This window comes from Streptomyces sp. NPDC001401 (genome assembly GCF_042895385.1).
In the GTDB taxonomy this organism is placed as follows: domain Bacteria; phylum Actinomycetota; class Actinomycetes; order Streptomycetales; family Streptomycetaceae; genus Streptomyces.
Map to the genome: position 1 here is coordinate 57,672 of NZ_JBIAWI010000021.1, position 55,713 is coordinate 113,384.

At 68.9% G+C, this 55,713-nt stretch carries 59 protein-coding genes and 2 pseudogenes (2 of these 61 running past the window's edge); 41 read left to right on the forward strand and 20 right to left on the reverse strand.

The genetic code is table 11. The annotated features are described in order from the left end of the window. A protein-coding gene (locus tag ACFY10_RS45315) for an RHS repeat-associated core domain-containing protein (protein ID WP_390671226.1) crosses the window boundary here: on the reverse strand, window positions 1-2,278 show its 5' portion. The gene continues 3,779 nt to the left of window position 1, outside the view; only the first 2,278 of its 6,057 coding nucleotides appear in the window; the start codon lies at window positions 2,276-2,278; its stop codon lies off the left edge, out of view. Window positions 2,279-2,913: 635 nt separating this feature from the next. Between ACFY10_RS45315 and ACFY10_RS45320 the strand changes: the two are divergent. Then, window positions 2,914-3,444, forward strand: a pseudogene (locus tag ACFY10_RS45320) (transposase family protein); the annotation flags it as partial. A 1,059-nt stretch (window positions 3,445-4,503) separates the two neighbouring features. On the opposite strand, the gene ACFY10_RS45325 reads toward ACFY10_RS45320, so the two are convergent. The 4 genes from ACFY10_RS45325 to ACFY10_RS45340 all read right to left on the reverse strand — a co-directional run bounded on the left by ACFY10_RS45325 (window position 4,504) and on the right by ACFY10_RS45340 (window position 9,048). Then, window positions 4,504-5,499, reverse strand: a complete 996-nt coding sequence (locus ACFY10_RS45325) for an SAVMC3_10250 family protein (RefSeq protein WP_390671227.1) — start codon at window positions 5,497-5,499, stop codon at window positions 4,504-4,506. Window positions 5,500-5,907: 408 nt separating this feature from the next. Further along, on the reverse strand, window positions 5,908-6,675 hold the full coding sequence (locus tag ACFY10_RS45330; protein ID WP_390671228.1) for a S1 family peptidase: 768 nt from the start codon (window positions 6,673-6,675) through the stop codon (window positions 5,908-5,910). 350 nt (window positions 6,676-7,025) lie between these two features. After that, on the reverse strand, window positions 7,026-7,694 hold the full coding sequence (locus ACFY10_RS45335) for a hypothetical protein (protein WP_390671229.1): 669 nt from the start codon (window positions 7,692-7,694) through the stop codon (window positions 7,026-7,028). Continuing rightward, window positions 7,672-9,048, reverse strand: coding sequence for a hypothetical protein (locus ACFY10_RS45340; RefSeq protein WP_390671230.1), 1,377 nt, complete (start codon window positions 9,046-9,048; stop codon window positions 7,672-7,674). The genes ACFY10_RS45335 and ACFY10_RS45340 overlap by 23 nt, the downstream gene beginning before the upstream one ends. 201 nt (window positions 9,049-9,249) lie before the next feature. On the opposite strand from ACFY10_RS45340, the gene ACFY10_RS45345 reads away from it, so the two are divergent. The 29 genes from ACFY10_RS45345 (at window position 9,250) to ACFY10_RS45485 (ending at window position 30,366) form a co-directional block, all read left to right on the forward strand. After that, window positions 9,250-9,465 (forward strand): hypothetical protein, encoded by a 216-nt coding sequence (locus tag ACFY10_RS45345; protein ID WP_390671231.1) that lies wholly within the window; start codon window positions 9,250-9,252, stop codon window positions 9,463-9,465. Between the two features lie 105 nt (window positions 9,466-9,570). Next, a complete protein-coding gene (locus ACFY10_RS45350) occupies window positions 9,571-10,134 on the forward strand; it encodes a hypothetical protein (RefSeq protein WP_390671232.1) in 564 nt (187 codons plus the stop codon). A gap of 159 nt (window positions 10,135-10,293) precedes the next feature. Continuing rightward, window positions 10,294-10,632: a hypothetical protein gene (locus ACFY10_RS45355; protein ID WP_390671233.1), complete on the forward strand. Its 339-nt coding sequence runs from the start codon at window positions 10,294-10,296 to the stop codon at window positions 10,630-10,632. A 55-nt stretch (window positions 10,633-10,687) separates the two neighbouring features. Further along, a complete protein-coding gene (locus tag ACFY10_RS45360; RefSeq protein ID WP_390671234.1) occupies window positions 10,688-11,791 on the forward strand; it encodes an AAA family ATPase in 1,104 nt (367 codons plus the stop codon). Window positions 11,792-11,952: 161 nt separating this feature from the next. Beyond that, window positions 11,953-13,002 carry a hypothetical protein gene (locus tag ACFY10_RS45365; RefSeq protein ID WP_390671235.1) on the forward strand — a complete coding sequence of 350 codons (1,050 nt, stop codon included), beginning with the start codon at window positions 11,953-11,955 and terminating at the stop codon, window positions 13,000-13,002. Between the two features lie 91 nt (window positions 13,003-13,093). Continuing rightward, a complete protein-coding gene (locus ACFY10_RS45370; RefSeq protein ID WP_390671236.1) occupies window positions 13,094-13,954 on the forward strand; it encodes a hypothetical protein in 861 nt (286 codons plus the stop codon). 129 nt (window positions 13,955-14,083) lie between these two features. Then, window positions 14,084-14,227, forward strand: a complete 144-nt coding sequence (locus ACFY10_RS45375; RefSeq protein ID WP_390671237.1) for a hypothetical protein — start codon at window positions 14,084-14,086, stop codon at window positions 14,225-14,227. 37 nt (window positions 14,228-14,264) lie between these two features. Then, window positions 14,265-14,426 (forward strand): hypothetical protein, encoded by a 162-nt coding sequence (locus ACFY10_RS45380; RefSeq protein ID WP_390671238.1) that lies wholly within the window; start codon window positions 14,265-14,267, stop codon window positions 14,424-14,426. A gap of 65 nt (window positions 14,427-14,491) precedes the next feature. Further along, window positions 14,492-14,920 (forward strand): hypothetical protein, encoded by a 429-nt coding sequence (locus tag ACFY10_RS45385; RefSeq protein WP_390671239.1) that lies wholly within the window; start codon window positions 14,492-14,494, stop codon window positions 14,918-14,920. Then, on the forward strand, window positions 14,917-15,441 hold the full coding sequence (locus ACFY10_RS45390; RefSeq protein ID WP_390671240.1) for a hypothetical protein: 525 nt from the start codon (window positions 14,917-14,919) through the stop codon (window positions 15,439-15,441). Before ACFY10_RS45385 ends, ACFY10_RS45390 begins: the two co-directional genes overlap by 4 nt. 28 nt (window positions 15,442-15,469) lie before the next feature. After that, complete coding sequence (locus ACFY10_RS45395; RefSeq protein ID WP_390671241.1) at window positions 15,470-15,934, forward strand: hypothetical protein; 465 nt, start codon at window positions 15,470-15,472, stop codon at window positions 15,932-15,934. Between the two features lie 146 nt (window positions 15,935-16,080). Further along, on the forward strand, window positions 16,081-16,428 hold the full coding sequence (locus tag ACFY10_RS45400) for a hypothetical protein (RefSeq protein ID WP_390671242.1): 348 nt from the start codon (window positions 16,081-16,083) through the stop codon (window positions 16,426-16,428). Between the two features lie 80 nt (window positions 16,429-16,508). Next, window positions 16,509-16,817 (forward strand): hypothetical protein, encoded by a 309-nt coding sequence (locus tag ACFY10_RS45405; protein ID WP_390671243.1) that lies wholly within the window; start codon window positions 16,509-16,511, stop codon window positions 16,815-16,817. 77 nt (window positions 16,818-16,894) lie between these two features. After that, window positions 16,895-17,212, forward strand: a complete 318-nt coding sequence (locus ACFY10_RS45410; protein WP_390671244.1) for a hypothetical protein — start codon at window positions 16,895-16,897, stop codon at window positions 17,210-17,212. A 217-nt stretch (window positions 17,213-17,429) separates the two neighbouring features. Beyond that, a complete protein-coding gene (locus ACFY10_RS45415; RefSeq protein ID WP_390671245.1) occupies window positions 17,430-18,116 on the forward strand; it encodes a hypothetical protein in 687 nt (228 codons plus the stop codon). After that, a complete protein-coding gene (locus ACFY10_RS45420; protein ID WP_390671246.1) occupies window positions 18,113-18,349 on the forward strand; it encodes a hypothetical protein in 237 nt (78 codons plus the stop codon). The genes ACFY10_RS45415 and ACFY10_RS45420 overlap by 4 nt, the downstream gene beginning before the upstream one ends. Continuing rightward, a complete protein-coding gene (locus tag ACFY10_RS45425; RefSeq protein WP_390671247.1) occupies window positions 18,346-19,350 on the forward strand; it encodes a DUF3560 domain-containing protein in 1,005 nt (334 codons plus the stop codon). Before ACFY10_RS45420 ends, ACFY10_RS45425 begins: the two co-directional genes overlap by 4 nt. Before the next feature lie 171 nt (window positions 19,351-19,521). Next, window positions 19,522-20,316 carry a hypothetical protein gene (locus tag ACFY10_RS45430; protein WP_390671248.1) on the forward strand — a complete coding sequence of 265 codons (795 nt, stop codon included), beginning with the start codon at window positions 19,522-19,524 and terminating at the stop codon, window positions 20,314-20,316. Further along, window positions 20,313-20,861: a hypothetical protein gene (locus ACFY10_RS45435; protein WP_390671249.1), complete on the forward strand. Its 549-nt coding sequence runs from the start codon at window positions 20,313-20,315 to the stop codon at window positions 20,859-20,861. The genes ACFY10_RS45430 and ACFY10_RS45435 overlap by 4 nt, the downstream gene beginning before the upstream one ends. Before the next feature lie 26 nt (window positions 20,862-20,887). After that, window positions 20,888-21,358 carry a hypothetical protein gene (locus ACFY10_RS45440; protein WP_390671250.1) on the forward strand — a complete coding sequence of 157 codons (471 nt, stop codon included), beginning with the start codon at window positions 20,888-20,890 and terminating at the stop codon, window positions 21,356-21,358. A gap of 62 nt (window positions 21,359-21,420) precedes the next feature. Further along, window positions 21,421-21,990 carry a hypothetical protein gene (locus ACFY10_RS45445; RefSeq protein WP_390671251.1) on the forward strand — a complete coding sequence of 190 codons (570 nt, stop codon included), beginning with the start codon at window positions 21,421-21,423 and terminating at the stop codon, window positions 21,988-21,990. 396 nt (window positions 21,991-22,386) lie between these two features. Continuing rightward, entirely contained in the window at window positions 22,387-23,247 is an 861-nt protein-coding gene (locus ACFY10_RS45450; RefSeq protein ID WP_390671252.1) for an N-6 DNA methylase, read from the forward strand. A 113-nt stretch (window positions 23,248-23,360) separates the two neighbouring features. Next, on the forward strand, window positions 23,361-23,732 hold the full coding sequence (locus tag ACFY10_RS45455; protein ID WP_390671253.1) for a hypothetical protein: 372 nt from the start codon (window positions 23,361-23,363) through the stop codon (window positions 23,730-23,732). Window positions 23,733-23,794: 62 nt separating this feature from the next. After that, window positions 23,795-24,412: a hypothetical protein gene (locus tag ACFY10_RS45460; RefSeq protein ID WP_390671254.1), complete on the forward strand. Its 618-nt coding sequence runs from the start codon at window positions 23,795-23,797 to the stop codon at window positions 24,410-24,412. A 72-nt stretch (window positions 24,413-24,484) separates the two neighbouring features. Beyond that, window positions 24,485-26,098 carry a ParB/RepB/Spo0J family partition protein gene (locus tag ACFY10_RS45465; protein WP_390671255.1) on the forward strand — a complete coding sequence of 538 codons (1,614 nt, stop codon included), beginning with the start codon at window positions 24,485-24,487 and terminating at the stop codon, window positions 26,096-26,098. Window positions 26,099-26,188: 90 nt separating this feature from the next. After that, the gene (locus tag ACFY10_RS45470; protein ID WP_390671256.1) at window positions 26,189-26,791 is read left to right on the forward strand and encodes a hypothetical protein; all 603 of its coding nucleotides are present in this window, start codon (window positions 26,189-26,191) and stop codon (window positions 26,789-26,791) included. 16 nt (window positions 26,792-26,807) lie between these two features. Next, window positions 26,808-27,623 carry a hypothetical protein gene (locus tag ACFY10_RS45475; RefSeq protein WP_390671257.1) on the forward strand — a complete coding sequence of 272 codons (816 nt, stop codon included), beginning with the start codon at window positions 26,808-26,810 and terminating at the stop codon, window positions 27,621-27,623. Between the two features lie 431 nt (window positions 27,624-28,054). Next, entirely contained in the window at window positions 28,055-28,432 is a 378-nt protein-coding gene (locus tag ACFY10_RS45480) for a YgjP-like metallopeptidase domain-containing protein (protein WP_390671258.1), read from the forward strand. Between the two features lie 512 nt (window positions 28,433-28,944). Continuing rightward, window positions 28,945-30,366, forward strand: a complete 1,422-nt coding sequence (locus ACFY10_RS45485) for an ATP-binding protein (RefSeq protein WP_390671259.1) — start codon at window positions 28,945-28,947, stop codon at window positions 30,364-30,366. A 466-nt stretch (window positions 30,367-30,832) separates the two neighbouring features. Here the strand turns inward: ACFY10_RS45485 and ACFY10_RS45490 are convergent, their stop codons facing one another. Further along, on the reverse strand, window positions 30,833-31,819 hold the full coding sequence (locus ACFY10_RS45490) for a helix-turn-helix domain-containing protein (protein ID WP_390671260.1): 987 nt from the start codon (window positions 31,817-31,819) through the stop codon (window positions 30,833-30,835). Between the two features lie 255 nt (window positions 31,820-32,074). On the opposite strand from ACFY10_RS45490, the gene ACFY10_RS45495 reads away from it, so the two are divergent. Continuing rightward, entirely contained in the window at window positions 32,075-32,239 is a 165-nt protein-coding gene (locus tag ACFY10_RS45495) for a hypothetical protein (protein ID WP_390671261.1), read from the forward strand. A 22-nt stretch (window positions 32,240-32,261) separates the two neighbouring features. Next, the gene (locus tag ACFY10_RS45500; protein WP_390671262.1) at window positions 32,262-32,516 is read left to right on the forward strand and encodes a hypothetical protein; all 255 of its coding nucleotides are present in this window, start codon (window positions 32,262-32,264) and stop codon (window positions 32,514-32,516) included. Between the two features lie 76 nt (window positions 32,517-32,592). Here ACFY10_RS45500 and ACFY10_RS45505 read toward each other — a convergent pair whose 3' ends face one another. After that, window positions 32,593-33,036: a hypothetical protein gene (locus ACFY10_RS45505; protein WP_390671263.1), complete on the reverse strand. Its 444-nt coding sequence runs from the start codon at window positions 33,034-33,036 to the stop codon at window positions 32,593-32,595. 252 nt (window positions 33,037-33,288) lie between these two features. Then, window positions 33,289-34,404 carry a pentapeptide repeat-containing protein gene (locus tag ACFY10_RS45510; RefSeq protein WP_390671264.1) on the reverse strand — a complete coding sequence of 372 codons (1,116 nt, stop codon included), beginning with the start codon at window positions 34,402-34,404 and terminating at the stop codon, window positions 33,289-33,291. 506 nt (window positions 34,405-34,910) lie between these two features. Between ACFY10_RS45510 and ACFY10_RS45515 the strand changes: the two are divergent. Next, window positions 34,911-34,982: pseudogene (locus ACFY10_RS45515) on the forward strand (Lrp/AsnC family transcriptional regulator); the annotation flags it as partial. Here ACFY10_RS45515 and ACFY10_RS45520 read toward each other — a convergent pair. The 5 genes from ACFY10_RS45520 to ACFY10_RS45540 form a co-directional block, all read right to left on the reverse strand. Next, a complete protein-coding gene (locus tag ACFY10_RS45520) occupies window positions 34,976-37,966 on the reverse strand; it encodes an AAA family ATPase (protein WP_390671265.1) in 2,991 nt (996 codons plus the stop codon). The pseudogene ACFY10_RS45515 and the gene ACFY10_RS45520 overlap by 7 nt on opposite strands. Then, complete coding sequence (locus ACFY10_RS45525) at window positions 37,963-39,126, reverse strand: exonuclease SbcCD subunit D (RefSeq protein WP_390671266.1); 1,164 nt, start codon at window positions 39,124-39,126, stop codon at window positions 37,963-37,965. The genes ACFY10_RS45520 and ACFY10_RS45525 overlap by 4 nt, the downstream gene beginning before the upstream one ends. 107 nt (window positions 39,127-39,233) lie before the next feature. After that, window positions 39,234-39,860, reverse strand: coding sequence for a YigZ family protein (locus ACFY10_RS45530; RefSeq protein ID WP_390671267.1), 627 nt, complete (start codon window positions 39,858-39,860; stop codon window positions 39,234-39,236). Window positions 39,861-39,979: 119 nt separating this feature from the next. After that, window positions 39,980-40,531: a SixA phosphatase family protein gene (locus ACFY10_RS45535; RefSeq protein WP_390671268.1), complete on the reverse strand. Its 552-nt coding sequence runs from the start codon at window positions 40,529-40,531 to the stop codon at window positions 39,980-39,982. Continuing rightward, window positions 40,528-41,292: a hypothetical protein gene (locus ACFY10_RS45540; RefSeq protein ID WP_390671269.1), complete on the reverse strand. Its 765-nt coding sequence runs from the start codon at window positions 41,290-41,292 to the stop codon at window positions 40,528-40,530. The genes ACFY10_RS45535 and ACFY10_RS45540 overlap by 4 nt, the downstream gene beginning before the upstream one ends. A 316-nt stretch (window positions 41,293-41,608) precedes the next feature. Between ACFY10_RS45540 and ACFY10_RS45545 the strand changes: the two genes are divergently transcribed. From ACFY10_RS45545 to ACFY10_RS45555, 3 genes are all read left to right on the forward strand, one after another. Beyond that, a complete protein-coding gene (locus tag ACFY10_RS45545; RefSeq protein ID WP_390671359.1) occupies window positions 41,609-42,016 on the forward strand; it encodes a CoA-binding protein in 408 nt (135 codons plus the stop codon). A 223-nt stretch (window positions 42,017-42,239) separates the two neighbouring features. Continuing rightward, window positions 42,240-43,877: an APC family permease gene (locus tag ACFY10_RS45550; RefSeq protein ID WP_390671270.1), complete on the forward strand. Its 1,638-nt coding sequence runs from the start codon at window positions 42,240-42,242 to the stop codon at window positions 43,875-43,877. Between the two features lie 74 nt (window positions 43,878-43,951). Next, window positions 43,952-45,208: a 4-hydroxybenzoate 3-monooxygenase gene (locus ACFY10_RS45555; RefSeq protein ID WP_390671271.1), complete on the forward strand. Its 1,257-nt coding sequence runs from the start codon at window positions 43,952-43,954 to the stop codon at window positions 45,206-45,208. Here the strand turns inward: ACFY10_RS45555 and ACFY10_RS45560 are convergent. Then, a complete protein-coding gene (locus tag ACFY10_RS45560; RefSeq protein ID WP_390671272.1) occupies window positions 45,183-45,542 on the reverse strand; it encodes an ArsR/SmtB family transcription factor in 360 nt (119 codons plus the stop codon). The genes ACFY10_RS45555 and ACFY10_RS45560 overlap by 26 nt on opposite strands. Before the next feature lie 60 nt (window positions 45,543-45,602). Here ACFY10_RS45560 and ACFY10_RS45565 point away from each other — a divergent pair, with 60 nt between their 5' ends. Then, window positions 45,603-46,667 (forward strand): cation diffusion facilitator family transporter, encoded by a 1,065-nt coding sequence (locus ACFY10_RS45565; protein ID WP_390671273.1) that lies wholly within the window; start codon window positions 45,603-45,605, stop codon window positions 46,665-46,667. Window positions 46,668-46,791: 124 nt separating this feature from the next. On the opposite strand, the gene ACFY10_RS45570 is transcribed toward ACFY10_RS45565, so the two are convergent. Next, the gene (locus ACFY10_RS45570) at window positions 46,792-47,346 is read right to left on the reverse strand and encodes a YbaK/EbsC family protein (protein WP_390671274.1); all 555 of its coding nucleotides are present in this window, start codon (window positions 47,344-47,346) and stop codon (window positions 46,792-46,794) included. Window positions 47,347-47,378: 32 nt separating this feature from the next. After that, window positions 47,379-47,951: a helix-turn-helix domain-containing protein gene (locus ACFY10_RS45575; RefSeq protein WP_390671360.1), complete on the reverse strand. Its 573-nt coding sequence runs from the start codon at window positions 47,949-47,951 to the stop codon at window positions 47,379-47,381. A gap of 115 nt (window positions 47,952-48,066) precedes the next feature. Between ACFY10_RS45575 and ACFY10_RS45580 the strand changes: the two genes are divergently transcribed. Next, complete coding sequence (locus ACFY10_RS45580; protein WP_390671275.1) at window positions 48,067-48,924, forward strand: EamA family transporter; 858 nt, start codon at window positions 48,067-48,069, stop codon at window positions 48,922-48,924. On the opposite strand, the gene ACFY10_RS45585 is transcribed toward ACFY10_RS45580, so the two are convergent. Then, entirely contained in the window at window positions 48,921-49,685 is a 765-nt protein-coding gene (locus ACFY10_RS45585; RefSeq protein ID WP_390671276.1) for an acyltransferase, read from the reverse strand. The genes ACFY10_RS45580 and ACFY10_RS45585 overlap by 4 nt on opposite strands. A gap of 129 nt (window positions 49,686-49,814) precedes the next feature. Here ACFY10_RS45585 and ACFY10_RS45590 point away from each other — a divergent pair, with 129 nt between their 5' ends. The 3 genes from ACFY10_RS45590 (at window position 49,815) to ACFY10_RS45600 (ending at window position 51,927) form a co-directional block, all read left to right on the forward strand. Further along, window positions 49,815-50,426 carry a hypothetical protein gene (locus tag ACFY10_RS45590; protein WP_390671277.1) on the forward strand — a complete coding sequence of 204 codons (612 nt, stop codon included), beginning with the start codon at window positions 49,815-49,817 and terminating at the stop codon, window positions 50,424-50,426. After that, a complete protein-coding gene (locus ACFY10_RS45595; RefSeq protein ID WP_390671278.1) occupies window positions 50,423-50,866 on the forward strand; it encodes an RDD family protein in 444 nt (147 codons plus the stop codon). The genes ACFY10_RS45590 and ACFY10_RS45595 overlap by 4 nt, the downstream gene beginning before the upstream one ends. A 533-nt stretch (window positions 50,867-51,399) precedes the next feature. After that, window positions 51,400-51,927 (forward strand): gamma carbonic anhydrase family protein, encoded by a 528-nt coding sequence (locus ACFY10_RS45600; RefSeq protein WP_390671361.1) that lies wholly within the window; start codon window positions 51,400-51,402, stop codon window positions 51,925-51,927. Window positions 51,928-52,019: 92 nt separating this feature from the next. On the opposite strand, the gene ACFY10_RS45605 is transcribed toward ACFY10_RS45600, so the two are convergent. The 3 genes from ACFY10_RS45605 to ACFY10_RS45615 form a co-directional block, all read right to left on the reverse strand. Then, window positions 52,020-52,664 (reverse strand): DedA family protein, encoded by a 645-nt coding sequence (locus tag ACFY10_RS45605; RefSeq protein ID WP_390671279.1) that lies wholly within the window; start codon window positions 52,662-52,664, stop codon window positions 52,020-52,022. Window positions 52,665-52,750: 86 nt separating this feature from the next. Further along, window positions 52,751-54,310 (reverse strand): carboxylesterase/lipase family protein, encoded by a 1,560-nt coding sequence (locus tag ACFY10_RS45610; protein ID WP_390671280.1) that lies wholly within the window; start codon window positions 54,308-54,310, stop codon window positions 52,751-52,753. Further along, window positions 54,307-55,713, reverse strand: partial view of a beta-glucosidase gene (locus ACFY10_RS45615; protein WP_390671281.1) — the 3' portion only. Its footprint extends 1,059 nt past the window's final position; the window shows 1,407 of its 2,466 coding nt (coding positions 1,060-2,466); the start codon falls outside the window, past its right edge; the stop codon is at window positions 54,307-54,309. The genes ACFY10_RS45610 and ACFY10_RS45615 overlap by 4 nt, the downstream gene beginning before the upstream one ends.

Here is a 55,713-nt window from a genome sequence, read left to right on the forward strand (position 1 = left end):
AGTCCACGCCGCTGCCCAGGCGGTCCAAGGTGGTGGTCACCGGGTCGGTGGTCACCGTGGTGCTGCCGGAGTCGTTGGTGAAGACCGCTTTAAGCTGGATCGGTCCGTCGTCGCTGAGGGACTCGGTCACCTTCCAGGTGAGATAGGGCGACTGCACACCTTCGGCGTTGCCGACCGTGGCGACGGGCCACACATTGGAGCAGCCGCAGTCGAAGGTGGCCTCCGAGGGCACGTCCTGAAAGGCTCCGCTGGTGCCGAGGCGGTACTTGAAAGTGACCTTGGTGTAGCCGTCCGGGGCTGCGGCCTTCAGCAGGATGCCGGCGGAGGTCTGGGAGCCGTCGGCTGGGGAGAGCATGGCCGAGGAGCCGACGCCGAACGTATATGTCGCCGGGTCGGACTGGACGCCGGCGTCGTCGACCATGGAGACCTCGAGGGTGTACAGGCCGGAGGCGGTGGGATTGATGGTCACCTGGGAGCCGGTCGTCCACTTCCAGGTCACCGGGTCCGAGCCGTGGCGCAGCCCGTAGGAGTAGCCCTCCACGTAGGACGAGGTGTCGGAAAAGGTGCAGGTGGTGCCGCCGGAGATCAGGTCGTGCCAGGCTCCTGCGGTGTAGCCGCTGCAGGAGATGCCGGGTTTGGCCGGGGTCTCCACATCGACGGTGAAGGCGGTGGCGGCGGACCAGCTGCTGTACTCGGTGCCGTCGTAGGCGCGGACCTTGAAGGTGTAGTCGCCGTTGGCCAGGGCCGAGGCCGAGGTGGGCGTCCAGGAGCCGGTGGCGCCGGACGCGACGAAGCTGCTGGCGCCCGAGGCCACCACCGAGGAACCGGAAAGCACCTGGATCTGGTATTGCAGCGTGTCGCTGTCGGCGTCGGTGGTTGAGGCGGAGAAGGTGGGGGTGGCGGAGCTGCTGTACTGCTTGCCGTTGGAGGCCGGGTTGTCCGGGGTGAAGGACGTGGTGCCCACCGGCCACGGGGTGTGGTCGTAGGTGAGGGTGAAGGTGGGGTTCTGGCTGAAGGCGACGAATCCGTTGGTGTCTGTCTCGTTCTGGTTGATCAGCCCGGCGGTGAACTGCCCGGTGTACGTCGACGCGGTCAGGATCGATTCCACGTAGCTGCCCACGTCCCACGACACGTTGGTGTCGGGTGCGGTACTGCTGGTGGTGAACGTCGCGGTCGCGGGGCCCGCCAGCTGGGTGGGCTGGTTGTTCCACGTGGTCGCGTTGGAGATGGAGCCGGTGGAGTACAGGTTCACCGAGTGCGAGGCGCTGGTGGCCATGTCGGTCTTGGTGACCTCAGCGGTCACCGTCGCGGACAGGACCTTGGACGTGGCGCCGTAGGCGTCGCCCGGCAGGCCGAAGGAGTAGTAGGAGCGGTCGATGCCGCCGCCGTCGTACCCCACACTCATATTGCCGTCGAAGGTCCAGTACCAATCCGACGCCGTCGGATACGCCGACTGCACCTCGACGAAGGAGAGCCAGGTCGGCCCCACGGTGTAAGAGGGGTCCACGAAGACGGGGTACTTCGTCGCCGAAGCAGACAGGAAGCTCGACGGGATTTTCAGGCGCTCACCGTGGTGAGCAATGCTCACTCCGACAGGGGCGCGGTGTGCTCCCTGGCCTGGGTGCACGACGGTGGATTTCGTGGGATCGGTCTTGCCCACGGTCGAGTCCCAGACCGTGGGGGCCGGGGACTTGAAGACAGTCGAGCCCTTGGCCGTCTTCACCTTGACATTGCCATGCTTGTCAGATTTGACCGTCAGGCCCTTGCTGGCAGACATGCCCAGCGTGAGGTGGGTCAGCGCCTTGTTGGCTGCCGCCGCCCTGTTCTTGACGACCAGCACCTCTTCAAAGCTTCCCGCAGCATTCGCGGTCAGCACGAGGTCAACGCCAGGCAGCACATTCGGGTAAGTCGCGCTGGCCCCGCTGGCTTTCGGGGTGGGAAGTTTGGAGGGCCAGGACAGCGACAGAGAGCCCGCGCGCGAGTCCATCGTCGCCAGCGTGGTGTTTCCGCCGCCCGAAAGCTTGAGGCCGGGCTCGGCAGCCTTCGGCGCCCAGGATCCGTCCCGGTTCTTCACCAGGGTGGGGTCTACCCGCACCCAGGAACCGGACTTCTTCACCCAACGAGGCTCGGCACTGGCCTGGTAGGTCAGGGTGCCGTTGGGGTTGGCAAAGGTCTGGGCGAACGGCGTGCGATCCGACAGGACCTCTACCCGGTGATGCTGCTTACGTGCCGCCATCATCGCCGCCACAGCATCCGGCCGCTTCTTGACCTTCTTCACCGCGGCCGAGTGAGCTTTAGGCGCCGCTTTGGCTGACGCCGGGAAAGCAGCCGCCGTCCCAACAAAGGTACCGATCAAAGCGGTCGCGACCACGACAGCCGTCGAGCGTGCCAACGGCAAGCATCTCAGTCGCCTCCTCATGAACGTACGCGCGTGCATGACACCCCTCCGCACTAAGCCCTTACAGAAATCACACAAGCGCGGAGATCATGACAGACGGCCGAAGGACGGAAAGGGGCCTAGCCAGGCTCAGGCGACACCGGCGGCCACACAGCCTCTCAGCAGGCAAGACGCCAGCCGAGGACCGATAGCCCAGGGTAACTTCAGGCGCGGCAATGCCCGATATGCGCCCTGCCCTCATCTCGAAATGACGCACAGTCAGCTAAACCTGCACCCTCAGTCGAGGGAGAACGGATACGAAACCATTGCAGAACTTTTAGAGGATAGGCCAACGAAAGGGTGCGAAGACATCACTTATGGCTTGACGTAGCAAACATCCTTATAGCGATCCTTTTCAACTGGCTGCCTGATCGGGTGACTTCGCGTATCACACAGAGGTACCCGGAGAACAGGCGAGGCTCTCGAACAATCGAGTGCGATGCCTGAAGCCGTAACTCGCCTGCCAGGAAGCCTCGTTGACTGTCTACCATGCCGCACGCGAACTGCCCCATGCCCTCGTCGAACTGGTCTCCATGCTCATCGTCACCGTTGATGGTGACCGAACTGCAGGCTCCGTCCGCACCAACGCGCCCTGGTTGCACTGGCGTACCTGCATACGTACGAGACGCTGGCCCCACTCGCCGCTGGCTTCCAGATCAGCGTCGGCACCGCCCACGCCTACGTGCACGACGTCGTCAACCTGCTCGCCCGCCATGCACCCACGCTCGCCGAGGCGATCCGCGAGGCCGACCCGGCTACCTACTGCCGGACGGGCCGGTCACCGAAGGCGACAAGCTAAACGACGGCACCACGGACTACAGCGGCAAGAAGAAGCGGCACGGCGTGAACATCCAGGCCGTCACCGACCAGGACGGGAGGCTCGTGTGGTTCTCACCCGCGGGGCCCGGCCGGGCCAGGACCTGACCGCCGCCCGCGAACAGGGCATCATCGCCACCTGCGCAGCACCGGGCATCGCAGTCCTGGCCGACAAGGCGTATGCCGGAGCCGAGGGCACGGTCGAAGTACCGAGCAAGGCTCAAGCGAGCTGCGGATTCCTGGACAAACATAGGCAGTCAACAAGGTCCATCCCCGTCTCCGGGCCATCACGTCGGCACATGGTCCGGTCGTCGGCGCCCCTCGGCCTCACGTGTTCCCGCCGATCGCAAGAACGACGGAACCCTGGCACAAGCGTCACCAACGTCATGGCCAGCAACACCTAGAGTTAACTCGCGCCGTTGCCCAAAACAGATTCCACGATGACAGTGCCCGTCAAGACGGAGTATTTCCCGTTTTGTTCCTCAGACCAAGCCCAAGTACCGACAGGACTCCAGCCCAGTTGCTTCAAAGCTGCCGCGCGCCGAGGGCTGCTTGGAGGAAGTCGCTCACGTTCGAAGGTGTAGGACGCCCCAAGTGAGACCTTGACTAGCCAGCAACCCGACGCTCGGTCGAAATAGGTGTAGGCAACTGAAGTGGCCTCGGCACTCAAGCCCTTGCCCCAATCATCGATCTTCATAAGGTTTTCGTCTATGCTCCAGCCGGACTTCTGCGTTTCTGCTGGTCAACGGCCTGCCGGTGGGGAGTCTAGCGGGGGTTTGACGTACGCGGGACGGACTTGGCGCGGCTGTGCCACCAACCGGTGCCCGCGCCGCATGTAGTGACAGTGCAACGAGCAGTCCGTTGTTGTGGTCCACGATGCACCAACGAATGCTTGGGACCTGGAACTCGAAGAACTTTTCCTGCGGACCGGAGGCCGCTTCTCCCGGGTGGAGGACGACGCCGGATGTGGGACTGTGTCCGCGGACTGCTTGGCCCCGGTGTGTCGAGGAATAGCTGGCAGCTCGCAGAGTACGCAGGCCCCCACGATTTGCGGCACCCGCTCTCCCACAGCTGGTGGGACTCCGATGGCCTGCGCCACGGCACCAGCCGCACTCCGACCGGCGATCCCACCCCGAACCGGCTCTCCTCTTCCTTCGCCGGCTGCCCCGAGGCATCCGCCGGTTCGGCGTCCCCCGGTTCGACCCCGGGGCCGGGCTCCATTACCGCCTCTCCGCTAGACAGGATCTCCGTCATCGCCTCTCAGGTGATCTCCAGACGGGACAGCACTCCACGCCGCTCTCCACCAGCCCGGTCTCGATCGCCCGGTCCCAGGCGTACGAAGGATTTCCGCCTCCGGGAACCGAGGGACCTCGGCCGCGAGCGGCCGGGCCCCGCCCGTGTCGCGCGACACCCCGCTGACCAACATCTACGCCCTGGACGACGCATGCCCAGTCTGGTGCCGCGACTGTGGGCGCCAGGGCTGCTGATGCTGGGGCTCGATCAGTACTAACACCCGGTTGTGAGTGCCTCGCTCCACCGCATTGTGGCCCTGCCAGGTTGGCCGTTACGCGCGCCAGCCCGCGCGCCCACGTCGCGAGTTCGAGGTGCCACTGATCGTCGACGGTGGAGACCAGGGCGTGCGTCCCCCCGAACAGACCTGGGGCACGGTGGATGACGGAGCGGCCGCGGATATCGACAGCGTACGGATCTCCGAATCTCGGACCGGCAATCGGACCGACCAGAGGCAGCCGCACCTGGGGAAAGAGATGGACGAAGCCGTGAACTGTACTGGGTCCATGGAATTGATAGGGGAACTCTCCGGTGGATTGCTGGAGTTCCGGTGAACCCTGAGGAAGGAGGTGGCGGGCAGAACCGTGCAGGAGGAGCCGATCGCCTTGCGGATCGTAACCGGCCACCGAACCTGGTGGGTCGGTGAACAGAACTGTCGGAAGGTGTGCGGTGCGGTCTTCCCCGTCACCGAGTACGAAGTAGTTGAGCGGCGCTTCGAAAGAGATCCACCGTCCCGCCCGCGCCCTATGGTCGGTAAACTGAAAGGTCCGCCTACTCACATGCCTGACGACCCGTCTGAGGTGCGCGAGCTCGGCATCCGAGGCATCGCGTTGCAGCTCCACGTCGACGCCACCGAATGGCGTCGCCACTCTGAGGGTCAGAGGCATAAGACGCCACCGGCCTCGGGAACTGGACTGCGCCACCTTTGTCCTGGACAGGTACATGTACTCGTCCATGGGTCTGCCTCGGTCCCTTCTGCCGTTCTTCCTGCCGACTGCGGTCGCACTACCCCACCTGCAGGGTCCTCTCACGGGCCTGGGCGATGTGCGCACGGAACCGGGCGATCTCCGGCACCTCCCAGCACCGAACCCTCGACACGACGATCCGGCAAACGATCCGCAGCAGCAACAACCCACCACGACGATCTCGCTCAGGCAGAGCTACACCCCCTCTCACGTTGCTACTACCTGGACGTGCCGATCCAGGAGACGCTGGTTCGGCACGCGATGAAGCCCGACCCGGAATACCTGACCCAGGTGACCGATGAGCACCTGGGTGACGGGTACCGCGAGCGGGACCTGCTGCCCAGCGGCGCCGAGATGGTCATCGACGCCAGCAGCACTCTGAGACCGTCGATGGCGGTCTCACGTGCTGGGCGTCTGCCGCTCCAGCGCGTGCACCCAGCCTCGCAGCGGCTCTGCTCGGGTATACACCCCGACATCGTCCACTCGGCAGCTCGGCCCCCAGCTGACCAGCCCCAGCACCGTCACCTCGCCGCTCTCGCCCAGCACTGGACTGCCGGAGTCGCCCGTGCAGGTGTTCCGGCTGGCCCCCGGGCCAGGCACAGCGCACAATTCCCAGGTGGGACGCGGCTTGATCCCCAGATTCCGCTGTGCCGCCACACACTGACGATCCGCCACGAAACGCAGCGGCACGCTCGTACGCCGACAGGGCGCGACCCCTCCGTAGCCGTTGCGGCCCCAGCCGAACTCGGCACCACCGGCGGGCAGCCGCTCCCCGGCGTCCGGCAGCCGGACCGGCGTCGCCGTCGCCCTTCCACCCAGCACGAGCAGTGCGGCGTCCGCTCCCTGGCGGTGGAACACGATCCGGCGCACGTGCAGACGCTGCCCCTGCACAGGTGCACCCCGGCACAGGTTGTCCGCCCCGACAACGGCGTCCACGGAGCCGGGTCGCCGGGTGCGGACGCAGTGTGCGGCGGTGAGGACCAGATCCGGGGCGACCAGTACGCCGCCGCAGAACTGACCGTTGAACAGATCACCGGCCGGCGAGGACGCGTTGGCCAGCGCCACCACGGCCCTGGTCACGGGCGCGACCGGGGCCGTGGTAGCCCCGGAGCCGCCCGGCAGCAGGCTGACACAGGCGACCAGGGCCACGGCCGCGGCACGTCTCATGGCAGTAACACTCTCTCTTTGCGGTTTCGGCGGCGCAGCACGCCGTGGGGATCATCGGGGTCGCCGCTGTCGAGCGTGGCGTTTCCATCACCGTGGTGGTGCAGCGTCTCGGCGTTCAGGGGCAGCGTTGTTCCGGCCTTGACCGAGATGCAGAAGGTCGCCTCAGCCTCCTGTGCTGGATTCCAGTTGCGTGGCCGAAGCCATGCCCCGGCTGCTGTCGGCGCCCATGCCGAGGGCCAGCAGGACGACTGCCTGCGCGGAGGGGCCACGCTCAGCACGTCGCTTTCGTTTGTCTCGACATCGTGTGGGCGGTGGCGCCGCCTGTGAAGGCGGCGCCACCGGAGCGGTTCTCACACAGGCGGGCACGCGTCCTTGTTGGTCTCCACCGTGAGCTGAGTGAGGTTGCGCCACACGTACTTCTTTTCTCGCACGTGATACTTCACAGTCACGCCAGACAGGTGTGCATCAGGCGTTTTCCCCGTCACGCGGATGGCCAGAAGCAGGTTGTGCTTGGTAGTCGTGGGCGCGGGAGTCGTCGAGCCCGACGGGGTGGTTGTGGGCTCAGCGGATTGAGGGGCAGCCGACTGCACGGCGTCGGCACTCTCGGTGGCGCCCGGCCCCTGGGGGGTGAGGGTCGCACCGACGGCGCGCTGGCGCTGGGCCCATTGCACCCCCGGCTGGTTGAGGCTGTAGGAGCTGGGGGGATAGGAGTCGACGCCGAACAGGTTGTCCTTGACCGGCACGAGCAGTGCTGTGACGAGCCGCAGGCCGTGCGGATCGTCGAGGACGACGCTGTCCACGACCACGTCATCACTGCCGTAGTTGTGCAGTACTTCGGCGCCGAGTGAGAGGGTCTGGCCGGTCCTCTTCGGGGTGCAGACCTGTGCGCCCTCGTCGACGGCACCGTGCAGTGGTCCGTCCGCGCCGGCGGCGGGAGTGGTGCATCCCGTGGCGAAGCCGCCCAGGGAAAGCGCCAGCACCGCCGCCAGCCGCAGGCTAGTTCTTGGCAACAAAGTCATAGGGGTGGGTACCGCCCGGGTCGCCGCCGGTGCCGCAGAGGTGACGGGTCGCGTTGAATTTGTACGAGACCGTGGCGTCCGAGGTGTATCCGGTCTCTGCCGAGAGGTCGACCCCAATGATGTCACTGAGGCTCGCGCCATTGGTCCAGGTCACCGCATTGGAACGCTTCTTCGTGAACGTGCTGCCCTTCTCGTAGGCATAGCAGTGGGTCGCGGTTGGAATGCTGGCGGACGAGTGGGTTGCGCCACCCGCGTACGACATGGCGCGGACCTCGTAGTGCTGTGTCTGGTGCCAGCTTCCCGAGTCCGCAGAGGTGCAGGTCACCAGGTACTTTCCGTACTGGAACTTCGTCTTGTAGTAGACACCCGCGTGGTTCCCGAAGGTCGGGTACCGCGTCGTGGACGTACTCGACTTGGAGTTTGTTCCACCCCGCTTGTACGAACCGAACTTCCCGCTTGCGGAGACACCGATGCCGAGGCTGGACGAGGCGCCGTCGGTGTACACCAGTTTGTGGTCGACGCCCGTCGTCGAACTGTAGGTCTGGCCGACGATCGCCCACTGGGCGCCGAGCTTCTTCTTCAGCTGTGTGACACAGCCTTTGGACACGCCCGTGTCGGCGGTCGCCTCGTCATCGGCGGTGACGCTGCCGGCGTCGGTGACCGGTGACGGCGTGATCGAGGGATCCTCGGTGGCGGTGGCTGTTGCGCCGTCCTCCGTGGGGGTGGAGGCATCGGCGTCCAGAGTGAGGGTGTTGGTTTCCGCTGACGCCTGGAGCGTTGTGGCGTCTTCCAGCGATGCGGTGGAGTCGGAAGATGTGCTGTTTGCGAGGAATGCGGACGAGGACGAACCCACGACCTTTCTCGCGAAGTTGGACACCACCATCTTGCTTCCCGACCGGGCGAAGATCTCGAGGTTGACCGTCCCGTCGTTCGCCGTCTGCGGTGCCAGCGAGGACAGCGAAGCCATCCTCAGCGCGTAAGCACCTGAACTGTCGGTCACCGCCCGGGCAACCGGCTGGAGTTTCACCGAGTCACCCTCTTGAAGAGTCGCCTCGGTGTCGTTGTTCGGCCATGCGTAGAGGATGACGTTCGTGTCGGCGGCCGGGGTGCCGTCCGCGTTGTCCACGGTGCCCTGCGCGACCACCGGTGTGGTCAGTGACGACGAGTTCGCGATACCGGCCAGTTCGGTGTCCTGTGTGACCGTCGCCCCGGTGTCGGCGAACGCGATACCGGACCCGCTTCCAGCGGTCAAAAGGAAAGCGAGTGCGGCGGTGGTGCACCCACGTCTTGCGTGAGTATTCATAACCACTTCCTGACGCCCTCCCCCCGTGGAAGGGCACGGGAAAACAATCACAAGAACTGCATGACCACGTCAACCTTTCAATTAATCTTTGAGCTGGACTTGAGGTAACAAAAACAGGAGCAAAGAATTACTCAAGGATGTGCCATCGGTGAGGCGTTCGGAGACGTCCTGGCTAGCCTCGAACTTTCGTGACGGTCCGTCGGTTTCTTCGGCGGGCCGTTTCGGTTGTTCGGGCTGGTGATGGTCAGGCTGATGGCCCGGCTGTCGCGTCGGGTGGGCGCCGGGTTCCACTGCTCCATGCTGTTCACGCGCCTGGTCGAGACGGGTCAGATCGGCACGACCGGAATCAGTAGCGATCTTGTACGCCAGCAGGTCTTTCGCACTTTCCGCGGGCAGCGCGACCTGGTGATACCGCGCTCTACGGCGATGAGCCACCGCAGGCGGAACGGAACGCGCGGCGACGCATGAGCAAGTGAGCGCCTTGCCGGCGGCGCTCCCTCGCGTGCGGGATTCGCCACTGTAGCGACTATTCTGCTATGTCCCGGATGGTGGAGCAGCAGGAAGGAGGCCGTCGTGGCGAAGCCGCTCATCGTGGGCCGCAAGGAGTTCGCGAAGATCTATAACGTTGCGCCGACGGCGGTCAGCGACCGGTGGATCCCGGCCGGGATCGTCTCCTACGAGGATGCCGTGATCGTCTCGGGCAAGCCGTACTGGCCCGGTGGTCTGGCTGTGGACTTCGCGCTGCCGCCGGGCAGTCGCGGCCGGCAGCTGGATGAGGCGCGCCTTGCCCAGTTGGAGGAGGAGCAGCAGGCGACGGTCCGCCCGATGAAGAAGGGCGAGCTGCCGCCGCTGGTCGGGCTGCAGGAGTACGCGGCGCTGTTCGGTGTCAGCCAGCATGTGGCGGCGAATGCTCGCAATCGTGGTGGCGGGATGCTGCCGGCGGAGGACTACCTTCTGGGCGGCTCCCCTGTTTGGCTGTTGTCGACCGTCCTTGAGGGCGCGGAGCACACGATGGCGCAGAGCCGTGGTGGCGTGTGGCAGCTGCAGGAGGATGTCGCTGCGGCTTTGCGGGAGGGCCGCTACGACGGGCCCGGGTCGGCGATCGCCGCGCGAGGCAAGGCCGCAGCGGGGTCGTAGCGTCGTCGCGTCCGCCGGATTCGCTGCCTTGGAGCGGTTCGGCGGAGTTGCCCACCCCTCGATGCATAGTAGAATTAACTTCATCCGCTAAGGGTGCGTGCGCGAGCGGCAGTAACCGCATGCAAAATAGGCTGCGATACATCGAACGAGGAGGGGCAAGTGACCGTGCAGCTAGAGCTGCCCATCGCGGCCATACAGCAACCCGAGAACCCAGGCGGCAAGCTGACGATCCAGGAGCGGTTCGAGGCATTCGACCAGCTCAACCCCTGGATCCTGAAGCACCTGGAGAACCTCACCGCTGATTGCGTCGAGCGCGGACTCAGGCGCATCGGCATTGGGATGCTGTTCGAGGTCCTGCGCTGGCAGTACGGGCTCGCCACCCGCGGGGAGCCCTGGAAGCTCAACAATGACTTCCGGAGCCGCTACGCGAGACGCCTCATCGACCTGCACCCCGAGTGGTTCCCCCTGTTCGAGATCAGGAAGATCCACACAGCCTAAAAATAGGCCAGTGTCTAACTTCCTGTGAGTCTCTTGGAGATGTTCTGTGTCCAGCATGACCGTGCCACGCCTGCGCACCCGCAAGCCCACCGGCGTCATCCCCTGGCCGATCGTCCTGATCGAGGGCGAGGAGAAGAGCGGAAAATCGCATCAGGCTGCGGCGTTCACCGGCTCGGAGCAGACCGGCCAGGCGTACTGGCTGGAGCTCGGCGAAGACACGGCCGATGAGTACGCGAACGTGCCGGGTGCGGACTACCTGCTCATCGAGCACAACGGCAGCTACCGCGACATCCTCGGCCAGATCGAGGCCGTGCACGCCGAGGCCAGCCGCGCTGCCGCGGCGAAGGAGAAGCCGGTCGTCCTGGTGATCGACTCGGTGTCGATGCTGTGGCGGATGCTCGTGAACTGGACCAACGAGCGCGCCCACCGCACGCCGAAGAACGAGGCGAAGCTGCGCCAGGACCCGGATGCCGAGATCCGGCCCTCCATGAACCTGTGGAACGACGCATCCGAACGGTGGCAGCGGGTCATGTATCTCGTGCGCACCATGCCGGGCATCGTGATCCTGCTCGCCCGTGGCAAGGAAGTGGCTGCCGTGGACGGCAACGGCGATCCGATCCCGAAGACGAAGGACTGGCGGGTGGAGGGCCACAAGTCCCTCGCCTACGACGCGACGGTGTGGGTGCGGCTACAGCGCGACAGCGATCCGCAGATCATCGGCGCCCGGTCGCTGAAGTTCGAGGTGCCGCGCAGCGGCAAGCCCAAGACGCTGCCGGGCTTCTCCATCGAGAGGCTGGTGTTCGGCCTGATGGGCTGCTCGATCCACAACCAGCCCAAGGTCGCCCCGGAGCTGACCGGGGATCTGGCGCAGCAGTGGATGCCGAAGGTCCACAAGGCGGCCGAGCAGGGTGTTGACGGCCTGAAGAAGTTGTGGCGGCAGGTCGAATCAGACGAGGACCTCAGCCGCAACGAGGTCCTCGTGGTGCGCGCTGCCATCGAGCGCACGGCCGCCGAGGTCAAGAACCCGAAGAAGTTCAGCGACCCCACGAGCGATGACGTGGCGCGGCTGCGGGCGGCTGCAGCTGAGCAGCAGGACCAGGCTGCCGAGGGCCCGGGCGACTTCGAGGAGTTGCCGCCCGACGAGTTCGCCGCCGCCTGACCTTCGCACCCTGCCGGGGCCCGCTGTGACGGGTCGGGCCCCGGCGTGCCCTCTTGGAGACTGCTATGACTGCCACCACCTTGAGTGCGCCTGCTTCCTTGTCGATCTGGGATGCCGCGCACTCCGTTGATGCCCGCCGACCCCGTTCTGTGCAGAGACAGTTGGGGGCGTCGGACACGATCTGCTCACGCCGTGCCGGATACATCCTGGCCGGCACGGAGCGCACGAACGCCGGGGACAAGCGCGCCGCGATCCTCGGCACGTACATCCACCAGGGGCTGCTCGAAGATGCCCGCCGCGAGTACGGGTGGCTCATAGAGCGGACCGTCACGGACGGGACCCTGCGCGGGCACATCGACGTCGTACAGCTCGACGCCGCCACGGCAGCGCGGCTGCCCAAGCGGCATCGTCCTGCCGAGCCTGCCGCGCACCTGACGGTGGAGGACGTGAAGACGAAGTCGAGCCGCGTCTGGGACCGGGTCGTGAGGTTCGGGCCGACAGCAGCAGAGATGCGGCAAGTCCTGCTGTACGCGGACCTGTTGCGCACGGTCGGGTTCGCGGATGTTCCTGGCCAGCGGTACCTGCACAGGCTCGGCCCGATCGACGTGCAGCGCATCCGGTTCCGCTTCGTATGCCGGGATACGGGCGAGGAGCACATCGAGGAGTTCGTCTTCGACGAGTGGCTGGCTGCTCAGGCTCGTTGGTGGGTGGACCGTGTCGTGGAGACGGACTCACCGGAGGAGCTGCGGCGCGACCATGACGGTCCCGGCCTGTCGGTGATCTGCGACAACTGCCCGTTTGTTCATGCCTGCTGGCCGGGTGTGCCGCCGGGGCGGCCCGCGCAGACGATTCTCGTCCACGACGACGAAGACCGCGCGAAGGCGCTCGCCGACTACGTGCGCGCTCATGAACGATTCCGGGAGGCCAAGCGGGTCAAGGAGATGGCTCGGGCGATGCTCGACGACTCCCCGGAGGGCAACTACGGGGACAACCACCTGGGGTGGGGCGGCGGCAACGACAAGGAAGAGTCGGATGTCGCTGCGATGGTCGAGCTGTTCGAGGACGCCGACTTGGTCGTGCCCATGGTCCCGGACGAGAAGGCCATGATCCAGATTCTGCGCCGGGCCGGCATGGTCGTGCCCCGGCGTAAGGCGGCCGGTCAGAAGACTGCCCGCACCATCAAGGTCAGCCGGGCCCGCAAGACCTCCTGACGGCCTCTGTGGCGGCCCCGCACGGACGGTGTGGGGTTCGCCCTCTCTTTTGATCTTTCGAAGTCCTGTTACCGCCTTGGAGGCATGCTCCGTGTCGATTCTGCGCCGCCACCTCAGCACCGGGTTCACCGTGCTGCCGACGGCCACCCTTGAGGATTCCCGTCTGTCGTTTCGGGCTCGGGGCGTGCTGGCGTTCCTGATCTCGAAGCCGGATGCGTGGAGGGTGCGTGCCGAGTCGATCGCGAGCGCGGGCAAGGAGGGCAAGGAGGCGATCAAGACGGCGCTGCGCGAGCTGAAGGACTTCGGCTACTACCGGGTGGTGACCGAGCGGCTGGCGGACGGGACGCTGAGCCGGATCACCGAGGTGTACGACACGGCACAGGAGTGGGCGGCCGAGGAGTACCGCAAGTTGGAGGCGCGGCGGGTGGCGCGCAGGCTCGAGAAGCAGCTGGATCAGGGCAATGCGGCCGCCGACAAGGAGCGGCCCGAGGGGGGACGAGGCAGTGACGAGGAGGAGGCCGGTGGCACCGAAGGCGGGTTTTCGGGCGCCGGTTTTCCGGACGCCGGTTCACCGAACGCCGGATCTTCGGGCGTTCTAGTTAGTAACCAGAGCCAATATCCAGAGAAGAACCCCCCTACCCCCACAGCTAACGCCGCAGGGGATCCGGGTGACGCTCCGCTCGACGAGACAGAGGAGGGTTCGTGCCCGACGCATCCGGATAAGCCGAGCCGTTCATGCCGGGGCTGCGGCACGAGTCCGAGGCAGCTGCTGGCGTCGCAGCAACGGGCAGAGAAGGAGCGGTTCAAGGCCCGTGAGCGGGAGGCGAATGAGCGGGTGTTGGCGCAGGTGCGGCGTAAGCCGGGGGTGGAGGGGTTGTCGGAGGTTGCGCGGCAGCAGCTTGCTGCCATGCGGAGCAGGAGGCGGGAGGCTGCGGCTGGCGGCGGGAGGTAGAGTCGTCGCCAGAAATAGGCTGATGTATAAATGTGCAGCGGTTGCCGCTCAGGCGATTTGCCACTCCTGCCGCACATAGTAGAATTAACCCTATGAGCAGGAAGGGCCAGCTCACCTTGGGAGGCACACATGAAGTACGGCTCCATCTGCCGCGGGATCGCTTACATGCCCGACGACGAACTCATTGACGCTTTCACCAGGGCGAGGATGTTCCAGGTGGCCTGCCGGGGCGACGAGGTGCGCGTGATCGCCTATCACGGAGAGCTCCGTTGAGGCTCAGTGCCGGCCGGGCGGCAAGGGGTGGGAGGCGTTGGCGCTCACGCAGCAGCCCAAGGGCGATCTGCCGTTGGCGGGGGTGCTCTTCACGGACATCCCGCAGTGCGCATGGAGCACGCTGGACCTGGCGGTCAGTGTGCTGCGGAGCCGGTTTGGTGACCACTTCACGAAGCGCGTGGCGCTGAAGGTCAAGTAATCGCAGCTGGTTGTGCACTGGACCAAAATAGGCCAGTGCACAACCAGCGTGAAGGATGGATAGACATGCTGGATGTGACTGCCGAGGTGGCCGCGATCCGTGCCGACTACGGGCCGGACGAACAGCGCGCTCTCGCCGTGTACAGCGACGTGCACATCGCCCTCGAAGAGGCCGGACTGCACCCGTACATAGAAACCCACGGCGGTTTGGCCATCTGCGCATTCGCCGACGACGGCACGCTGTTCGTGGTCGCCTGCAAAGACGCCCTGCCGTTCAACCGCTGGGCGCCCGGGGCGCTCGCAGGCTGGCACCTGAGCCACGCGCCCGAGGACGGGCCGGCGCCCGCCTGGCGGTGCGTGGTCTACGACAGCCTGCCCCCTCATCCGTGCCACTACGAGGTAGGAGACCTGGACCTTAGGCCCCTCGTCGAGGCTGCGACGGCCCACCTCCAGGCCTGCTCACATCTCCGCGACCTCGACGGGGCCAGGGCGTGAACCTCAACGAGGACGACCTTCAGATGGCCGTGCGTGACTTCTTCTCACCGGCGTTGCTCCTGGAGTTCATCGACCTGCCGGATCTTCGCGCCCGCATCCGGTGGGGCGAGAAGCAGTTCGATGAGGGGCAGCGCAACCGCAGCGTCCGGCGCCTCGAGGGAGAGCCGGATGCCGGATGCCTGACCCGCTGGTCGGCCATGCCCAGCGGGTGCGGGTTTCGCTACGACGTCGATGCTCGTGGCGGTGCGCGGTCCGGACTCGTGTACTGGCAGGACGTGCACCAGACAGTGAACTCCCGCCTGACACCCGTTCGTTACGGGTTCCTGCGCGCGGCGGTCGAGGCCGTAGCAGCGCACGAAGCCGCATACATTCCGGGCCCGGTCCCCTTCCGCACGCCCGAGTTGTGGACGTCCCTGTTCTACCGCCCGTGGGCACGCCGGGCCAGCAGCCTGGAGCTGAAGGCGTCGGCCGCCCTGGATGCCATCTGCCCGCCCGCCAAGGCGCAGCCCGCCTTGTTCTGATTCCACGCGACAACGAGAAGGCCCTTCCGTGATCACCTCCACCACTTCCGCAGCCTGGACTGCCGCCGCGCCGTGCGCCGGCCTCGACGGGTACGTGCCCAGCGAGGAGCTGGTCCGCAGCAGACCCAGTGACGTCATGAAGGCCTGCGGGCCGCTCATGGAGGGCTGCGCGCAGCTGTGCCCGTTCATGCTGGAGTGCTACGAGCGGGTGCGGCCGGAGGCGAACCGGTTCGACGGGGTGTGCGCGGCGCGCACGTGGGTCAACGGACGGGCCGTCGCTGTGGCCGAAGGTGCACCTGCTCTGTCGAAGCTCGCCTCGCAGGCGGGTACGTGCGGGACGAGCAGCGGGGTGAAGGCGCACCAGCGGCTCGGGGAGCCGCTGTGCGGACTGTGCCGGGTGACGTCACAGCGGGCGGAGGTGCGGCGCGCGGGCGCGGCAAGCATCCGCAAGCGCGCCTCCCGCACAGGCCGCGAGGCACGCGCGGCAGCGTAGAGACGCGCGCAACGAGGCGCCCTCCGAGGCTCTGACCTGCACAAACGCAATTGACACCCCTCCTGGAGATAGTAGAATTAATCTCAGTTGGGAAGGGGAAATACGCCCAACTCCCTCTTGGAATACGAGAAAAGGAAGCACCCCTGATGCGCACGATGACGCCGGACCCGCTCGCCGTTCTGCAGGTCGCCACCATGCACAACATCACCGAGGAGCAGGCCGCGACCGCCATCAACTGGGCCGCGCACATGACGGGGCACGCCTGGGAGGCGTACGCGGACACGCTGGGCCTGGTGAAGAAGGACGGCGCCGCGATGGAGGCATGGTTCAGCACGCTCGGCCCAGACCTGCGCAGCTCCGTACTCGATGACGCGGTCACCGCGGTGGTCGGCGCCGACCGTGTGCTCGCCGAGATCTACAGCACGCAGGACGGCCAGCAGCCTGCCCGCGCACGAGTCATGCGCACCAACCGGCCTCGCGTTCACATCCACTGACGCTCCGCGACTTCGGCCCGCCTCGTATCGGGGCGGGCCGCGCCATGCCGCCATCTCAACTCGATGGAAGGAGCCGCCTCATGGGCGCTCTCGACTTCTACACCACCGCCACCGGCACCGACATGCAGACGGCCTTCAACACTGCCCGCGCGCAGGCCGAATGGGAGTACGGGACCTCCGGCTACACCGGCACAATCGCCGAGAAAGACGAGGTGACGCTGCTCGACGAGCCGAAGCGCAGCGAGCAGGACGCTGTGGGGCGCGCGAAGGAGCTGCTCGACGGCGACGATCCGCGGGTCAGCGGCAAGTACGGGCCCGCCGGCGCACTGCCGATCACGGCGGTCGACGGCTCAGGCGCCTGGTTGTTCTTCGGCGTGGCCGCCCACTGATGCCCGCCGCGGGGCTGCGACGCAGCGCAGCCCCGGCCAGCGCCGCCTGTCCGGATCCCCGAAAGACGATGACCACCGTGCTCGACAAGCACCTGCCGCTTGAGGCGGCCGCCGAGATCATCAGCAACCTCGGTCTCAACAGCACCCAGACCCGCCGGGCCAATCGCACGATGCAGCGCATCGTCTACCGCGCCTGGACCCGACGCAGCCGAGCCAAACAGGCTGTGACATTCGAGGAGTTCGCCGATGAGGTTCCCGCCTGTCACTGGCCGTTGATGTTCGAAGTGTGCGGGCTGGTCCTGCTCGGCCGCGACACGGATGCCTGCGTGCTGATCACCGCAGCCCGACGTCTACAGGCAGCACACGAATGCCGGACGAACGACAGCACCCACTGATCGACGCCCATCCGACGAGAAGGACTCCTGTGATCCTCAGCCCTCGCGAGATCGCCCGTGTCGGGCTTTGCGACCGGTACCCCGAAGACGACTTCCCCAACCGGCAGATAGCCCTGCGCGTCCGGCGTGCTGTGAAGCGCCGAGACCGCCAGCGCACGCGGACCGGCATCGCTGCCTTCTTCGCGCGCTCGCCTGTCTCCGACGAGGCCGACCACTCATGACCCGCCACCCCCTGCCGATCGGCACGCGGGTCTCGCACATCAACCAGCAGTGGGCCCGCAGTCTTCCGGACGGTACCGCCACGGTCATCGACCACAAGGGCCCCTGGCCGGACGGCTCGTGGGAGTACCACGTGCGCGCGGCCCGCGACTTCTCGCGCCAGCCCGGCCCCGACAATCCCGAATCCCGCACCACGTGGTGGCCGTCCTGGGCCACCACACCGTCACTCACGAAAGAGAAGCCCGTGAACAACACCACCAGCAACAGCGAGGACGGCGAGCAGGAGATCGTCTCGCTCCACCGACTCCTTGCCCGAGCCATAGCTGCCGTGGACAACAATGTGGAGGAGGCGTTCGTCGTCTTCGGCCTGCCCAGCCTGTGGTCTTTGACCAGCCCGGAAGTGCGACGGCAGGTGCTTCTCCTCGCCGCCTGGGAAGCCCGATCCGCCACAGCGGCCGAGCTCGAATCTCCGACGTCCGCAGGCCAGTACGCGTGGGCTTTCACCCAGTACGCGTTCTCGTGGGCCGAGCAGCACCCGGATGGTGACGCGGAAGGTTTCTGCGCCGGGCCGCACTCGGCACGCCATGCCGCGTCGTCCCTCGCCTTCGACCGCGACGACCTCCTGGTGTCCCTGGAGACGGCGCTCCTCCTGTGCTCCCGCGCGGACACGCCGGAGGAGTCGTGAAGGTCGGCGGATACGTGTGGCTGCGCGGCCACGGCAACAAGCCGTTGCGCGACACGCACGGTGAGGCGATCGCATTCCGCATTGATGCAACCAAAGCCCTGGCTGGCCACGGCACTTGGTATGAGCTGCGCACCGCTCATCGCGCGGCACAGGACATCTTCGGCGGCTGGCACACCGGTCTGGCCCTCATCCCCATCACCCTGCCTGAACTCGCAGAAGGACCCCGACAGTGACCATCGAGATCATCCATACCCGCAGCGAAGGCACCCTCATCGAGGGCAGCGTGAAGGGTGATGGCGTCTACGAAATCGTCCGCCGCCACGGCTTCCGCTACATGCCCTCCATCGGTCAGCTCGGCATCCGGCAGTCCCGCGACCGCGCCGCCAAGACCTGGTACATCACCGCGGCCGCAGCCGCCCTGCGTGAGGCCGGCTTCGAGGTCAACGTGAAGATCGACGAGAGCAACCGGCGTAGCTTCGCCGAAGCCGAGGCGGACCGTGTCGAGCGCGCCGAGGGGCGGGCCGAGCGGTTCAGCGGCTACGCCGACAATGCCGCGAGTCGCTCCGATTCCGCGTACCAGCACGGCCACCAGATCGCCGACGGCATCCCCATGGGGCAGCCGATTTTGGTCGGTCACCACTCCGAGCGCCGCGCCCGCCGCGATGTCGAGCGCATGGACCACGCGATGCGGACAAGCATCAGCGAAGGCGAGAAGGCTTCGTACTGGTCCGGACGTCAGAGGGCGGCTGAAGGGTACGAGCAGTTCCGTAAGGCGCCGCGGCGGACCCTGCGCCGCATCGAAAGGCTCCAGGCCGACCTGCGGCGCGTTCAGAGGCGGCAGCGCGAGGAGTCGGCTGAGGGCTCCGGCCGGGACATGACCAATCCAGACACTGTGCAGGAGCTCGTGATCCGGCACGAGGAGCTCACCGAGGAAATCGCCTACTGGGAAGCGGTCATCGCCGAGGCCGAGAAGAACGGCTTCAAGGTGTGGTCCAAGACCGACTTCAAGAAGGGTGACTTCGTCCGCCGGGGCAAGACCTGGTTCGAAGTCCTGCGCGTGAACGCCAAGTCGGTGACCATCCCGCACATCCACAACGGCATCGGCGGGGGTGTCGTACGCGCCTCGGACAACAAGCTCGACGGCTGGACGTGGCTGCTCACCTACGACGAGGTGTTCGGACGCCGTAGCGCCGAGGAGATGGAAGCCGCGCTCGCCGCCTCCACCACCGAGTAACCCCCCTCCTGACCTGGTCTTTCGCAGTTTACCCCCCTCCTAACCATAGTAGAATAATTATCAATGAGGGGGTGCTGGACAGGTTTCACCGGCACCCCCTTCACCACGCCCACAGCCGTCCGCTCACCGCAATCACCGGATGCGGAACGGCACTTGCGAAGAAAGCACTTCATGCCCTACGACACTCAGCTCGTCGCTCCAGACCTGCTCATGCTCACCGAGCAGACCGCCGCCGCACTCGGACCGGAATGGGCCGTGACCGGGCTGCTCGGCACGGCGATCGTGACCCACCCCCTCGGCCTGCGCTGCAGCCTCCGAACCCATGATGGCCTACTCAGCGTCAGCGCCTTCGTCTCCCAGGACAGCGAGCCGAGCCATCCCGCCAAGCCGTTCACCGCGACCACTCCGATGGAGAACGCGAACGGCGGGACGGTCGCCGAGCTGATCCACAGCCATGTCCTGCCGCACTTCGGGCGCCGCGACGCCCTCGCGGCACTGCGGCTGCTGAGCCTCCCACTGCGCGACGCCCGGCTGCTCGCTGTGGCGGAAGGAACAGCCGCACGCTCAGAGCTCGTACTGGAGGGCGGGGACAGCGCCAACCCGGCCCTGTGCATCCACATGCGCTCGCCACGCCCCGGCGCCGTGAGCGTGAACGTTCGGATGAACCGGCTCACCGCTGAGCAGGCCATCCGGTGCGGGCGCACTGCGCTGACCAGGCCCCCGTCTCATCTCGAAGGCGAAGCGGACCCCTTCCCGCCGGAGGTACGGGCAGTCCTCGACGCCCTCCCCGAAATCAACGGTGCACCGCCCCGGGCCGGATTCACGAACCTCTACCCGACACACGGACCGCTCGAGATCCTCCACGACGCGAACACGGCCGAACCGAGCGCGCCGTTTGCCCTGCGCGCCAGCGACACCTCGATCGCCGCCGCGTACGCCGTCCTGCGCGCCTACACCACCGCATGATCCGGCCCGAGGACCCCGAGACCGTGATCAGCAAGACACCCCTGGCGGGCACCGTCGACGGAGCCATCGGTGATGAGCTCGGCACCTATCTTTCCGGGCTGGGGCCCACGCTCCGCAACGTCACCTCCGCCGCCCTCGCTGCCGCCCGCATCGACGAACTCGGCTGGGCGCCGCTCGGCGGGTATCCGGGCAGCGACGTTCTGTGGCCCGTCGCCTGCCTGATGTGCGGCAAGCCCGTCCTGCGCTTCTACAGCCATCTGCGCCGTGCGCGCCCCGCGATGCGCCATCGCCGCTGCGTCCCACAGGACCAGCACTCGTATCTACTCACGGCGCTGTCCGCGTACATCGCAGACACCTGCCCGTGCCGGCGGGGACACGCCACCACCGTTGACGACGTGGCGCAGGCCTTCGAGGGCCTGCAGCGCGCCGTCCGCAGGGACGACCACGGCCAGGTCGTCGCCCACGTGAGGGCTCTCACCGGCCCCTGCCCCGCCACAGCAGCCCGCGCTGGCGCCATCCGCGCCCTCCAGAGCGCATCAAAGTAACCGCTACAGAACAGGAGTTGCCTCACATGATTGAGTACGAGCGGGGTGATCGCGTCGCCGTCCTCTATCTGTCGAAGACAAACGGAACGTGCCTGGCCTACAACCGCACCGTCATCGACGTCGAACCGCACGCTGAGCATGGCCAGCGCGTGTGGGTGAACATGCCGCACGACGCGGCGGCGGGAAGTCCGCACGATTTCTTCGCCGCCGACGGCGAGGGCGTCTGGCCCATGGAGGACGAGCCGGTCGAAGACCAGCTGCCCGTGCGGCTGGCCGCGAACCTCGACTGGCACATCGCGGCTGCCGCACCCGGCTCCAGCCGCCTGACGCGGCCGTCAGGCCGGGGGCACCTGCCCGTACGGGTTCCGTTCACCGACAAGGCCCGCGCCTTGCACGCCCGCATGGCCGGTATCTACATCCAGCAGCTGCGCGCCGTCGACCCGCACGCTTTCGAGGACTGGGTGGCCCAGCACAAGGCCACGCCGGTGCCCCAGTAGACGTGCCGTCCGAACACCGGCACCAGACAGAACAGCGCGACCAGCAAGGAGAAAGAGAGCACATGCGGGGCCTATGGGAAGTGACGTACACGCACCCGGAGCACACCCGAACGACGTGGAACTATCTGATTCCCGCGTGGGACGCCCGGACCGAGAACGCGGCACGGGATCGCGCCCAGGCGCGGCACGATGCGAATGCCGCCCACTTCGGGGCGCGGATACGGGCGGACGACACCTCTGAACTTGAGGTGCTGAACGTAATGTTCAAGCCCGCGGTGCTCTCACGTGAGCGGGCAGCGGCCTGGATCGCGCTACAGCAGAACGGGGCGATCACCGAGCGGGGATGGCTGCTGTCGTACGAGCGCCAAGAGCACCGTCGTGGCGAGTTCTGGCGTACCGAGGTTGGCGAGCTGCACGAGAGTCTGCGTGAACGGGTCCACGGTTTCGGCGAGTCGGTCGCTGAGATCCTGCAGGCGCCGGAGGCAGCAGCGTCGGCCGCCTGGGCCGTCGAGGCACACACCGACCGCTTCGGGCGGGTGTGGTGGGACAGGGTCCGGGCGGAGATCCACAAGGCGGGGCTGTCCTGGCTGTGGCAGACCCCGTACGGCATGACCTGGATCGATCAAGCGTAACCCCCCTCCTGAGCTGGGCATCCGTGGTTGACCCCACCCCTAACAATAGTAGAATTAACCATCGAAGGGTGAGGGGAAGCCCGGACTCCCCGCATGAAGCGCCCTCATCGCCGCGACCCGCCCCGCCTGGGGCGGGTCGCCTTGTACCCAACCCCACCCACGGAAGGCAATTTCGCCGTGACCCAGCAACTCGATCTGTTCGCAGACATCGCCGCCGACCCCGAGCCGATACCCGCCACCTTCACCGCCGCGCCGAAGCCTGCACGCCCCACCCCCTCGACAGCACCACCGAAGTTGGCGCCGCCGGCCGCACCTTCTGCTCCGCGCGCCCGACGGGCGCCTCGCCCGCACTCCGTGCGCGATCCGCACCGGCGCGCCCTGGAGATCGGCGAAGCGGTGGCCGAGCGGTGGCACAACCGGCACGGCGGCACGGCCATCGAGGTGCCGATCGGCGTCATTGCCGCCCTCTCGCTCATCCGCGAGAAGGACCCGAACGGCCCGGACCTAAAGACGCAGATCCTCGTCCAGGACGGCCCGCAGCTGATCGAGATGCTGCGCGAGATCTGGTCGGCGCACTGGATGCACCGCCCCGACCTGATCGAACGTGCGCGGATCCTCCATGAGTGGCTGAATGACGAGGTCGACGAATACCGCATTCAGGCGGTGCACGCCGTTGCCGAAACAGCTCTGAAGCGCGGCTTGTTCGACCTGACCGCCCACGAGGATCCGTTCCTGCGCTCGGCGACGGACGTCCTGTCGCCCGTGATGATGTGCCTGCGCTCCCACGGCGCCCGGCAGGGGCTCGGCGAGTATCACACCCCGGCGCCTGTCGCCGACGCCATGGCCGACATTCTTGCGGCGGGGCAGGTCATGGACATGAGCCTCGCGATCGACGACCCCCGCACCGGAGAGCACATCCACGATCCGTGCGCCGGCAGCGGAGGGCTGCTGCGCTCGGCCGCCCAGCACCTTCGCGAACGCGGGCACGACCCTGCGGACTTCCAGTGGTCGATGGTCGACTTCGACCCGATCGCCGCCGCGTGTTGCGCTGTGAACGCGATGGTGTGGGAGCTCGGCCCGCGGGTGACCGTGGCGTGCGCGGACACGCTGGCCAATCCGAATGCCGTCGCGGATGCGATGAAGGAGGCTCGGGCCGTCTTCGAGCACCGAGACGAGGTGGTAGGCAAGGCGCGGATCATCGCCGCCCTGCGTCAGGCCGAACAACTGATGGAGCAAGCCCTGTCGCCCGCGGCGTAGGCCCACCCCCCTCCTGACCTGCGCAGACGCAGTTGACCCTACCCCCATGCATAGTAGAATTAACTTAGAAGTTAAGGGGGTCACCTCACCGACTACACGCCAGAAAGGCCGCCATGCCCGACACCATTCATGCCCTGCTCGTCGCCACCGACGGCACGATCACCGACCCGCACGTGAGCGCCAACGACACCGCCCAGCGCACGCAGATCCAACAGGCGCTCGGCTACTACGCCGAGGCCCTGCGCTACGTACGCCGCCCGGACGGCTCGCACACCGTCGCCCTCGCCGCCGCATCCCGCGACGGCCAGCCCCCGAACCTGTACGCGGCCATCGCCTTGCACTTCCTCCTCGGCGAGAGCCTGATCGCCGGCATTCAAGGTCCCGTGATCTTCGCGGGCTTCAACCGACAAGGCGCGCTCACCAGCCTGACCGAGGACGCCGTGCGCACCATCCGCACCGTCTCCGTCATCCCCGCCGTCCGCTGAATCCCCGCACGGCAGTCACCAACTCCCTTTATCCGGACGCAACTTGAAGCAGGAGCACTCTTTTGAGCAGCACAACCATCGCCGGGCCCGATGCCGTAGACCTCACGGACCCTGAGTCGGCGGACTCCGAGGCACCGGAGCCGGCCGTTCTCAGCGAGGTCGACCTCTATCTGCTGGGCAAGCCCATCTCCGAGGCCCTCGCCGACGGATGGAGCGAGGACCTTGAGGACCACCCGGCGGGCTTCGCGGACAGGTCGATCCGCCTCGTTCACCCCGACGGCCGGTCCATTGGCATCCGTCACCTGTGGCAGGGCCGGGCCGTGCAGACCTTCGCCGTCGGCGGCCCCGCCGCCGAGCAGGCGGCAGGCTCCGATGGTGCGGCCGGTGAGAACACCCGGCTGCCCAAGGGGGTGCGGTACAGCACCGGGGTCCGCTTCACCACGGACTCGCCGCTGGAGGAGATCCTCACCGCGATCCGCACCGTGCTGCTGCCCGCCTTCGACGGGACTCGGCTGCGCCTGCGCGCCAACGGCACGCCCATCCCTCCCGCCGTCCAACCTCCGGCCGAGGACAACACCGACGCCCCGGCCGCAAAGGCCAAGGCCAAGCCGAAGGGCACAGCACGCCGCTCCGCCTCGGCCAAGCGCACGACCAAGCGCCGCACTGCGGCAGCTGCCTGAGCCCGGCCCCGCACCACATCAGGCGGGCGCACTGCATCTCGCGCCCGCCCCGTCACTTGAAGGACCACCACCATGAGCACCACCACCGACGTACGCCCGGAAGCCGTCGAGGGATTCGCCGGCCGCTTCGTCTGGGTCGATCCCCACGACCTTGTTGTCGACCCGTACAACCACCGCAAGGACCGCGCCGAGACAGACGGCGAGGACACCACCCAGCCCGACCCTGAACTCCAGGCCAGCGTCGATGAACTCGGTGTCCTCACCCCGCTCGTGCTGCGCCCGCAGGAAGGCGAGAACGAAGGCAAGCTCGGGATCATCTTCGGCCAGCGCCGCAACAACGCGGCCCTGGCTGCCGCGAAGAAGGCCCGGGCGAAGAAGAAGTCGTACCGGCTCGTTCCTGCGATCGTCCGAGACGACCTTGCCGGGGTTGACGATGCGGCGCTGACGGTGTCGTTCATCGAGAACAAGCACCGCCGCCAGGCCACCGTCCGCGACGACATCGAAGCGGCCCGGCAGCTCTCCCTCATGAACATCCCCAAGGCCCGCAAGGTGCGTAACGCGCGCGCCATGGGTTTCAAGCCTGCCGAGCTCGGAGCCGCCAGCAAGGCCGCCCAACTGTCCGACGCGTCGCTGGCCGAGGCGATCGAGGAGGACTTCAACCTCATCGAACTGGCCGAGTTCCAGGAAGTCGAAGGCGTCGAGGACGCCCTGTGGACGCTGACGAGGGCCAAGGCGCGTGACCAGAGGGAGAACAACACCAAGCGCGGCCATTGGAAGCACGCCCTCGCCGGCCTGCGCGCCGAGAAGGAACTCACGGACAAGTGTGCCCAGCAGGCCGCCGAGCTGACCGCTGCGGAGGTCACGGTCGTCGACTGGCGTTGGAGCTGGTCCGCCACCAGCACGAGGCCGCTCACCGACCTCCTCACCGAGGACGGCGCCCCGCAGACCTCGCAGACCCACCACGCCTGCCCCGGTCACGCGGCGTGCGTCTCCCCGAACGACGCCGAGGTGATCTGGCTGTGCACCGCCTGGCACCGCCACGGCCACCAGCTCACCACCGAGGCCGCCCAGAAGGACACCGCCCAGGCAGGCCCGGACAAGGAGGCGGCCAAAGCGGAGCGGCGCCTGGTCATAGCGAACAACAAGGCGTGGAGGCAGGCCCGCGAGGTCCGCGCGGACTTCATCAAGGACCTGTGCCAGCAGCCCGAGGCCAGCACCCGCGTGTGGCCGCTGATCCTCTCGATGATCACCGGCACCAGCTACGCGTACGAGAACTACGTCAGCCGTAAGAGGACCGACCTGACCGCACGCTTCCTCGGCGTCGAGGACCCCAACGAGGGCAACAGCCAGTGGACTCGGGTGGACGACCCGTTCGGCACGGTCATCTCACGCACCAACCCAGCGCGCTCCTGGAGGGTCCTGCTCGCCCACGTCGCTGGCGCCTACGAGGTGGAGCACATGGACGACGCCGCCTGGCGCAACCGCATCAATGAGCAGACCGTCGCGTGGCTGACGTTCCTGCAAGCGGAGGGCTACGCGCTGAGCACCGTCGAAGCGGAGAGCGTGGCCAAGGGCCGCGCCCAGCAGGAGGAAGAGAAGGCGGGCGCTCGGGGGGACGACGAGCCGGAGCAGAGCGAGGACGCCGAGGACAGCCAGGAGCACGAGCCGATTGCGGCCGCAGCCTGATGTCCTTCGGCGGGAGGCTCCCACCACGGGCCTCCCGCCGGCCTCCAGCCCGCAATCACCCTCTGCCCACCACTTCGAAGGAACCACTCCATGCGCACTGCTCGCTCCGCGCTCGACTACACCCGCATCCAGGCTGCCCTGCTGGGACCCGACTGGACAGCAGACAGCTGCGGGCACAGCGACCTCGCACTCCTCAACGGCCCCGTCACGTCACTGGAAGTTGCCACCCCGACGCCAGTACGCGCGTCCGGCGCCATCAAGGTCTCCCTGTCTCATGCACACGCCTTCGTCTGGCGCCGCCGCAGCGACCACCGCCACGAAGTGATCGGCACGATCGGGGATCCGCGGGCCGTCGCCGACGCCATCCTCACCACGGGCATGCCCGCGTGGACCAGGCTCCTCGCCGACCTCAGCGTGCGCACCGACCGTACGCTCAGCGCACTCAAGGCGTTCATGACCACGGCTGAGCAACTGGCCGGCCCCGAGGCACAGGTGGCCTACGGGTCGGTGCCCGGCGTCGCAGATCTGCGCTGGCCCGGCGGCAGGGCCACCATCCACGCCGACGACGAAGGCGGCATCCGTATCGCCTACCTCGACCTGTCCGACGTGACCGCCAGCACCTTCGTGAACGTGCTCCGCACCGTGACCGGCACCGAAGTCCCCGCCCCCGCTGCCAGCACCACCGCTTCCTGAACGGCACGAGACACCCATGAAGATCAACCGCCGCAAGGCCATCTGGTACCCGAAAGTCTCCAAGCACCTGTCGCAGGCCGTCACGGCCAGCGGCGCCTGGACCGTACGCACCGAAGGGGACGAGCTGATCCCCACCGAATTCGCCCAGCGCAACCCGCACATCGTCGACCCTCTACCCGACGAGCAGGACTACGTGCGCTTCCTCCGCCTGCACACCGTCCACGACGGCCGCGAGCTGATCACCGAGATGACTCCCGGCTACGCCGAGGACCTCGGGTACGCGCTCATCGACAAGGGCGCGCGGACCAGGGTGGCCAACTACGAGCAGCAGGACGGCTTCACCACCGACCGAGAGCCGTGGGAGGCGGCGGTCGCCTCGCATAAGAGGGCGCAGACCGCTGCCGTCGACCGGGCGGTGGAACTGATCCAGATGGTGTGGCCCGCGCTGCAGGCCCGCTACGGGAACATCCTCAGCTTCGACAGCGGGGTGCTCGGCCGCTGGTACATCGTGGTCGACAACGAAGGAGCGACGGCGAAGGTCGAAGCGGTACGCGTGCCGGCCCGGGCGTGGGGCACGTTCGTCGAGGCGGCCATGGATCGCACTTGGTTTCAGAGGGGGCGCTTCCACGGTGCCGAGGACTGGGCACGTGCCAGGCCAGGGCACTACGAGGCGAAGTCGCCTCAGGCCCAGTACAGCGACCGCCTTCACGTCGGCACTGGCGGGCAGGCCGTGGAGCTCGTTCTGTACAGCAGCGAGGTCCGCAAGCTCGCCCGAGGGCTCGCTCTAATGCTCGCCGCCGTCGAGCGGCACACGGACAGCACGGACGCCTGAGCCGAAGCCTCACCCGCACGACAGACCACCATGAGCACGACCACGCCGCCCAACAGCTTCATCGTCACCGTCGAGCAGACGCCGACCATCCAGGCCGCCGCCCTACACGAAGGCGACACCCTCACCCTGGTCGGCAATGACAGCTCTCTGACCATCCTCACCCGGCGACGCCACCTCCAGCCTCTGTGGCTGCTCACCCTCGAAGGCCAGGACATGCCGATCACCCTGCGCGACGGCGAGCCGATACGCCCTCTGCGCATGCTGCGCGCCTTCGACCTAGCCTGTCAGCTGTGCGGACGCACGGCCCGGCATGTCCTGGACCTTCCCGTCCACGGCATCCCCCATGCCCGGGTGTGCAGCCTGCACCGACCCGGCAAGGCAGCCCACCACACGCCAGCCGCCCCTCGCCCCCGCACGAAGGACACACGACCATGCCCTCGACCGACCGCACCATACGAGTCGGCACCATCAACGTCACCGTTCGCACCAGCAACAGAACCACGCTCGACGTCACCGTCACCAAGCGCGGCGACATCGTCCTCCGCGGCCCTCACACCACCACCGACACGGACGCCGCCGCCCTCGTCGAACGACGCCGCGCATGGATCTACCGGCGCCTCACCCACCTCGCAGAGACCCTGCCGCACAACCCACTCAAGCACCTCACCACCGGCGAAGAATTCACCGTCCTCGGCCAGCCGCACCGCCTGCAGATCACCCCCGACACCAGCCAGCAGCGGCCACTCACCTCCATTCGAGACCCCCGCACCGGCGACCGGATCACCCTGCACAGCAGCACGGCCCCCTAAAACGGATGAAGCTTGGCAAACCATCATCAACTTCTACGCCGAAACCGGCCGTGAATGGCTGAAAAACATCCAGCCTCAAACGCTGACGAACGCACCGCGCACCACATGGGCCCACCACCACAACAACCAACTCACCCTCCACTGGGCAACAGCCCAACTCCCACCCCCGCCCCTGAACGAGCTCATCCACCGCACCCTCAACCTTCACGCCATACCCAACGGCACGCCGACGGCTCCTCATCCACGCTGCGCCCCGTCGGCGACGCCCCGGTGCGCCCGGAAGTCACCCCGAGGGGCTTGCTGGTACTGCGGGCGGGCTGCCCCGCACGCACGGCCAGCAGTCGACTGCGTGGGGCACGCGCGGGGGCACCGAACCGACACAGCTGCAGATCAAGGCGCGTGGGCTGGAGCACCGGAAGAGGGCAGGGAAGCGAACGAGTAAGGTATGATACTTGCATAAAAGAAAGTTTCATAAGGGAAACTTTCATAGAGGTCTAACGGGGTAGTGCACCATGAACGGCTTCATTGGCCGCCGAACCGAACTCGATCTCCTGGACGACCTGCTGCAACCGGTGAGGACCGGCGGGCGCGGTGGACGGCCCGGGCGCGCCGTATTGATCCGCGGACGTCGCCGCGTCGGCAAGTCCCGGCTGGTGGAAGAGTTCCTCGAGCGCGCCGAACTGCCGCACGTCTTCTTCACTGCCGTCGGCGGCTCAAAGGAAGAAGACCTGGCCGGCTTCGCCGCCGAAGTGAGCACCTCCAGCCTGCCCGACGCGAGCCACTTCGCGGACTTCACCGCCCCGCAGACCTGGGACGCCGCCCTGGGTCTGCTCGCGAACGCCCTCCCCACCGATGCACCCAGCGTCGTCGTCCTCGACGAGATGCCCTACCTCGTACGCGAGGACCCCACCTTCGAAGGAGCCCTGCAGAAGGCCTTCGACCGGACGCTGTCGAAACTTCCGGTGCTGCTCGTCCTCATCGGCTCCGACGTCGCCATGATGGAACAGCTCAACACCTACGGACGGCCCTTCTACCAGCGCGGCACCGAAATGATCGTCCCCCCGCTGAACCCAGCCGATGTCGCTGCGATGCTCGACCTCCCCGCCGCCGACGCCCTCGACGCCTACCTCATCTCCGGCGGACTCCCGCTGATCCTGGAAGAGTGGCCGCACGGCGCCGGGCTGTGGGACTACCTCGCCTCCGCGCTGCGCAAGCCCACCTCAGCCCTGCTCGTCAGCGGCGAGCGCACCCTCGCCGCCGAATTCCCCACCGAGGCACAAGCCCGCACCGTTCTCGGCGCCATCGGCCACGGCGAACGCACCTTCACCCTCATTGGCCGGGCCGCCGGCGGCCTCAACCCCGGCTCCGTCAAACGCTCCCTCGAACTCCTCACCACACGCCGCATGGTCGCCGCCGAACTGCCCCTGTCCACCAAACCCAGCCGCGAGACCCGCTACCGCATCGACGACCCCTACCTGCGCTTCTGGCTCTCCTTCATCGGCCCCGGCATCCCCGCCGTCGAGCGAGGCCGCGGCGACCGCGTCCTCGACTCCATCCGCACCAGCTGGACATCCTGGCGCGGCCGGGCCATCGAACCCGTCATCCGCGAGGCTCTCTGGCGCCTGGCCGACGACCGCCTCCCCGAAGACACCAACGCCGTCGGCGGCTACTGGACCCGCACCAACGACCCGGAAATCGACCTCATCGGAGCCGACCGTTCCCCCATTGCCAAGAAGATCACCTTCGCGGGATCGATCAAGTGGCTGGAGAACAAGCCCTTCGACCAACGCGACCTCTCCCGCCTTATCACCCACCGCTCCCAACTCCCCGGCGCCGACGACGACACCCCTCTGCTCGCCGTCGCCCGCAGCGGCAGCACCGCAGAAAGGATCCCCACCCTCACACCCGAGGAACTCCTCGACGCCTGGACCTGACACGCGAGCAGCCATCCACGTGTCACCCCCGGCCGCCGCCAGGCAACGGGCCAATCACCGACTCTGTCGTCATGTCCTGAGTAGCCTGGAGCTCCTGCGCTGCCGTGGTGTCCGCGGACGCTGCGGTGCGACGGCGACGAGTGCCGTCGGATGACGGCCGGATGATGGAGACGCCTGTGAGTGCTGAGGCCTCTCCGCCCCGCGTGCTGGTGCCGCTCGCGCCGTAGCAAGAGTCTGAGACGACTCGCACGGTATTGACGACTGTTGTTGGGACTCTTTGAAAACGGGTCTGGGCGACATCTCGTGACGGTCACGATCGACTACCAGTAGCGATCACGCTCCCGGGCGGGAATTCCCTGGTCGGGTGAACGTCGTACCTCTGTCAGCGGTACATGGTCGCCAGCCACGTACAAAGGGCTCACCGCACGCGGCCGATCATGATCGCGGTTGCTGAGGCCAAGGCCGGTCAAGCAGTAAGTTCGGGCCGCGAGGCGGGCACCGCCGTACGGCGGTGACGTCCTGATGAGCCGTCATCTGGGTGGACGTCGCCGATGGCGAAGTCCATCAGCAGCTGCTCCAGCAGCGACGCCTTGTCCCCTTCCCCGACACGGCGAAGGGTGTCCTGAACATCGCGGACCATCCGCTGGATCTCGATACGGGCCCGTGTTTTGAGGCTTTCGGTCTCCCGCCGGGCATCGGCTGCAACCAGGTCCGCTTCCCGCAGCAGGGCATCGACCTGCACACCGGATCTGGCATGCAGGCTCGATATCTCGCTCTGCGCTTCGCTGCGGATATGGTCCGCATCCGTTACGGCCATGTCGAGGAGGTCGGCGGCCGTGTCTTCAGCGCCGCGGATCAGCTCGGCGGCGGTCAGACGAGCTTTCTCCTCGGCGAGTGAGGCCTGGGTCATGGCGTTCTGGATCATCACGTCGCATCTTTCCTGAACGACAGCGCGCATTGTCGTGAGGTGCTCGAGTTCAGCCAGCGCCTGGCTGAGTAGTTCCCGCGCGTGTCGTTCAGTGTCCGCCGCGGTGCGCGCACGCTCAGCGGCGGCCATCAGCTTGCGATCTGCCCAATACCCGGCGTCCTCCGGGTTGGCGATCATGAGTTTGAGCGCGGCGTTCTCTTGACGGACCCGCTCCAGTTCGTCCGCGATACCGGAGGGATCGACGGGATGCTGCAGAGCCTGTTCCTCGCGTTGCGCCCGCCCGAGCACTTCCAGCCACTCCTGCGGTTTCCCACCGAGCCATTCGACCACGTCGCACAAGAACTCACGACTGGGCACCTGACCGTTGAACAGGCCAGACAGGGCAGCACGCGAGTAGCCGGTACGTTTGCTGATCTCCGCATAGGTCGGATCCCCGGCCTGCCGCTTCAGCGCACGTAGCCGCTGTGCGAGTTGTGTACGGGCCGTTCCGTCTGCGGGTAAGTCCTTCAGCCTCCGGCCTGCCATAGGCCCTCCCCCCATTGTTCACAGACCGCCGATTGTTCCGGAACTAGTGCCGCACCATGCCCCGTTCGATGAAGTCGATGTTGCTGGCGCAGGTCAGCGAATTGTTCGGCATTCTTCGGGCCCTCTGTTCACGCATTGGAGTGATCAAAGCGAAGCCCGTGTACTGGTTTTCCCACCCGTGCCCGATGCCGGATGCCCTTCGGGGCGACGGCTCAGGCCGACCGCCACCTGTAAGGAAGGAGAACCGTGCACGACATGCACGACCCCACTAAGCGGGAGCCGAGGCAGTCCTGCCGGCGGCGTCTGGCCCGCGGCCTCAAGGCCGTCGGCCGCATCGAGCCCCTGGTCGCCCTGGCGGTGCAGATCGGCTCGCTCATCGTCACCGTGACCAGCAACTGGCCCGGTCACCCTCACGGGTGACCGGGCCAGGCTGAAGGAGTTGATGACAGGCCGCCTCGGGGTGGAGCAGGCAGCAACGCACCCGGGGCCGGCCGCACGCCTTCGTACCGCCACTGTGTCACGTCCCGGGCCATACCACGACGGCTACGTCTCAACCCCGCGTTGCGGCAATGGCGCAGTACGCGGCGAGCACCCTGACAGCATCTGCCACACCGCTCACATCGGGCACCGCTGGATCGACAACATCGCGATCTCCGACACCGTCGACGGCATCATCTCCATGCTCCGCGTCTACTAAGCGGACAACTCCGACTGACCGTCACCGATCTTCAGGGCCCGACGACCTGACGGTCCCCCTCAGCAAACCGCCCTCGTCAGGCAGACGGCAGGGCTATCTCGGGCTTGCCCGCCGCCCCAGCGACCGCGCGATGCAAGGGGCGCACGGACCCGACGACGAATACTCCGAAGACCGTGAGGGGCAGCAGCCGCATCAGCTGTGAAGGATCGTCGCGAAGCCAGTGCCAGTTGCCCCACCAGTTGCCGCACATGTCCAGCACCATCACGGCGCCCGCTAGCCAGATCCCTTCTCGCCGTGCGAGTCCCACCAGCAAGATAACCAGCGGATCGAGGACCACCAGGCTGACGAAGAACACCTGCAAGGGCACCTGCGGGAACATCGCATAGGCGTGGACACCGTCACGGGCCACATCGAGAACGTGGGTGCGAGTCCCTACGAGAAAACCGATCAAGTACACCGCGAGGGCCCACCTCGCCCACACCGGCTGTCTGCCCCATCGTTCCCACAGCTTGACCCCCACCGGGCCAGCCTAGACGAGCCCGCGCATCTCGAAGGCAGAGATGGACAGCGTCGGCGTGATCAAAGATCCACGGCCAGGTCTCGCACGCATGCTCGTGATCGTCACTTTTCCCCACGCCGTTCAACATCCAACTAAGCGACGGGAAGAGCGACTCTGACGAGATTCAAGGGTCTGGGCGACATCTCGTGACCGTCACGAGATGTCGCCCAGACCCTTGAAAACGGCTCTCTCCGCAGTACTCCTGCCTGCTGTTCAGCCCTCGCCTGGGGAAGCGATTGCCTTCCGTATCCGTGGGTCCTTCGCCAATGTGGCGGGCAGCTTGGTGGCCTTGTCGAGCTTGGCGCTCAGCAGCTGCTGAACGCTCACCACGGCGTCGTCCCAGTCGTCGTCTGCCTTGAGATCCGCACCCCGCAGGTCTGCATGAGCCAGGTTCGCGCCGGTGAAATCCACGCCGGCCAGCGTGGCTCCTTCGAGGTCGGCGCCGGCCAGGTTGGCCTTGCGCAGGGACGAACCTCCCAGGTCTGCGCCGCGGAGTGTAGCGCCACCGAGGTCCGTTCGGAGGAGCCACGAGTGGGTGAGGGTGGCCCCGCCCAACTTCGCGCCGCGCATGTTCACGCCCACCAGGTCCGAGTAGTACAGGTCGGCGACGTTGAGGATCGCGTCGTGAAAGTCCGCGCCCCGGAGCTTCTGGTTGAGCAGCGAACCCGAGAGTTCCGCGCCGAAGAGGTTCGCAGCGTGCAGGTCCGTGCCGCGGAGGTTCATGCCGCGCAGGTCCGCGTCCTGGAGATCGGCACCATGGAAATCCGCGCCGTGCAGATCCGTGTCGTTCAGAGCTCTGCCGCTCAGGTCCAGTTGTGCGCTGCCGTCATGGCGGCTTTCCCTGTCCCGCAGGACCGACAGCGCCGCCTCGACATCGCTGGCCGGGGTATGCATGACCTGGTTCGGACCGCCGTCCGGGCTGGCTTTGTCCGGCGACTTCGCGGCGTGGGCGCGGACGTACGCCGCCAGTACGTCAACGATGGTGGGCTGGTCACGCGAGGAGTCCTGCATGATGCGCTGAAGTGCGTAGACGCCGCCCAGTCGGACATCCTGGGAGCTGTTGCCGAGATTCTGGACCGCTACGTTGTACCGGTCAGTGATCTGGCCCTCCCGCGTGATGCTCTGCTCGCTGTTCACCTGCTTGATCGATATCCACGTGAAGGCAGCCACAGCAAGAGTTGCCATGCTGACCAGCAACCCGACGCTCCTCTCAAGTCGCGTCCACCAGCTGGTCGCCTGGCCGTCGGCGCCCCTGTCAGCTGCTGGCATGGTGTTGCAACTGAACCGTTCGGTTGCCCTGCGGCGCTGCCCCTGCTGCCGTGAGCCCAAAGGAGCGCGCGGTCGGGAGGCGGCCGCCCGGCGCCTGCGCCGAACGATCCGCTGGAGTTGCGTGCCACGTGCTCCCGAGCGCGGAGTCCCCCTCATCGTCATGGCGACATTCCAGCTGGCACGAGCAGTGATCCGCTGCCCCTTCCGCAAACAAGGCCGGTAGTCGCACACAGCACTCACACTGATGGTGATTCCTCAATTTCAGGAATCCTCATCACTGTGGAGCTAAGGCCGGACCGTGTGCGCGTGCGGGCAGTGGGCAACGGCTACGGCACAGCGGCGGGGAGGACCACGGCTCTGAGCCGCACGCGAACCCTGAGCGGTAGTCAGCGGATCACTCCATGGGCCTCTATCTGCAGCGTCGCACAGGGCGGCGCCTTGGCCAGGGGAATCGATGGCGAAACGGGGCTTCCCGGGGGACAGGAGGGGGACAGAAGGACAAAGAAGACCAAGGAAAGGGACGGAAAGGCAGGTAACAAATCCACCCCGACTGGCCGCAACCTACCGGCGCGCTCGGCTCGGTGACCACGAGCGTCGTCTACTCGTCCCCGCTGCCCCGGCGGCCCCTGGGTCACTGACCTCGCTGCCGGACCACCGACCCCGATCTTCCCTTCACGACCTCCAGTTGCGCGTGGATACGGCGTCTCAGGTCGGCGACGTGGCTGACGATGCCGACGCTGCGGTCGCGCTCGCGCAGCGAGTCGAGCACGTCGAGGACCTCGTCGAGGGTCTGGTCGTCGAGGCTGCCGAAGCCCTCGTCGATGAAGAGCGTGTCCAGGCGGACTCCGCCGGCCTCGTCGGTGACGACGTCCGCGAGGCCGAGTGCGAGCGCCAGCGAGGCGAAGAACGTCTCGCCGCCCGACAGTGTCGCCGTGTCCCGCTCACGTCCGGTCCACGCGTCGACGACGTGCAGTCCCAGACCGCTGCGGCCGCGTCCGGCCCGGTCGTCGGAGTGGACGAGGGTGTAGCGGCCGGACGACATGCGCTGCAGCCGCACGGTCGCCGCGGCGGCCACCTGTTCCAGGCGCGCCGCCAGCACGTACGACTCCAGGCGCATCTTGCGCTCGTTGTCCGCCGAGGTGCCCGCAGTGAGGGAGGCCAGGCGGGCCACCCGGTCGTACTCCTCGCGCAGCGGGGCCAGCCGTCGTACGCCCGCGGCGGATTGAGCGGACAGCCGGTCGAGTTCGGTGCAGCGGCGGGCGGCCGCGTCGCGTGCGGAGGCGGCGTCGCGCAGCCGCTGGGCCGCGACAGCAGCGGCTCGTTCCGCCGAGGCGAGGTCGGCGGGCGGCTGCTGGGCGGCGGCCGCGGTGTCGGCCTCCGCGAGGACCGCGCGCACGGCCGCCTCCTCGGACTGCCACACGTCCAGACGGCGTTGGAGCTCGCGGTGTGCGGCGTCGTCGAGGAGCGCGGCGGCTGCGGCCTGCGGGGTGTCGAAGCCGGCCCTGAAGGCGGCGTCGGCCAGCCGGGCGTCGGCGTCCTTGAGCCGCTGGGCGGTGTCCTCGGCGGCCCGTGCGGCGTCGGCGCCCTCGGTGAGCAGCGCGACCTGCCGCTCCAGCTGCGCGGCCCGCGCCGCCACACTCTCCGCCGTACCGCGCGCCTGCGCCAACTCCCCTTCCAAGCCGGTCCGTTCGCGGTCCAGCCGCTCGCGGTGGCCCACTCGCGAGGCGGTTCGGACCGCCGCCTCCTGCCGCGCCGCGGTCCGCCGCTCGTGCTCCTGCTCCGCCCGCCGCAGCTGCTCGCTCGCCGGGTGCAGCTCGGAGGCGGCAGCGCGCGCCTGCGCGTACAGCCGCTCCAACTCCTCGACCTCTTCGGCGAGTCGGGTCGTGGGTGTGTCGCCCGCCTCGGCGGTGGCGGCGGCGAGCGCCTCTCGTACGACGCCGAGGCGCCGCTCGTCCTCGGCGCGCTGTTCGTCGGCGCGCTGGTAGGCGGCGAGGGCGCGCTCCTCCGCCTCGCGGTCGACATGCCCGGCGACCTTGCGCGCGGGGGCGGGATGTTCGGTGGCTCCGCAGACGGCGCACGGTTCGCCGTCGGTGAGGCCCGCGGCCAGTTCGGCCGCGATGCCGTTCAGCCGCTGTTCCTTGAGGCCGAGCCAGTGGGCGCGGGCTTCGGTGGCCCGTTCGCGGGCGGCGAGCACGCGTGCGTGGGCCTCGTCGGTGTCGCGGGCGAACTGGTCGCGGTGGCGGGCCGCGCCGAGCCTGCGCTGTGCGGGCTCGCGCTGCACGCCGAACTGCTCGGCCCTCGTCGCGGCCTGCTGCGCGGATTCGATCCGGGCCTGCAGTCCGGCGCGGGTCGCCTCCCAGTCCGCAAGCCAGGCCTCGGCCTCCTGCAGCACGTCCTCGTCGGCACGCTCCTGCCGGTCCAGACCGGCGCGCTCCGCGACAAGTGCGGCCAGTCGCTGTTCGGCGCGGCGGGCGGACTCCAGGCCGCCCAGTTCCTCTGCGGTGCGGCGGGCCGCGGTCGCGAGCCCTGCGGCGCCGGCGTCCGCGAAGGACTCGGGCAGCAGGGAACGCGCGCGTGCCTCGGCGGCGGCCGCACGACGGTGCTCGGTGTCCGCGGCCTCCCTGAGCTCCAGGGCGGGCGCGACCGCCTCGGCCTTGCGGGCCCGCTCCATGCGCGCCTGTGCCTCCCGGTGCGCATCGGCCCGCTCCTCCAGCCGCGAGGCGCGCTCCCTCGCCTCGGCGAACCGCTGCTGCAGCCGGTCCACTTCGCGTACGTCGCTCAGCGCGCGCTCGGCGGCCGCCTGCGCCGACTCGACGGACGTGAGGCGGCAGTGGGCGACCGTCAGCCGTTCGCGTGCGGTGCTGCGGGCGACGGCCGCGGCACCGATGACGGCCTCCGCCAACCCCGGCTCCCCCGGTGCCAGTTGAGGCAGGTCCATGGCGCCGTCCGCCGCCTGCTGCATGCGGTGTGCGTCGGCCAGCAGCGCGGCGTCCCCTTCGCGTACCCGGGCCTCGGCGGCGCGGCGGCGCTCGGCCAGGCGCTTCTCGACCTCCGCGAAGCGGTGGGTGTCGAAGAGACGGCCCAACAGCTTGCCGCGCGCCTCGGCGTCGGCACGCAGGAAGCGGGCGAAGTCGCCCTGGGGCAACAGCACGACCTGACAGAACTGCTCCCGGCTCATGCCGAGCAGCTGGGTGATCTCCTCACCGATCTCCTGATGCGAGCGGCTGAGATCCTTCCAGGCACCGGCCGTCGCGTCGTACTCGCGCAGCCAGCTTTGGGCCTTCTCCAGTGTCGTGCCCGAGCCGCGCTTCTTGGGGCGCTCCCAGGGCGGCTGCCGGGTGACCTCCAACCGGCGTCCGGCGACGGTCAGTTCGAGGGTCACCCCGGTACGCGTACCGGACGCCGCGTGGTCGCTGCGCAGGGCCAGGCCCTGACTGCTCTGGCGGGCCCCGGGGACGGAGCCATAGAGCGCGTAGCACACCGCGTCGAGGACGGACGTCTTGCCCGCTCCCGTCGGCCCGTGCAGCAGAAAGAGCCCGGCCGCCGACAACTCGCCGAAGTCGACGGTCTGCGAGCCGCCGAACGGCCCGAACGCCGTGATGTCCAGCCGGTGCAGCCTCATCGCGCCACCTCCCGCACGGCCTCGTCGGCGCGCACCGCGTCGAACGCGTCCCGCAGCACGGCCTGTTCGCGCTCGTCGGGTCCGGCGCCACGCACATGGGCGACGAAGTCCTCGGCGATCTCCTGGTCGCTGCGGCCCGCGAGCCGCCTGGCATACGACACGTCCGGGTCGTCCGGTGACCGCTCGGGGTCGAAGACGAGGCTGAGGGTGTGCGGGAAGCGCTCGGTGAGCCGGGCCATGGGGTCGGCCGGGCGGACCGGGTCGGTGAGGGTGGCCTCGACCCACGCGTCCTCATGCCGTGCGAGCCCGGGATCGGCGAGCAGTTCCTCCAGAGTGCCCCTGATTCTGGCCAGCGCGCGCGGCACCGGGCACTCGACGCGCTCGGCGGTGACGGAGCCGTCGGCGTCGAGGTCGACGAGCCACATGGTCTTGCGGTGGTCGGCCTCCGAGAAGGAGTACGGCAGCGGGGAGCCGGAGTAGCGCACACGATCGGTGATCGTCTGGCAGCCGTGCAGGTGGCCGAGTGCCGCGTAGTCCACGCCGTCGAAGACCCCGGCGGGCACGGCGGCGACCCCGCCGACGGTGATGTCCCGCTCGCTGTCGCTGGCCTCGCCGCCGGTGACGAAGGCGTGCGCGAGGACGACGGAACGGGTGCCCCGCGCGCGCGTGGCGAGGTCGGCGCGGACCCTGTCCATGGCGGCGGCGAGCACGGCCTCGTGGCCCGCCTTCTCCACGCCGAACTCGTCCTTCACCAGGGCGGGTTCGAGATACGGCAGCCCGTAGAAGGCCACGTCACCATGTGCGTCGGACAGCACCACCGGGGTCCCGCACGCCGACGGCTCGGTCCGCAGGTGGATGCCCGCACGCCCGATGAGGCCGGCGCCGACGCCGAGCCGGCGGGCAGAGTCGTGGTTCCCGGAGATCATCACCGTGGGCACGCCCAGGTCGGCGAGGCGGTGCAGCGCGTCGTCGTACAACTCGACCGCGGCCAGCGGCGGCACCGCCCGGTCGTACACATCCCCCGACACGACCACCGCGTCCACCCCGCGTTCGCGCACGGTCGTGACGAGGTGACCGATGAACTCGGCCTGGGCCCCGAGCATGTTCACCCGGTGGAACGCCCGGCCGAGATGCCAGTCGGAAGTGTGCAGCAGCCTCATGATCCCCGACCCTAACGGCCGGGTCTGACATCACGGTCGGTTACTCCCGTATCGGCCCGTCATGAGCCGCCCCGTACCAGTCCGTTACGCCCTTTTCGTACGGACTCTCACGCGTCCCCGTAGGCCTCCCCGCCCAGTTCGAACCCGGCCGTCCCGGCGGTCACGTCGGCAAGCCAGGCCCGGAAGGCGTCCACGTCGGAGTCCGGCAGGCCGATCTCGATGGTGACCACCTCGCCGTAGCGCACGTCGCGCACCTCGCGTCCCGTCGAGTGCAGGTCGTTCTGGACCTTGCCGGCGCGCTGGTGGTCGACCGTCACCGTGGCCAGGCGGAACCTGCGGCGCGTGAGGGTGCCCAGGGTGTCCAGGGCCTCGCCGACCGCGCCGCCGTACGCCCTGATGAGTCCGCCCGCGCCGAGCTTGACGCCGCCGTAGTAGCGGGTGACGACGGCGACGACGTACCGCATCTCCCGGCGCAGCAGCATCTGGAGCATGGGGACGCCCGCGGTGCCGCCCGGTTCGCCGTCGTCGCTCGCCTTCTGGACGGAGGCGTCGGCGCCGATGACGTAGGCCCAGCAGTTGTGGGTGGCGTCCGCGTGCTCCTTGCGCACGGCGGCGATGAAGTCCTGGGCCTCCTGCTCGGTGGCCGCCGGCGCCAGGGCGCACAGGAAGCGGGAGCGGTTGACCTCGGTCTCGTGCACGCCCGCGTGGGCGACCGTGCGGTACTCGTCCTGCATCCGCCCAGCCTATGCGGCGCGCGTGCGCTCGCCCGCCCGGAGGTGCGGGCGAACGGCCACACCTGGCAGGCAATGGGCCGGCTCAGTCCTGCTTCGCGCCGCTCTTCTTCTTTCCGTCCTTACTTCTTTCCGTCCTTCTTGCCCCGCGGCACGATCATGCTCGTGAGCAGGGCCGTGCCCGGGGCGAGCGCGTCCCAGGCGGGTCCGTGCCAGGCCAGTACCGCGATCGCCGAGGTCGGGAACTTCACCCGCACCTCGTCCAGGGCGTCGTCGAGGCTGTCCCCGGCGAGTTCCAGGACGAGGTCCTCGAGGCCGGGGTTGTGCCCGACCAGGAGCAGCGTCTCGACCTCGGCGGACACCTCGTGCACGGCGGTCAGCAGGTCGGACACGTCCGCGGCGTACAGCCGCGGGTCACGGCGTACCGGGGGCGGTGTGCCCCACTGGGCCGAGGCCAGTTCCCAGGTCTGGCGCGCGCGTACGGCGGTGGAACACAGGGCGAGGTCCGGCAGGCAGTCGGCCTCGGCGAGGGCACGGCCGGCGGCCGGTGCGTCCCGGCGGCCGCGCGGCGCGAGCGGGCGTTCGTGGTCGGGGACGCCCGCCGGCCAGGCCGACTTGGCATGCCGCAGCACCACCAGGCGACGCAGCGGGCCGGCTCCCGCGCGCGCGATCATGCCGGGGATCCGAGGTCGCGGGTGAGATCGAGGCCGAGCAGCCGGTCCGCGTAGGCGTACGTCTCGAAGCGGGCGCCGTCCGGCAGCTCGGAGTCGGTCTCCACCCAGGCCAGCACCTCGAGCACAGCGGGGACGTCCAAATCGTCCTCCCAGGCGGTACGGAGGCGTGCGCGCGCCTCGTCGGGAATCGGCCGCGACGGCTGCTGCGCCCAGGCGGCGACCGCGCGGCGCCAGCGCGCGAGGGTTTCGCGGGCCTCGCTCAGCGCGGCCGAGTCGAGCTGCAGGGGCGTGCTGCGGCGCCGGGAGATCAGGGCAAGGCGCAGGTCGGCCTTGTCGGCGCCCTCCGTGATGCCGGGCGGCTCCGAGTCGACGGCGGCGACGGCGACCTGGACGCCGTCGGGTGTCGTACTGCCCTCCCCCACGACGTGCAGGACCTGGGCCTCGCCCAGTCCGGGACCGACGTCCCGCCTGTCCTCGAAGGGCCGGATGCCGAGCGCCGCCGCCCCGGCCCGCAGCTCCGCCTGCCCCCGTTCGCCCGTCAGCACCCCCCACACCGGAGTGCCGCCGAGCTCCAGTGCCCGCACCAGAAGGTCGGCGACCAGCAGTACACGCAGGGCGCCGGTGTGGAAATCCGGCACATGGGCTTCGACCCGGGTCAGCCCCCGGCGGGCAGGGGCGGCGTCGACGGACTCGCCGGTTCGGGCGTCGGTGATGCGCAGCACGGGCTGAGCGTAGGCGGGCGGACGGCCGCGCGCAGGCATCCGGCGCGAATTCCGGACATCGCGGCGGGATTCAACCAGGTGCGCGGGGATGCGTGACGCGCACGGGCGCGTGCCGCCGGCTCCGCGTGGATGTGAGGCACGCGCGCGTGCAGAGCCGATCCCCAGGGGGTCTGTGGTGCCGGACCACGGCCGCGTCGAGTTGGACGGCCGGGCCTGCGGCGAGCATGTCGTGGCCGGGCATCGGGCGCCCCCTTGCGAACAGCCGTTCAGGGTGCGGCAGATACCGGGGAATCATCGCGCTCTCCCAGCCGTTGTCCGTCAGGACAGCAGGTCCGTGAGGCGCAGGGAGGCCGCGGTGTACGGCGATGGGGCGACGATCCGCAAGATCCTCACCGAGTCCGGCGACACCTGGGCCGTGGTGGGCCTTTCGTCGAACCGAGGCCGCGCCGCCTACGGCGTCGCCCAGGTCCTGCAGCGCTTCGGCAAGCGCATCGTGCCCGTGCACCCCAAGGCGGAGACGGTCCACGGCGAGCAGGGGTACGCCTCCCTCGCCGACATCCCCTTCGACGTGGATGTCGTCGACGTCTTCGTCAACAGCGACCTCGCCGGACCAGTCGCCGACGAGGCGGTCGCCAAGGGCGCCAAGGCCGTCTGGTTCCAGCTCGGCGTGATCGACGAGGCGGCGTACGACCGTACGCGCGCGGCGGGCGTCGACATGGTGATGGACCGCTGCCCCGCCATCGAGATACCCCTCCTCGGCTGAACGCGGCGGGGCCCACAGGCGTGCCGTGCACATGAGAGCGGCCGCCCCCTTGAGCACGCCGCCCGCGGCGCCATGTGCCACCGGTCGTACGGCACCCGCTACCCAGCGTCCGCATTGGTCAAAACTTCACCATGAGTCTTCTGCTGGACCCCTGATGTTTCCTAACCTGCGACGTCGCACGCACTGAAAACAACTATTCATCTCGTGAGAGGTCTCTGAAAATATGGTGAGCGTCGAGCAGGCCTCCCTGGAAGACACCAGGGGCCCCACCGGTCTCAGGCGTGACGTCGGACTGATCGGTCTGATGTGGGCCTCCGTCGGTTCCATCATCGGCTCCGGCTGGCTGTACGGCGCCGAGAAGGCCGTGGCGGCGGCCGGACCCGCGGCGATCATCTCGTGGGTGATCGGCACGGTGGCCATCGTCCTGCTGGCCCTCGTGCACGCCGAACTCGGCGGCATGTTCCCGGTGGCCGGCGGCACGGCCCGCTATCCGCACTACGCCTTCGGCGGCCTGGCCGGCCTCTCCTTCGGCTGGTTCTCCTGGCTGCAGGCGGCCACCGTGGCACCGATCGAGGTCGAGGCGATGATCGGCTACGCCGGTCACTGGAGCTGGGCGCAAGGCCTGCAGCACAAGGATCAGACGCTGACCGGCCCCGGTATCGTCACGGCCGTCCTCCTCATGGCCGTCTTCGTCGCGGTCAACTTCTTCGGCGTCCGGGCCCTGGCGCACACCAACAGCGCCGCCACCTGGTGGAAGATCGCCGTCCCGCTGGGCGCGATCTTCGTCATCGCCATCGGCAACTTCCACTCGGCCAACTTCACCTCGGAGGGCTTCGCCCCGTTCGGCGCCAAGGGCGTGCTCAGCGCCATCAGCGGCAGCGGCATCATCTTCGCGCTGCTGGGCTTCGAGCAGGCGATCCAGCTGGCGGGCGAGAGCCGCAACCCGAAGCGGGACCTGCCCCGGGCGACGCTCGGCTCGGTCGCGATCGGCGCGGTGATCTACATCCTGCTGCAGATCGTGTTCATCGGCGCGCTGCCGCACAGCACCTTCGCCAAGGGCTGGGCAGCCCTGGACTACGTGGGCATCAGCGGACCGTGGGCGGGCCTCGCGACGCTGGTGGGCCTGGGCTGGCTCGCGTTCGTCCTCTACGCGGACGCGATCATCTCCCCCGGTGGCACCGGCCTGATCTACACCACCGCCACCTCTCGCGTCTCCTACGGTCTGGCCAAGAACGGTTACGCGCCGAAGATCTTCGCCCGCACCGACTCCCGGGGCGTGCCGTGGTTCGGCCTGATCATCTCCTTCGTGACCGGCGTGGTCTGCTTCCTGCCCTTCCCCAGCTGGCAGCAGCTGGTCGGGTTCATCACCTCGGCGAGCGTCCTGATGTACGCGGGCGCACCGCTGGCGTACGGCGTCTTCGCCGACAAGCTGCCGAACCACGAGCGGCCGTACCGGCTGCCCGCCGGCAAGGTGATCGCCCCGGTGTCGTTCATCGTGGCCAACCTGATCATCTACTGGGCCGGCTGGGACATCCTGTGGCGCCTCGGCATCGCGGTCGTCCTCGGCTACCTGCTTCTCGGCGGATACGCCTGGTGGGCCAACGCCACGAACCAGCCCGACGCGCCCCGCATGGACTTCAAGGCCGCGCAGTGGCTGCCGGTCTATCTGCTGGGCATGGGCGTCATCTCCGCCCAGGGCGGCTTCGGCGGCACGGGCAACCTCGCCCTGTGGTGGGACATGCTGGTCATCGCCGTCTTCTCGCTGGTCATCTACTACTGGGCCCGGGCGACCTCCTCCCAGCCCGAGGCGATCGAGCGGAGCATCGAGGAGGTCGTCGTCACCGACGCTCCCGCGCACTGACCGAACACCCCTGACACGGCCCGTCGGCCGCGGCTCCCCTGCCGTGGCTGACGGGCCACCGTCATAATGCTCCGGTGACTTCCACCTCCCCCCACCCCAACTCCCCGTCCCCGCAACGCTTTTCGGTGGTGATCGTGGGTGCCGGGCCCGCCGGTCTCACCATCGGGAACATCCTGCGGGCCGCCTCGGTCGACTGCCTGGTCCTTGAGGTCGAGACGCGCGAGTTCATCGAGCAGCGGCCACGGGCCGGCGTGCTCGAGGAGTGGGCCGTGCGCGGGCTCCAGGAACGGGGGCTCGCGGACCAGCTGCTGGAGCGGGCGGAGCTGCACACCCAGTGCGAGTTCCGTGTCGAGGGGCAACGGCTCCGGTTCTCCTACACCGAACTGACGGGACATCACCACTTCGTCTATCCGCAGCCGTTGCTGGTGACGGACCTGGTGCGCGAGTACGCCGACGTGCGCGGCGGTGCCATCCGCTTCGGCGTGCGGGACGTCCGGCTGCACGACCTGGACACGGACCGGCCGTCGGTGTCGTACATCGACCCAGGGACCGGTCAACGCGAGTCGGTGCACTGCGACTTCGTCGCCGGGTGCGACGGAGCGCGCGGGGTGACCCGGACCGTGCTGCCGCCGGAGCGGGCCCGGATCGCCCGGCACGACTACGGCATCGGCTGGCTGGCGCTGCTTGCTCAGGCGCCGCCGTCCAGCGACTGCGTGGTGTTCGGCATCCATCCGAACGGCTTCGCCGGGCACATGGCCCGCAGCCCCGAGGTCACCCGCTACTACCTGGAGTGCCCGCCCGGCGACGACCCCGAGAACTGGTCGCACGAACGCGTCTGGGCCGAACTGCAGGAGCGGCTCGGCGCCGCCGACCGGCCCCCGCTCACGGAGGGGCGGCTGATCGAGAAGCGCGTCCTCGACATGCACAACTACGTGGTCGAACCCATGGTGTTCGGCCGCCTCTTCCTGGCTGGGGACGCCGCCCATCTCACCGCGCCCATGGCGGCCAAGGGCATGAACCTCGCCCTCCACGACGCCTTCCTGCTCGGCGACGGGCTCGTCGCCCACCTCACCAAGGGCGACGCCCGCGGCCTGGACGGCTACTCGGCGGCCTGCCTCGGACGCGTGTGGGACTACCAGGAGTTCTCGCAGTGGCTGTCGGAGGTGTACCACGGCGCGTCGTCGGGCGACGCCTACCGCGCAGGCACGACGCTGGCCCGGCTGCGCCGCCTCTTCGAGTCCCCCGCCGCGGCGGCCTCGTTCGCGGAGCAGTACCTCGGCAAGAGCTCCGGAGACGCCGTGACCCTCAGTCGTGCAGCGGCCGATCGCTGAGGCGGTGGTCCGCCACCTTCAGCGCCTCGTCCACGAGCCGCCGCAGATGCCCGTCCCGCAGTGAGTAGATGACCCTGCGACCCTCCTTGCGCGTGTTCACCAGGCCTGCCAGCCGCAGCCGCGCCAGGTGCTGGCTGACCGCGGGCCGGGCCGCCCCGCCCGCCTCCGTGAGGGTCGTGACGTCGGCCTCGCCGCTGGTCAGGGCGTGCAGCAGCGCGAGGCGGGTGCGGTCGCCCAGCAGGGCGAGGAGTTCGGCGGCGAGCGCGAACTGTTCCTCGCCCGGGGTGCGCGGGTGCGTATCGTGCGCAGTTGATAGGTGCATGCGTGCGCTCATACGCACATAATGGTCTCGTGGGCGCCCCGCGTCCACCACCGCGCACCGGAAGGGGCCCACGTGAGCGACAGGCACCACCATCACGACGAGCACCACGACCACCACGGGCACCATGAGCACCCGCATCACCACAACCGCACCGGCCTCCGGCACCGCCTCGGCCACCTCCTCACCCCCCACTCCCACGAGACCGCCGACAAGCTCGACTCCGCGCTGGAGTCCTCGGCCCGCGGAATGCGCGCACTCTGGGTCTCGCTGGCCGTCCTCGGGGCAACGGCCGTGGCGCAGGCCGTGGTCGTGGTCATGTCCGGTTCGGTGGCCCTGCTCGGCGACACGGTGCACAACGCCGCCGACGCGCTGACCGCCGTACCGCTCGGGATCGCGTTCGTGCTGGGCCGACGGGCGGCCACGCGCCGCTTCACCTACGGCTACGGCCGGGCCGAGGACCTCGCGGGGATCGCGATCGTGCTGACGATCGCCGCGTCGGCGGCGTTCGCGGCCTGGGCGGCGGTGGACCGGCTGCTCGACCCGCGTCCCGTCGCGCACATACCCGCCGTGGCGGTGGCCGCGCTGGTCGGGTTCGCCGGGAACGAGTGGGTGGCCCGCCACCGGATCCGGGTGGGCCGGGAGATCGGCTCGGCCGCGCTGGTCGCCGACGGGCTGCATGCCCGTACGGACGGATTCACGTCACTGGCCGTGCTGTTGGGCGCGGGCGGCTCGGCGCTGGGGTGGCAACTCGCCGACCCGCTCGTGGGGTTGGCGATCACCGCGGCGATCGCGCTGGTGCTGCGGGACGCGGCGCGCGAGGTGTTCCGGCGGGTGATGGACGCCGTCGATCCGGAGCTGGTGGACCGGGCCGAGCGGGCGCTGCGCGAGGTGCCGGGCGTGCGCGAGGTCGGTGAACTGCGGCTGCGCTGGATCGGGCACCGGCTGCGGGCCGAGGTCGCGGTGGTGGTCGACGGCGAGGCGACGGTACGCACGGCGCACGCGATCGCCGTCGAGGCCGAACACGCACTGCTGCACGCCGTACCCAGGCTGACGGCGGCCCTGGTGCACGCAGATCCGGCACCGGTGCCGGGCGAGGCGGACCCTCACGTGGCCTTGGCGCATCACGCGACGCATTAGTCGGCCTCAGCAAAGGTCCGATGCGGTCCGGCAGCGCCTTTAAGGGGCGCGGGGAACTGCGCGACCAGCCACGACGAAGCCGCAGACGAAAAAGCGGCAGGCCCCTGCAGGGGGCGCGGCGCGCTCAGACGCCGAGCCCCTCCAACACCACCGCACCCGGCAGCTCCGCGAACGCCTTCCCCGGCACCAGCAGCTTCCCACGCCGGCGCCCGCTGCCGACCAGGACGTAGGAGAGATCGGCGACAGCCGAGTCCACCAGCACCGGCCAGCCGTCCGGGAGGCCGATCGGGGTGATGCCGCCGTACTCCATGCCGGTCTCCCCCGTCGCGGTGTCCATGGACGCGAACGAGGCCTTGCGGGCGCCGAGTTGGCGGCGGACGACGCCGTTGACGTCGACCCGGGTGGTGGAGAGCACGATGCACGCGGCGAGGGTCGTCCCGCCGCCCCGCTTGCCGGCCACCACCACGCAGTTCGCCGACTGCTCGAGCAGCTCCTGCCCGTAGTGCTCCACGAAGACGGCGGTGTCGGCCCACTGCGGGTCGGTGTCGACGTAGACGATCTGGTCTGCGGGGACGCTGCCGGTCCAGTGGCGTACGGCGTCGGCGACCGGGCGGGTCAGTTCGTCGAGGGCGTCGGGGGCGGGGGTCGCGATGTCGAAGTGTCCGATGGGTGCGCGCATGGCCGCACGCTAACAGGACGTCCCGGGCCGCCTCAGTGCACGGGCGGGACGGAGACCGCCAGCACGAGCTCCATCGGCACATCACCCTGGTTGCCATAGCTGTGCGGGGCGTTGGCTTCGAAGGTGACGCTCGCGCCGGCCGGGACGCGGTACTCCGCGCCCTCCACCGTGAGGGTCAGCTCGCCCGCCGTCACATGGGCGATCTCCACCGTGCCGGCGGGGTGCGGGTCCGAGGCACTGCTGTCGCCGGGCATCAGCCGCCAGTCCCACATCTCCAGCGGGCCCGGCGCCTCGGTACCGGCGAGCAGCCGGCTGTAACTTCCCGCGTCGGTGTGCCACAGCCGTACCACCTGATCGGCCGGGACGATCCGCACCTTCGGGCCCTGCTCGTAGTCGAGCAGCGTGGTGACGCTGACGCCGAGCGCGTCCCCGATCTTGACGACCGTGCCGATGCTCGGGTTGGTGCGGGCCTGCTCGATCTGGATGAGCATGCCCCGGCTGACCCCGGCACGGGCGGCGAGCGCGTCCAGGGTGAAGCCCCGCTCGTTGCGCCAGCGCTTGACGTTGCGGGCCAGGGACTGGGTCAGCAGGTCGAGGTCCGACACGTTCCGTCCAATATCCATGTACTGCGAGGCCAATATTGTGAATGACAGAGTTCACTTCACTGAACTACGGTGGGGTGCACCCGATCGTTCACCGAACTGTACTGCGAGGCGAGCCGTGACAGCATTCTTCGCCCTGGCCACCAGCCTGCTGTGGGGCCTTGCCGACTTCGGCGGCGGACTGCTGACCCGGCGCACGCCGGCGCTCACGGTGGTGGTCGTCTCGCAGGGCATCGCCGCGGCCGTGCTCGGGCTGATCGTGGTGGCCACGGGCGGCTGGAGCGAGGCCGGTCCCCGGCTGTGGTTCGCCTTCGCCGCCGGCCTGGTCGGGCCGGTCGCCCTGTTCTCCTTCTACAAGGCCCTCGCGCTGGGCCCGATGGGCGTCGTCTCCCCGCTCGCCACCCTGAGCGTGGCGGTCCCGGTGGGCGTGGGCCTCTTCCTCGGCGAACGCCCCGGTCTGACGCAGGTCGCGGGCATCGCGGTCGCGGTCACCGGCGTCGTCCTCGCGGGCGGGCCGCAGCTCAAGGGTGCCCCGGTGCAGCGGCAGGCCATCCTGCTCACCCTGGTCGCGGCCCTCGGTTTCGGCACGGTGTTCGCACTGATCACGGAGGCGTCGACGAGCGTGACCGGCCTCTTCCTCGCCCTCTTCGTCCAGCGCGTGACGAACGTGGCCGCGGGCGGCCTCGCGCTCCACGCCTCCGTGCGCCGGGGCGGCGAGGCCCTCCCAGCCGGCGGCTTCCCCTGGGCATCCCTCCCGGCCCTCGCCTTCGTGGGCCTTGCGGATGTCGCGGCGAACGGCACCTACTCGGTCGCCGCCCAGCACGGCCCCGTCACCGTCGCCGCCGTCCTCGCCTCGCTCTACCCGGTGGTGACCGCACTGGCCGCGCGCGGCTTCCTCAGCGAGCGCCTCCGCGGCATCCAGGCGGCGGGCGCGGGCCTCGCCCTGGTGGGCACACTGCTCCTGGCGACGGGCTAGGACTCCGGCTCCAGCTCGGCCAGCCTCGCCGCCGTCTCCTCGTCCAGCCCCGAGAGGGCCCGCAGCTGTTCGGGCGTGACCCCGTCGGGAATCGGCACCGGCGCGGGTGTCCTGAGCGGCGGCTGCCAGCCCTCGGCCGCCGTCCAGCGGCGTACGACACGGGCGGGCGCCCCCGCCACCACGGCATGGTCGGGCACGACGCCCCGGACCACGGCACCGGCGGCCACGACCACGTTCCGCCCGATCCGCGCCCCGGGCAGGATCACCGCACCGGTGCCGATCCAGCAGCCCGGCCCGATCTCCACCGGCTCCATGCGCGGCCACTGCTTGCCGATGGGCTCGTGCGGATCGTCGTACGAGTGGTTCGTGGACGTCACGTACACATACGGCCCGAAGTAGCAGTCGCTGCCGATGGTGACCGTCGTGTCGGCGATGACGTGGCTGCCGCGGCCCAGGACGACGCCGTCGCCGATGCGGAGGATGGGGTCGGGGCCGAGGTCGAGGTCGGGCATGAGGCCTGCGGTGAGCGTGACCTGTTCGCCGACGATGCAGTGGGAGCCTATGTGGATCCAGGGCTCGCCGAAGACCGTGCCGAGCGGGAAGGCGAGACGGGTGGCTTCGCCGATCGAGCCGAAGCGGAAGCGGCCGGGGCGCTCGGCCGTCACCGAGCCCGTGCGCTGCACCCAGGCCCAGCCCGCATGGACGGCCCTCTGCGTGAGGCTTCGCCGCCAGGATGAGAACGTGTTCTTGCTCTTCGGCACGGAGTCACCGTACTCAGCGTGCGGGTCGCCGATGAGGTGCGGAAGCTGTGATCTTCACCCCAACGCAGCGTGCGCGGATCACCCGCAGCGGATGAGGCGAAGGCGCCGGAGCTGTGGTGCGATGGTGGGATGAGCTGGCGCAGCTTGGTGGATCCCTTCGACGTCACCGGACGGCTGACGCGATTTGCGCTGGGGACCGCCGGCCCGGTCGTCGACCGTCTGGTCCGGGCGGGCACTGCCGCCGTCGTGGACCGGCTCGACCTCGACGGCCTGGCCGCCCGTATCGACATCGACGCGATCGCCGACCGATTGGACGTGATGCGGGTCGTGCGGCGGGTCGACGTCGACCTGATCGCGGACGGCGTCGACGTGGACCGCGTCGCCGACCGCGTGGATGTGAACCGGGTGGCGGCCCGGGTGGACACGGACGAGATCGCGGCCCGGCTGGACATCGACCGGATCGCGGCGCGCATCGACGTCGACCGGATCGCCGCCCGGCTGGACCTCGACGCCGTGATCGCCAGGATCGACCTGGTCTCGCTCACCAGGGCGGTGCTGGAGGAGATCGACCTGGGCCGGATCGTCCGCGACACCAGCGGCGGGATGGCCGAGGAGACGGTCGACGCGCTGCGGCTGCGCAGCATGCGGGCCGACCGGGTGGTGAACCGGGTCGCCGACCGGCTGCTGCACAGACCGGGCGCGGCCCCGGCACACTCCGACGGGCATGGGCAGCCATCGTGACGCAGGGGGACCTGGGCTCAGGGGGCGACACCGCGGGAGTGGTGTCGCGGTGCCTCGCGGCGCTGGTCGACGCGATCGTGGTGGCCGGCATCGGGCTCGCCGTGCAGTTTGCGTACGGCGGTCTCCGATTCCTCGTCGCCGGGCCGCCGTTCCGCATGCCCGACCTGTCCGCCTGGCAGACGGGGGCGCTCGGCTGGGCTGTCGCCGTGCTCTATCTGGGCGTGAGCTGGGCGTCGACCGGCGGCACCTTCGGCGACTGGCTGCTGGGCCTGCGGGTCACCGGCCGCACCGGGCGGCTGCTCGGCATCCCCCGCGCGCTGCTGCGGGCCGTGCTGTGCCTCGCTCTCCCTGTGGGCCTGCTCTGGATTCCCTTCAGCCGACGCCACGCCTCGGTCCAGGACGTCGTCATGGCCAGCGCCGTGCAGTACCACCGGTTCTGACGAGCGGCCTGCACCGTGGCGTCCGGCGAGGGGCCGGCGCACGGTGGCCGGCGGGGGACCGGCCGATGCCCGTCATCACCCTTGCGGGGTGACAACGGGCTCGTGCGGGCCGTGCAGGAGTCGTACAAGAAGGGCCGCGAGCGGGGTGACGGCGACCACGGCCGTGGTCCATCACACTGATCGCCCTGTACGGGTTCATCATCGGGGCGCTGTGCTTGGTGCAACCACGCGAGTGGCTGGTCAAGGACGTCGTCGCGGGAGTTCGACGAGGCGCTCGACGAGCGGGGTACGAGCCTCGTGTTCGCCGAGCTGAAGGACCCGGTGCGGCCCAAGATCGAGCGCTGTGACTGACCCGCACCATCGATCCGGCCCGGCGCGCGGTGGACACCGGCCAGGGACGGGCTGTCCCCTCAGTCCGAACCGCTCGACCTTGCGGCCGCCGGACCAGGGATTCATGATCAGCACGGCGACGGCGGGTGTCATCGCCTACGGTGCGTTCTGTGCCGACGACGAAGGACGACGAGGAGAGGGCGATGACGCACAAGGCGTTGATCACGGGTATCGGCGGTCGGGAACCGAAGATCGACGGGGAGGCCTTCGTGGCGCCCACAGCGTCCGTGATCGGGGACGTGACGCTGGAGGCCGGGGCGAGCGTCTGGTACGGGGCGGTACTGCGGGGGGACGTCGAGCGGATCTTCGTGGGTGCCCAGGCCAATATCCAGGACAACTGCACACTCCATGCCGACCCGGGGTTTCCTGTCAGCATCGGCGAGCGGGTGTCTGTGGGGCACAACGCGGTGGTGCACGGGGCGACCGTCGGGGACGACTGTCTCATCGGGATGGGGGCGACGGTGCTGAACGGCGCCGTGATCGGTGCCGGGTCGCTTGTTGCCGCCCAGGCCCTGGTGCCGCAGGGGATGCAGGTGCCGCCGGGGTCACTGGTGGCCGGGGTGCCTGCGAAGGTGAAGCGGGAGCTTACGGAGGAGGAGCTTCAGGGGGTCACGCTGAACGGCACGATGTATGCGGAGCTGGCGAAGGCGCATCGCGAGGTGCATGAGTAGGTTTGTTTGGCGGGTGCGGGTGCGTGGGGGCTGGTCGCGCCCACGCGGCGGAGCCGCATATTGAACACAGCCCCGCGCCCCCTAGGGGGGCTTCAGTCCCCGGCAGGAACCGGTTCCGGCTCCTGCTGTGCCGTCTGGGCCTTCTTGGCCTTGCGCCGGATGACCAGCATGGAGGTCAAGCCGACGAGCACCGCCGCCACCAGCCCCAGGTACGAGAACCTCTTCAGCCAGTCCTCGGCGACGATGCCCACGTAGTAGATGACGGCCGTCGTGCCGCCCGCCCAGCAGATGCCGCCGAGGACGTTGGCGGTCAGGAACTTCCAGTACGGCATGTGGAGCACGCCGGCGAGAGGGCCGGCGAAGATGCGCAGGAGGGCGATGAAGCGGCCGAAGAAGACGGCCCACATGCCCCACTTCTCGAAGGACTTCTCGGCGGTGGCGACGTGGCCCTCGCTGAAGTGTCTCGGGAACTTCTTGCCCAGCCAGGCGAGCAGTGGGCGCCCGCCCTTGCGGCCGATGGCGTAGCCGATGGAGTCGCCGATGACGGCACCGGCGGTCGCGCACGCGCCGAGCACGATCGGGTTGATGCCGGAGTGCTGGGAGGAGAGCAGGGCCGCCGAGACCAGGATGATCTCGCCCGGCAGCGGGATGCCCAGGCTCTCCAGACCGATGACCAGCGCCACCACGGCGTAGACGGCTGCCGCGGGCACCGTGTCGAGCCACTCCTGGACGTGCAACGCCGGTTCCTCCCGATTCGTGACCCTTTGTTTACTGCGTTCCCGGCGTGCGCCGCACGGGGGCGCACGCCGGGAAGCCTACCGGGTCAGCCTGCCGAGGCGGCGTCCCACAGATCGCACTGGTGTTCCTGATGGACAGTGGTGCTGAGGGTGTTCCCGCCCTTGGACGCGGTCTTCAGGGAGAGGATCGCTCCCGGGCCGGCGGGCATCGCGGGCTGCCCCGCGGCCCGCGGCACACCGTCCCGTACGAAGGATCCCCAGTACTGGACCATCTGCCGCGACAGCACCTTCTGCTCGGCGTTCAGCGGGCTCTCCAGTCCGAAGTGCTTGAAGAGGTACTGGATCTCGTTGACATGCGTCGCGCCGAAGTCGAAGTCCGTGTGCAGGTTGCGCAGGGAGGCGAAGGGCGGGGAGGTGCGGTCGGCGAACTCGTACGAGTAGACCGGGCCGCGGGTGGCGAGCAGACCGTCGAGCCGCAGCGCCGGGCAGCTGAACAGGACGTCGCCCAGTGCGGTGGCGTAGGCGATGGTCGGCGTCGGGTAGGCCGACAGCGGATAGCGCTGCAGCGCCTGCTCGCCGAAGTCGCCCCGCATGGCCTGCGGGTACTGCTCGGCGGTGAGCGGTGTGCCGTTCAGGTCGAAGCTGGAGAAGGCGAACAGCCGGCCCTCGTCCTGGTTCGAGCCGTTGATCACGGGCACCCGGGCCGCGGTTCCCCTCGCGACGGCCTGTTCGGGCTGTACGGGCAGGAAGGCGCCCCCGACCACCGGGTTCCAGTCGAAGTCGCCCTGCGCCTCGAGGATTTCGCGGGCGGACTTGCCGCGCAGACAGGCCACGGTGGTGCAGCCGAGTTTCCTGGCGAAGTCGGCTCCCTGGGCCACCGCGTCCTGGTGCGTACGGGCGGTGCAGTCGTCGTAGGCGCCGCTCTCGATGATGCCCGCGCGGAACAGGCCCCTGGCCGTCGGTGAGGCCAGCTGGGTGCAGACCGAGCGGCCGCCCGCCGACTCGCCCGCGATGGTGACGCGGCCCGGATCGCCGCCGAAGCGGTCCACATTCGCACGCACCCAGCGCAGCGCGGCCTGCTGGTCGAGCATGCCGAAGTTGCCGGAGACCCCGTCGTGCGTCTCGCCGTCGAGACCGGCCGCGGCGAGGAAACCCATGGCGCCGAGGCGGTAGTTGACGGTCACGACGACCGTTCCGGTCTGCCGTGCGAACACGTCGGGGACGACGTCCTGACCGGCGCCGGCAGTCAGTCCGCCGCCGTGGAACCAGACCAGGACCGAGCGTCGGGCGGAGCCTTCGGGGACGTACACATTGAGGTCGAGGCAGTCCTCGGTGTACGACGGCTTGTCGTAACCGGGGTCCCAACTCGACGTCTGTACGCACTTGTTGCCGAAGTCCTGTGCGGAACGCACCCCTTTCCAGGGCCGCAGGGCATGCGGCTCGCGCCAGCGGAGCTTCCCGACCGGCGGCTCGGCGTACGGGATGCCGAGGAACTGCCGTCCCTCGGCGGTGGTTTCGCCGCGCACGAGACCCGCGTCCGTGCGAACGACCGGGCCGCCGCCCGCCGGCGCGGCCTGCGCTGCCGGCAGGGGCGCGACGAGCGCCGCCGCGAGGGCCGTCAGGCCGATGACGATGCGCCGTATCACGTGCCCACCTCCACGTTCGTACGCAACCGGAGATCACGCGAGGACGCACCGACCCATACCGTGCGCCGGCCGGTCCCAAGTACCCAATCGTGACGCTTCCGGTCCCATGAGGACAATGTGCGTGCGGTGACTTCCACGGCGATCCGCCGCCGCTCCCCCGCCCGCAGGGTCAGCCGCCGGTAACCGCCCAACACCCGTACCGCCTGGTCGAGTCGGAGGTCCGGCGACGGCCCGACGTACACCTGCGGCACATCGACGCCGTCCCGCCGGCCAGTGTTGCGGACCGTGAAGGACACCTCGATGCCGCCTCTCGTCCGGCGGGCCCGCAGGTCCTCGTACGAGAAGGAGGTGTACGACAGTCCGTGCCCGAAGGGGAACAGCGGCCGCACGCCTTCGGCGTCGTACCAGCGGTAGCCGGCGTGGATGCCTTCGGAGTACTCCTCGGTGCCGTCCACGCCCGGGTAGCGGCGCGGGTCGCCGGCGACGGGGTGGTGGTCGTCGTCGTCCGGGAAGGACTGGGTGAGGCGGCCGCCGGGGTCGCACTCGCCGAACAGGACGGCGGCGGTGGCGGCCGCGCCCTCCTGGCCGGGGTAGTACATCTGGAGGACGGCGCCGGTGCGCCGCAGCCAGGGCATCGAGGTCGAGGACGAGGTGTTGAGGACGACCGTGGTGCGCGGGTTGGCCGCGGTGACGGCCTCGATCAGCTGCTGCTGGTGGCCGGGGAGGGCGATCGTGGTGCGGTCCTGGCCCTCGGTGGCGTCCTCGTAGGCGAAGAGGACGACGTCGCGGGCGGTGCGCGCGGCCTTGACGGCTTCGGCGACGTCCTGGGTGCGGGTCGCGCCGGTGGTGCGCCGCAGCCGGAACAGCAGGCCGTCGGCTCCTCCCTGCGCGGTGATCCGCAGTGTGTGGGCGCCCTTGGCGAGGGTCAGGGTCTTGCGGCGTACGGACAGCCCGTCGGGGGCGGCCGAGACCAGCCCTCCTGTGAAGAACTCGCCGTATCCGGCGGCCTGCGGGAACAGCTCCGTGCCGTCGAGGATTACCTTGGGGCGGGCCGTGGGCGCGGACGAGAAGTGCAGGACGAACGTCCACTCGTCACCCTCGGGGACGGTGAGTGTCCCGTCGTACGTCCAGACCTTGCCGGCGTCGACCCCCTGCCCCTCGCTGTCGAAGGCGGGGCTCAGCGCGGACGCCGGGACCGCCTTGCCGAACAGATCCTCGCCGAGGGCGTAAGTGACCTTCCCCGCACGGGACTTGATGGCGTCCAGCGGGCTGTCGGCATGGTCCGGCACGACGTGCGCGCTGCCGCCGCCGCTGACGAAGGGCAGGGTGCCTGTCGGGCCGATCACCGCGACGGTGCCGCCGCGCGCCAGGGGGAGGGTGCGGTGCTCGTTGCGCAGGAGGGT

What these genes read in the sequence shown, in the direction of transcription:
- ACFY10_RS45325 (WP_390671227.1), bottom strand. Translation starts at nt 5,499, where the DNA reads ATGGACGAGTACATGTACCTGTCCAGGACAAAGGTGGCGCAGTCCAGT.
- ACFY10_RS45330 (WP_390671228.1), bottom strand. Translation starts at nt 6,675, where the DNA reads ATGAGACGTGCCGCGGCCGTGGCCCTGGTCGCCTGTGTCAGCCTGCTG.
- ACFY10_RS45335 (WP_390671229.1), bottom strand. Translation starts at nt 7,694, where the DNA reads ATGACTTTGTTGCCAAGAACTAGCCTGCGGCTGGCGGCGGTGCTGGCG.
- ACFY10_RS45345 (WP_390671231.1), top strand. Translation starts at nt 9,250, where the DNA reads ATGGCCCGGCTGTCGCGTCGGGTGGGCGCCGGGTTCCACTGCTCCATG.
- ACFY10_RS45360 (WP_390671234.1), top strand. Translation starts at nt 10,688, where the DNA reads ATGACCGTGCCACGCCTGCGCACCCGCAAGCCCACCGGCGTCATCCCC.
- ACFY10_RS45375 (WP_390671237.1), top strand. Translation starts at nt 14,084, where the DNA reads ATGAAGTACGGCTCCATCTGCCGCGGGATCGCTTACATGCCCGACGAC.
- ACFY10_RS45385 (WP_390671239.1), top strand. Translation starts at nt 14,492, where the DNA reads ATGCTGGATGTGACTGCCGAGGTGGCCGCGATCCGTGCCGACTACGGG.
- ACFY10_RS45400 (WP_390671242.1), top strand. Translation starts at nt 16,081, where the DNA reads ATGCGCACGATGACGCCGGACCCGCTCGCCGTTCTGCAGGTCGCCACC.
- ACFY10_RS45405 (WP_390671243.1), top strand. Translation starts at nt 16,509, where the DNA reads ATGGGCGCTCTCGACTTCTACACCACCGCCACCGGCACCGACATGCAG.
- ACFY10_RS45415 (WP_390671245.1), top strand. Translation starts at nt 17,430, where the DNA reads ATGACCCGCCACCCCCTGCCGATCGGCACGCGGGTCTCGCACATCAAC.
- ACFY10_RS45430 (WP_390671248.1), top strand. Translation starts at nt 19,522, where the DNA reads ATGCCCTACGACACTCAGCTCGTCGCTCCAGACCTGCTCATGCTCACC.
- ACFY10_RS45435 (WP_390671249.1), top strand. Translation starts at nt 20,313, where the DNA reads ATGATCCGGCCCGAGGACCCCGAGACCGTGATCAGCAAGACACCCCTG.
- ACFY10_RS45440 (WP_390671250.1), top strand. Translation starts at nt 20,888, where the DNA reads ATGATTGAGTACGAGCGGGGTGATCGCGTCGCCGTCCTCTATCTGTCG.
- ACFY10_RS45445 (WP_390671251.1), top strand. Translation starts at nt 21,421, where the DNA reads ATGCGGGGCCTATGGGAAGTGACGTACACGCACCCGGAGCACACCCGA.
- ACFY10_RS45455 (WP_390671253.1), top strand. Translation starts at nt 23,361, where the DNA reads ATGCCCGACACCATTCATGCCCTGCTCGTCGCCACCGACGGCACGATC.
- ACFY10_RS45465 (WP_390671255.1), top strand. Translation starts at nt 24,485, where the DNA reads ATGAGCACCACCACCGACGTACGCCCGGAAGCCGTCGAGGGATTCGCC.
- ACFY10_RS45470 (WP_390671256.1), top strand. Translation starts at nt 26,189, where the DNA reads ATGCGCACTGCTCGCTCCGCGCTCGACTACACCCGCATCCAGGCTGCC.
- ACFY10_RS45475 (WP_390671257.1), top strand. Translation starts at nt 26,808, where the DNA reads ATGAAGATCAACCGCCGCAAGGCCATCTGGTACCCGAAAGTCTCCAAG.
- ACFY10_RS45480 (WP_390671258.1), top strand. Translation starts at nt 28,055, where the DNA reads ATGCCCTCGACCGACCGCACCATACGAGTCGGCACCATCAACGTCACC.
- ACFY10_RS45485 (WP_390671259.1), top strand. Translation starts at nt 28,945, where the DNA reads ATGAACGGCTTCATTGGCCGCCGAACCGAACTCGATCTCCTGGACGAC.
- ACFY10_RS45490 (WP_390671260.1), bottom strand. Translation starts at nt 31,819, where the DNA reads ATGGCAGGCCGGAGGCTGAAGGACTTACCCGCAGACGGAACGGCCCGT.
- ACFY10_RS45495 (WP_390671261.1), top strand. Translation starts at nt 32,075, where the DNA reads ATGCACGACCCCACTAAGCGGGAGCCGAGGCAGTCCTGCCGGCGGCGT.
- ACFY10_RS45500 (WP_390671262.1), top strand. Translation starts at nt 32,262, where the DNA reads ATGACAGGCCGCCTCGGGGTGGAGCAGGCAGCAACGCACCCGGGGCCG.
- ACFY10_RS45520 (WP_390671265.1), bottom strand. Translation starts at nt 37,966, where the DNA reads ATGAGGCTGCACCGGCTGGACATCACGGCGTTCGGGCCGTTCGGCGGC.
- ACFY10_RS45525 (WP_390671266.1), bottom strand. Translation starts at nt 39,126, where the DNA reads ATGAGGCTGCTGCACACTTCCGACTGGCATCTCGGCCGGGCGTTCCAC.
- ACFY10_RS45530 (WP_390671267.1), bottom strand. Translation starts at nt 39,860, where the DNA reads ATGCAGGACGAGTACCGCACGGTCGCCCACGCGGGCGTGCACGAGACC.
- ACFY10_RS45535 (WP_390671268.1), bottom strand. Translation starts at nt 40,531, where the DNA reads ATGATCGCGCGCGCGGGAGCCGGCCCGCTGCGTCGCCTGGTGGTGCTG.
- ACFY10_RS45540 (WP_390671269.1), bottom strand. Translation starts at nt 41,292, where the DNA reads ATGCCTGCGCGCGGCCGTCCGCCCGCCTACGCTCAGCCCGTGCTGCGC.
- ACFY10_RS45550 (WP_390671270.1), top strand. Translation starts at nt 42,240, where the DNA reads ATGGTGAGCGTCGAGCAGGCCTCCCTGGAAGACACCAGGGGCCCCACC.
- ACFY10_RS45560 (WP_390671272.1), bottom strand. Translation starts at nt 45,542, where the DNA reads ATGAGCGCACGCATGCACCTATCAACTGCGCACGATACGCACCCGCGC.
- ACFY10_RS45570 (WP_390671274.1), bottom strand. Translation starts at nt 47,346, where the DNA reads ATGCGCGCACCCATCGGACACTTCGACATCGCGACCCCCGCCCCCGAC.
- ACFY10_RS45590 (WP_390671277.1), top strand. Translation starts at nt 49,815, where the DNA reads ATGAGCTGGCGCAGCTTGGTGGATCCCTTCGACGTCACCGGACGGCTG.
- ACFY10_RS45600 (WP_390671361.1), top strand. Translation starts at nt 51,400, where the DNA reads ATGACGCACAAGGCGTTGATCACGGGTATCGGCGGTCGGGAACCGAAG.